This window comes from Micromonospora sp. LOL_013, from assembly GCF_048060315.1.
In the GTDB taxonomy this organism is placed as follows: domain Bacteria; phylum Actinomycetota; class Actinomycetes; order Mycobacteriales; family Micromonosporaceae; genus Micromonospora_E.
In genome coordinates this window covers 57,672-102,309 of the sequence record NZ_JBHMIQ010000025.1, presented here as the reverse complement: position 1 = coordinate 102,309, position 44,638 = coordinate 57,672, and the positions used below count along the sequence as shown (strand labels likewise).

34 protein-coding genes, 2 pseudogenes and 1 riboswitch are annotated in these 44,638 nt (G+C 70.9%); of the genes and pseudogenes, 20 read left to right on the top strand and 16 right to left on the bottom strand.

What is annotated here, in order from left to right; translation table 11 throughout:
• Positions 1-20: 20 nt before the first annotated feature.
• A complete protein-coding gene (locus tag ACFHWS_RS18125; protein WP_416568615.1) occupies positions 21-530 on the bottom strand; it encodes a transposase family protein in 510 nt (169 codons plus the stop codon).
• A gap of 637 nt (positions 531-1,167) precedes the next feature.
• On the opposite strand from ACFHWS_RS18125, the gene ltrA reads away from it, so the two are divergent.
• The gene (gene ltrA, locus ACFHWS_RS18120; RefSeq protein ID WP_416568614.1) at positions 1,168-2,604 is read left to right on the top strand and encodes a group II intron reverse transcriptase/maturase; all 1,437 of its coding nucleotides are present in this window, start codon (positions 1,168-1,170) and stop codon (positions 2,602-2,604) included.
• Positions 2,605-2,864: 260 nt separating this feature from the next.
• Here the strand turns inward: ltrA and ACFHWS_RS18115 are convergent, their stop codons facing one another.
• Together ACFHWS_RS18115 and ACFHWS_RS18110 are read right to left on the bottom strand one after the other, a co-directional pair.
• Positions 2,865-4,547: a metallophosphoesterase family protein gene (locus ACFHWS_RS18115; RefSeq protein WP_416553665.1), complete on the bottom strand. Its 1,683-nt coding sequence runs from the start codon at positions 4,545-4,547 to the stop codon at positions 2,865-2,867.
• Between the two features lie 45 nt (positions 4,548-4,592).
• A complete protein-coding gene (locus ACFHWS_RS18110) occupies positions 4,593-5,780 on the bottom strand; it encodes a PQQ-dependent sugar dehydrogenase (protein WP_416553667.1) in 1,188 nt (395 codons plus the stop codon).
• A gap of 218 nt (positions 5,781-5,998) precedes the next feature.
• Here ACFHWS_RS18110 and ACFHWS_RS18105 point away from each other — a divergent pair, with 218 nt between their 5' ends.
• Together ACFHWS_RS18105 and ACFHWS_RS18100 are read left to right on the top strand one after the other, a co-directional pair.
• Complete coding sequence (locus tag ACFHWS_RS18105) at positions 5,999-6,298, top strand: DUF1540 domain-containing protein (protein ID WP_416553669.1); 300 nt, start codon at positions 5,999-6,001, stop codon at positions 6,296-6,298.
• A gap of 295 nt (positions 6,299-6,593) precedes the next feature.
• Positions 6,594-7,520: a 2-hydroxyacid dehydrogenase gene (locus tag ACFHWS_RS18100; protein ID WP_416553671.1), complete on the top strand. Its 927-nt coding sequence runs from the start codon at positions 6,594-6,596 to the stop codon at positions 7,518-7,520.
• Positions 7,521-7,609: 89 nt separating this feature from the next.
• On the opposite strand, the pseudogene ACFHWS_RS18095 reads toward ACFHWS_RS18100, so the two are convergent.
• Positions 7,610-7,969 (bottom strand): annotated as a pseudogene (locus ACFHWS_RS18095) (PH domain-containing protein); the annotation flags it as partial.
• 248 nt (positions 7,970-8,217) lie between these two features.
• On the opposite strand from ACFHWS_RS18095, the gene ACFHWS_RS18090 reads away from it, so the two are divergent.
• Positions 8,218-10,884, top strand: coding sequence for a putative bifunctional diguanylate cyclase/phosphodiesterase (locus ACFHWS_RS18090; RefSeq protein ID WP_416568613.1), 2,667 nt, complete (start codon positions 8,218-8,220; stop codon positions 10,882-10,884).
• A 46-nt stretch (positions 10,885-10,930) separates the two neighbouring features.
• Here the strand turns inward: ACFHWS_RS18090 and glyA are convergent, their stop codons facing one another.
• Together glyA and ACFHWS_RS18080 are read right to left on the bottom strand one after the other, a co-directional pair.
• Positions 10,931-12,196: a serine hydroxymethyltransferase gene (gene glyA, locus ACFHWS_RS18085; protein ID WP_416553675.1), complete on the bottom strand. Its 1,266-nt coding sequence runs from the start codon at positions 12,194-12,196 to the stop codon at positions 10,931-10,933.
• 65 nt (positions 12,197-12,261) lie between these two features.
• Positions 12,262-12,347: riboswitch (ZMP/ZTP riboswitch) on the bottom strand.
• Positions 12,348-12,449: 102 nt separating this feature from the next.
• On the bottom strand, positions 12,450-13,472 hold the full coding sequence (locus ACFHWS_RS18080) for a LacI family DNA-binding transcriptional regulator (protein ID WP_416553677.1): 1,023 nt from the start codon (positions 13,470-13,472) through the stop codon (positions 12,450-12,452).
• A 243-nt stretch (positions 13,473-13,715) separates the two neighbouring features.
• Here ACFHWS_RS18080 and ACFHWS_RS18075 point away from each other — a divergent pair, with 243 nt between their 5' ends.
• The 6 genes from ACFHWS_RS18075 to ACFHWS_RS18050 are packed head-to-tail and all read left to right on the top strand — an operon-like array spanning position 13,716 to position 22,194.
• The gene (locus ACFHWS_RS18075) at positions 13,716-14,996 is read left to right on the top strand and encodes an extracellular solute-binding protein (protein WP_416568612.1); all 1,281 of its coding nucleotides are present in this window, start codon (positions 13,716-13,718) and stop codon (positions 14,994-14,996) included.
• A 49-nt stretch (positions 14,997-15,045) separates the two neighbouring features.
• Complete coding sequence (locus ACFHWS_RS18070) at positions 15,046-16,011, top strand: carbohydrate ABC transporter permease (protein WP_416568611.1); 966 nt, start codon at positions 15,046-15,048, stop codon at positions 16,009-16,011.
• Positions 16,008-16,865, top strand: coding sequence for a carbohydrate ABC transporter permease (locus ACFHWS_RS18065; RefSeq protein WP_282234396.1), 858 nt, complete (start codon positions 16,008-16,010; stop codon positions 16,863-16,865). Before ACFHWS_RS18070 ends, ACFHWS_RS18065 begins: the two co-directional genes overlap by 4 nt.
• Before the next feature lie 55 nt (positions 16,866-16,920).
• Positions 16,921-19,401, top strand: coding sequence for a glycoside hydrolase family 2 protein (locus ACFHWS_RS18060; RefSeq protein WP_416553683.1), 2,481 nt, complete (start codon positions 16,921-16,923; stop codon positions 19,399-19,401).
• Positions 19,398-20,129 (top strand): ROK family protein, encoded by a 732-nt coding sequence (locus ACFHWS_RS18055; RefSeq protein WP_416553685.1) that lies wholly within the window; start codon positions 19,398-19,400, stop codon positions 20,127-20,129. Before ACFHWS_RS18060 ends, ACFHWS_RS18055 begins: the two co-directional genes overlap by 4 nt.
• A gap of 34 nt (positions 20,130-20,163) precedes the next feature.
• Positions 20,164-22,194 carry a cellulase family glycosylhydrolase gene (locus ACFHWS_RS18050; protein WP_416568610.1) on the top strand — a complete coding sequence of 677 codons (2,031 nt, stop codon included), beginning with the start codon at positions 20,164-20,166 and terminating at the stop codon, positions 22,192-22,194.
• A 94-nt stretch (positions 22,195-22,288) separates the two neighbouring features.
• On the opposite strand, the gene ACFHWS_RS18045 is transcribed toward ACFHWS_RS18050, so the two are convergent.
• The 3 genes from ACFHWS_RS18045 to ACFHWS_RS18035 all read right to left on the bottom strand — a co-directional run bounded on the left by ACFHWS_RS18045 (position 22,289) and on the right by ACFHWS_RS18035 (position 24,058).
• On the bottom strand, positions 22,289-22,474 hold the full coding sequence (locus tag ACFHWS_RS18045) for a DUF397 domain-containing protein (RefSeq protein ID WP_416553689.1): 186 nt from the start codon (positions 22,472-22,474) through the stop codon (positions 22,289-22,291).
• Positions 22,471-23,256, bottom strand: coding sequence for a helix-turn-helix domain-containing protein (locus ACFHWS_RS18040; RefSeq protein WP_416568609.1), 786 nt, complete (start codon positions 23,254-23,256; stop codon positions 22,471-22,473). The genes ACFHWS_RS18045 and ACFHWS_RS18040 overlap by 4 nt, the downstream gene beginning before the upstream one ends.
• Positions 23,257-23,698: 442 nt before the next feature.
• Positions 23,699-24,058: a hypothetical protein gene (locus tag ACFHWS_RS18035; protein WP_416568608.1), complete on the bottom strand. Its 360-nt coding sequence runs from the start codon at positions 24,056-24,058 to the stop codon at positions 23,699-23,701.
• Between the two features lie 350 nt (positions 24,059-24,408).
• Here ACFHWS_RS18035 and ACFHWS_RS18030 point away from each other — a divergent pair, with 350 nt between their 5' ends.
• The 3 genes from ACFHWS_RS18030 to ACFHWS_RS18020 all read left to right on the top strand — a co-directional run bounded on the left by ACFHWS_RS18030 (position 24,409) and on the right by ACFHWS_RS18020 (position 27,572).
• Positions 24,409-25,272 carry a hypothetical protein gene (locus ACFHWS_RS18030; protein ID WP_416568607.1) on the top strand — a complete coding sequence of 288 codons (864 nt, stop codon included), beginning with the start codon at positions 24,409-24,411 and terminating at the stop codon, positions 25,270-25,272.
• A 37-nt stretch (positions 25,273-25,309) separates the two neighbouring features.
• Positions 25,310-26,851: a sigma-70 family RNA polymerase sigma factor gene (locus tag ACFHWS_RS18025; protein WP_416568606.1), complete on the top strand. Its 1,542-nt coding sequence runs from the start codon at positions 25,310-25,312 to the stop codon at positions 26,849-26,851.
• 145 nt (positions 26,852-26,996) lie between these two features.
• On the top strand, positions 26,997-27,572 hold the full coding sequence (locus tag ACFHWS_RS18020; RefSeq protein WP_416568605.1) for a GNAT family N-acetyltransferase: 576 nt from the start codon (positions 26,997-26,999) through the stop codon (positions 27,570-27,572).
• Here ACFHWS_RS18020 and ACFHWS_RS18015 read toward each other — a convergent pair.
• Positions 27,553-28,116 carry a hypothetical protein gene (locus tag ACFHWS_RS18015; RefSeq protein ID WP_416568616.1) on the bottom strand — a complete coding sequence of 188 codons (564 nt, stop codon included), beginning with the start codon at positions 28,114-28,116 and terminating at the stop codon, positions 27,553-27,555. The genes ACFHWS_RS18020 and ACFHWS_RS18015 overlap by 20 nt on opposite strands.
• 130 nt (positions 28,117-28,246) lie before the next feature.
• Positions 28,247-28,582 (bottom strand): annotated as a pseudogene (locus ACFHWS_RS18010) (serine hydrolase domain-containing protein); the annotation flags it as partial.
• A 220-nt stretch (positions 28,583-28,802) separates the two neighbouring features.
• Between ACFHWS_RS18010 and ACFHWS_RS18005 the strand changes: the two are divergent.
• On the top strand, positions 28,803-29,411 hold the full coding sequence (locus ACFHWS_RS18005; protein WP_416553697.1) for a hypothetical protein: 609 nt from the start codon (positions 28,803-28,805) through the stop codon (positions 29,409-29,411).
• A gap of 39 nt (positions 29,412-29,450) precedes the next feature.
• On the opposite strand, the gene ACFHWS_RS18000 is transcribed toward ACFHWS_RS18005, so the two are convergent.
• From ACFHWS_RS18000 to ilvD, 3 genes are all read right to left on the bottom strand, one after another.
• Complete coding sequence (locus tag ACFHWS_RS18000; RefSeq protein ID WP_416553699.1) at positions 29,451-30,188, bottom strand: carbon-nitrogen hydrolase family protein; 738 nt, start codon at positions 30,186-30,188, stop codon at positions 29,451-29,453.
• Between the two features lie 55 nt (positions 30,189-30,243).
• Complete coding sequence (gene dinB, locus ACFHWS_RS17995; RefSeq protein WP_416568604.1) at positions 30,244-31,521, bottom strand: DNA polymerase IV; 1,278 nt, start codon at positions 31,519-31,521, stop codon at positions 30,244-30,246.
• A gap of 90 nt (positions 31,522-31,611) precedes the next feature.
• Positions 31,612-33,459 (bottom strand): dihydroxy-acid dehydratase, encoded by a 1,848-nt coding sequence (gene ilvD, locus ACFHWS_RS17990; protein WP_416553703.1) that lies wholly within the window; start codon positions 33,457-33,459, stop codon positions 31,612-31,614.
• Positions 33,460-33,608: 149 nt separating this feature from the next.
• Here ilvD and ACFHWS_RS17985 point away from each other — a divergent pair, with 149 nt between their 5' ends.
• The 6 genes from ACFHWS_RS17985 (at position 33,609) to serA (ending at position 42,943) form a co-directional block, all read left to right on the top strand.
• On the top strand, positions 33,609-35,936 hold the full coding sequence (locus ACFHWS_RS17985; RefSeq protein WP_416553781.1) for a putative bifunctional diguanylate cyclase/phosphodiesterase: 2,328 nt from the start codon (positions 33,609-33,611) through the stop codon (positions 35,934-35,936).
• Between the two features lie 197 nt (positions 35,937-36,133).
• On the top strand, positions 36,134-38,023 hold the full coding sequence (locus ACFHWS_RS17980) for an acetolactate synthase large subunit (RefSeq protein ID WP_416553705.1): 1,890 nt from the start codon (positions 36,134-36,136) through the stop codon (positions 38,021-38,023).
• A 49-nt stretch (positions 38,024-38,072) separates the two neighbouring features.
• Positions 38,073-38,588, top strand: coding sequence for an acetolactate synthase small subunit (ilvN, locus tag ACFHWS_RS17975; protein WP_282234408.1), 516 nt, complete (start codon positions 38,073-38,075; stop codon positions 38,586-38,588).
• A gap of 103 nt (positions 38,589-38,691) precedes the next feature.
• Positions 38,692-39,705: a ketol-acid reductoisomerase gene (gene ilvC / locus ACFHWS_RS17970; protein ID WP_416553707.1), complete on the top strand. Its 1,014-nt coding sequence runs from the start codon at positions 38,692-38,694 to the stop codon at positions 39,703-39,705.
• Positions 39,706-39,855: 150 nt separating this feature from the next.
• Positions 39,856-41,118, top strand: coding sequence for a mannosyl-3-phosphoglycerate synthase (gene mpgS, locus ACFHWS_RS17965; protein WP_416568603.1), 1,263 nt, complete (start codon positions 39,856-39,858; stop codon positions 41,116-41,118).
• 226 nt (positions 41,119-41,344) lie between these two features.
• The gene (gene serA / locus ACFHWS_RS17960) at positions 41,345-42,943 is read left to right on the top strand and encodes a phosphoglycerate dehydrogenase (protein ID WP_416553711.1); all 1,599 of its coding nucleotides are present in this window, start codon (positions 41,345-41,347) and stop codon (positions 42,941-42,943) included.
• A gap of 63 nt (positions 42,944-43,006) precedes the next feature.
• On the opposite strand, the gene ACFHWS_RS17955 is transcribed toward serA, so the two are convergent.
• Both ACFHWS_RS17955 and ACFHWS_RS17950 read right to left on the bottom strand, forming a co-directional pair.
• On the bottom strand, positions 43,007-43,375 hold the full coding sequence (locus tag ACFHWS_RS17955; RefSeq protein WP_416553713.1) for a hypothetical protein: 369 nt from the start codon (positions 43,373-43,375) through the stop codon (positions 43,007-43,009).
• Between the two features lie 259 nt (positions 43,376-43,634).
• On the bottom strand, positions 43,635-44,549 hold the full coding sequence (locus ACFHWS_RS17950) for an FAD:protein FMN transferase (RefSeq protein ID WP_416568602.1): 915 nt from the start codon (positions 44,547-44,549) through the stop codon (positions 43,635-43,637).
• Between the last annotated feature and the right edge of the window lie 89 nt (positions 44,550-44,638).

Here is a 44,638-nt window from a genome sequence, read left to right as displayed (position 1 = left end):
GGCGACCGTACCGCAGTTTTTCACGCCATAGCGGCGTGCTCGGCACAGGGTGACTCGTTCGACTTCGCCGCGATCTGGACCTGGGCGAGCACGATCCCGGTGCCGGTGTCGTACGCCGAGAGCAGGTGGACCTGCCGCCCGTCGGGTAGTCGGGCGCCCCGGGCGACCTTGCCGTCCACGGCGATCACCAGGCGCCACCGGCGCCCGCCGATCACGACCGGCCCCGCCCGGTCACGCAGCCAGCGGGCCAGAACCTGTGACAACACCTCGGCGTCGAGCCGGATCAACAGCCGCCACACCGTCGTGGCGGCGGGTACCCGTCCGGTGAACCCGAGCCGGGCCCACACGGGACGGTCCTGGAAACGCACCCAGTCGTGGACGGCGGCGAACGTGCACGCCCCGGCCAGTACCGCGCACACCGCCGCCGCAAGCACGCTGACCAGCGGGTATCTCCGGCCTCGTGGATCCCGTGGGTCGTTGATGGCCTCCAGGGCCACGAACAAGCTACGGCGGTCACGATCGGTCACCACGACTGGTGACGGCAGGTTGGGGGGTCGATGTGGCAACACGATCTCGGTCAGTGATGATGACATCAGCGGGTGCGGTCCTCTTCTGGGTCATGGTCTTCGCAAACTCATGATCACCAGCGGGCCGCACCCGTCCTACACGGACCCCGGAACTCGCCGAATCCCATCGAAAACCCCAGCTCAAGAGCCCCTCAACCGACTACGCAACAGCGTGTGCCACGAACGAGGAATGGTGATCGCAATGTAGGAGCGATTTCAGGAATCGATGCTGTGCAGGAGATGAAGGTTTGGCCCTTCGGAGTCGCCTTTCGGGAGGAGGCTTCAAACCACCACATGCTGCGTTGGCTGAAGACCGTCGTGGTGAGCGATGTGGAAAAGGCGCCGTGAGAGGTGTCAGGTGGGGACCAGGAAGATGAGTGAAACCGAACCGCTGTTGACGTGTCGTTACGTTTTAGGTGGCATCAGAACCGTGGTCCTTGCTGTTGGCTGCGGGATGAGTCTGGCGGGTGCCCGATGACTGGCCAGGCGGTGCTCGGCATGGAGGCGGCATGAGCCTGGTCTGCGGCTTCTGCATGGAACGTGGGAAGGCGTGTCTCGATACCGCCCCGGGTAGCCGGGCGAGAGGGAGTAGCCGAGCGGGATGTGCCCGCGAGGTGTGAGTACCGATGCGAGACGCGCTGGCGGACCGGCCCGTAGTAGTGACGAAGCCCTGGTAATCGGGGTGGAGCGAAGGGGTCGGGCCATCCGCAGTTGGTTCGTCTGGTCAACCAGAACGCAAAACGGTCTGGGAGGAACTATGGGGAGCGAGCTGACATTGTCAGAGAAACCGTTAGAGCTTTCAAAGTGGGAAGTCTGGGAAGCGTACGAAAGAGTCAAGGCGAACAAGGGAGCACCCGGAGTCGACGACGTGAGCCTGGGGGAGTTCGAGAAGGATCTGAAAGGAAATCTGTACAAGATCTGGAATCGGATGTCCTCGGGCAGTTACTTCCCGCCTCCGGTGAAAGCGGTGCGGATACCGAAACCGCAGGGTGGGGTCAGAACACTCGGTGTGCCCACTGTGGGTGACCGGGTGGCGCAGACCGTGGTGGCCCGCAGGATCGAGGAGAAGGTCGAACCGATCTTCCACCCCGACTCCTACGGCTACCGGCCGCGACGGTCGGCGCTGGACGCGGTAGCGGCATGCCGGCAACGGTGCTGGCGCTACGACTGGGTCGTCGATCTGGACGTCCAGGCGTTCTTCGACAGCGTCGACCACGACCTCATGATCAAAGCGGTGGAGGCGAACACCGACCTGCCGTGGGTACTGCTGTACGTCAAACGGTGGCTCATCGCCCCGATGCAGCAGCCCGACGGTAGCCTGCAACCCCGAGACCGGGGAACCCCGCAAGGGTCCGCGGTCTCACCCGTGCTGGCGAACCTGTTCCTGCACTACGCGTTCGACACCTGGATGGCCCGGACGTTCCCGTCCGTGCCGTTCGAACGCTACGCCGACGACGCGGTGGTGCACTGCGCCAGCGAACGCCAGGCGCACCTGGTGCGCCAGGCGATCGAGGACAGGATGGTCGAGGTCGGGCTGCGCCTGCACCCGGACAAGACCAGGATCGTGTACTGCAAGGACACCAACCGGCGAGGCGCCCATCCGGACACCTCGTTCACGTTCCTCGGGTACACGTTCCGTCCTCGCGGGGCCAAAGATCGTCGAGGGGACGTGTTCACCGCGTTCCTCCCGGCGGTCAGCAAGGACGCTCTCAAAAGACTCAGCCGTACCGTCCGGCGATGGCAGATCCACCGCCGGTTGGACCTCAGCTGGGCCGAACTCGCCGAGATGATCAACCCCGTCGTACGCGGGTGGATGAGCTACTACGGGCGGTTCTACCGCTCCGAGCTCAACCTCCTCCTGGCGCGCATCAACTCCTACCTGGTGCGTTGGATCCGCAAGAAGTACCGGCGGCTACGACCCCGACGCAAGGCCCGAGTCGTGTGGGAACGCATCATCGCGCAACACCCGCGCTACTTCGCGCACTGGGCCTGGGTCCGTAACCCTCTGATGATGGCCAGGGTGGTACGAGCGGAGTGACGGGAGACTGTCACGCTCCGTTCCGTGGGAGCCCGGAGGTGAGATCCCTCCGGGCGACCCGACCCTGCCCCTGCGACTGAGGGTCATCCACGTCCGCGCCGAGGCCGCCCACCCGAATATCGAATGGATTCATCTGCTGGGCACCCGACTGCACGGCAACCGGGACGGCCAGATGATGATGGTGATGGTCCGCGCGGCGGCGCTGCGCCGCCCCGGCGCGGTCATCCGGCCAGGGCCGGCTTCCGGGACCAAGGTGGAACTCAGGACGGGCTGGGTGCCGGGGTCGCGGACTGAGTGGTAGTCGGGGTCGCGGACGGATCGGCGGTAGGAGTCGGCGATGCCGACGGATCCGCTTCCGGTTCAGCGCCGGCGATGACGTGCCGTTCCAGGGTGACCTGGGCCTGGCCGGTACCGCCGACCCGGATGTCGTCGTGCGCCTGCAACTGGTGCTCGGCGTCGAAGTACAGCACCGTCAAGGCCAATGGCGTCGGCTCCTCGCCCTCCAGACCGCGCAGTCCGGCCCCGCCGGTCGAACCCTCCACCATCAGCCGGGTCGGCTGCTCACCGGGGATCTCGGCGAGCATCCGGACCTCCCGGTTGTGGGTGTGCCCGGCCAGCACCAGCGGCGTGGTGCCGGACAGCGGGCCGGCCGACACCGGGTCGTGCACCAGGGCGATATCTACCGGTTCGTCGGTGCCCAGGATCGTCGCGGCAAGCTGCTCGCCGACCCCGATCACCTGGTCGGTGGCCGGCTTGGACAGGCCGCCCTCGGCCGGGCTGGTCTGCTTGTCCGGGGTGAACCGGGGGTCGCCGATACCGGCGATGGCCAGCCCGGCGACCTCGGTGACCTCGTTGTCCAGCACGATCGCGTTCGGCTGGCTGGCGACCGCCTCCTGGGTGCGGATCGAGTCGTGGTTGCCGCGGATGAACACGTACGGCACCTCCAACAGCCCGATCGAGGCGACGTAGTTCGCCTCCGGCTCGCTGCCCCAGTCGGTGATGTCCCCGGTGTCGATCACCACGTCGATGTCGAACTGCTCGACCACGGTACGGATCACCGACCAGCCGGTCGGGTTGAGGTGCATGTCCGACACGTGCAGCACCCGGGTGGTGCCCTCGGCTGCCTGGTAGACGGGCAGCGTCGACACGGTGGTGTAGATCCGGCTGACATTGCTGACGATGTGCTGCAGCTGTTCGGCGTACTGGCTGTAGTTGGTGGCGATCCGCTGTACGTCACCGACCACCGCCGGGGCGTTGACCAGCAGACCCTCGTACCGTGGCTCCTCGATCGACTCCGGCCGGATGGTCGCCGCCGCGACGCCGATGCTGCCGCCGGTGATCAGCAGCGCCAGGGTGCCAGACCAGGCGACCCGGCGGGTGTCGCGGAAGACCAGCGCGGCGAGGATCAAGGTGGTGAGCACGGCGACCGCGATGGTACGGATACCGAGCCGCAGCACCCCCTCGGTGACGTCGCCGACCACGGTCTGACTGGCCCGGGTGATCGCGTTCGGGTCGTCGAGCAGGGCGAGGGTGCGGACCTGGTCGAGGGAGCCGAGCCGGATGGAGAGCTGGACCGGCCCTTCGTGGCTGTCGACGTGCAGCGCGCCGAGCGGCGGGATGGCCATGGTGGTGCCGCCGTCCACCGCCGGGGTCACCGCCATCTCGGCCCGGAACGGGCCGATGTCGACGTCGGCACGGGCCCCGAGCAGGACACCGATGACGACCCCGGCCAGACTGACCGCGACGACCGCGAGCGCCACGCCGATCCGTCGGGTGGCTCGTGACCGCGCGGCCCGCCCGAATCCGCGACCTGCGGTACGGCTGACCGAGCCGAGCCGTCGCCCGGCGTGTGCCAGCCACCGCCCGGGGCGACCCGGCTGCTGAGCCGGACGGCCCGGCTGCTGGCCGGGACGGCTCCGGTCGGCCGTTTGCTCGTCGCTCATGCTGAGATCATGCCTGTCTGATCGAAGGTGGGGAGGCTGGTGGGGTCAGCTGCGCCCGGCTCCGCCGTCGGCGAAGACCAGCCGCAGGATACGGTCGTCCTCCGGGGCCGGTTCGCCCCGGCCGTCCTGGTTCGAGGTGGTCAACCAGACCGAGCCGTCCGGTGCCCGCACGACGGTGCGTAGTCGACCGTACTCCTCGGTTAGCAGCGCGCGGGGCTGGCCGAACACCGTACCGGACTCGGTCAGCTCGACCAGCCACAGCCGCTCGCCGCGCAGACAGGCGGCGGCCAGGATCCGGTCCACCACGGCCGCCCCGGAGCAGGAGGACTCTCCGGTCGGCCAGACAATCAGCGGGTCGACGAATCGTCCGTCCCCGCCTTCGCCCTCGACCTGCGGCCAACCGTAATTCTCGCCCGGCTCGATCAGGTTGATTTCGTCCCAGGAGTTCTGGCCGAACTCGGTGGCGTACAGCCGGTCCTGAGCGTCCCAGGCGATGCCCTGCACGTTTCGGTGGCCCAACGACCAGATCAGCGAGTCGGGGAACGGGTTGTCGGGGGCCGGCTCGCCGTCCGGTGTCATCCGCAGAATCTTGCCGCCGAGGCTCTCCTGGTCCTGGGACAGGCCGGTGTCCGAGGCGTCGCCGGTGGTGGCGTACAGGTAGCCGTCGGGCCCGAAGGCGAGCCGGCCGCCGTTGTGGATGCCGGAGAGCGGGATGCCGGTGACGATCGGTTCCGGTTCGTCGCCCAGCGTCAGCCGGGCGATCCGGTTGTCCTCGGCGGTGGAGTAGTAGATGAACACCGTTTCGTCGGTGGCGTACTCGGGGGAGACGGCGATGCCGAGCAGCCCGCCCTCACCGCCGCCGTCGACCTGGTCGATGGTCTGCACCTCGGTGACGTCCAGCCCGTCCGGGCTCGAACCGGGCCCGACCTGCAGAATCTTGGCGCTGTCCCGCTCGGTGACCAGCGCGGCGCCGTCCGGCAGGAACGCCACCCCCCACGGCACCGCCAGCCTGCTGGCCAGCACGGTGACGGCTACCTGCTGATCGACGCCGCCGCCGGCCGGTGTCTCGGTCGGGGCGGGGAAAGTGGGGGGCGCGCCGGCCTGGTCCGGCTCCGGCTCGCCGAACGTGCAGCCGCCGGCGAGCAGCAGGGTGGTCAGGCTGGCGGCGGCGGTCGCCGTGATCGCGGCGGTCGGGCGACGCGACGAGCGGCGGTACGGCAGGCGAGCGTTCACCCGCACCAGACTAGTCCGCTGCCGGACATCCGCATCCGATGGCGTCCCCGGGTACTTAGGTGAGGGTATCCAATATGAAATCAAATGGTGTTAGGTAAGGGTTCCCAAAATTGCGGGAAGTGAATAAGCGCCATATATTCGATCGCAGTGGACTACTGTTTTCCCACAGTGGCGGTGACGCTGCCGCTGCCGGATGCTGCCAAGCTAGGAGGACCACCATGACCGCGATGATGGAGATGCCCCGGGTGCAGGAGTGCACCGTCGTGGAGTGCGCGTACAACCAGCACGAGGGCTGCCACGCCTTCGCTATCACGATCGGGACCGAGGCGGACAGCGCCAGCTGCACCACCTTCTTTGACATTTCGTCCAAAGGCGGCCTCGACGCGGTGATCGCCCAGGTTGGTGCCTGCAAGCGCGCCGACTGCCGGTTCAACGCCGAGTTGGAGTGCCGGGCACCGGCGATCCGGGTCGGGCCGAGCCGGGAGACGGCCGACTGCATGACCTACGAACCTGCCTGACCCGCTGCAGGTCCGGCCAGAACCGCAGCGGCACCGGTCGTGGGACGAGCCCGTGGCCGGGGTCGCTCCCGCGTCGGCGGCACCGGCTACGGGCGAATTCCCGGATAGTGGTTTCCGCGCAAGGGAAACGTCGTAGTCGACCCTGTGGCACCGGACTGTGACCGGTCCCGACGGCGATAGCCTGTTCAGAAGCAGGCAACGGGCGTCAGATGCAGAGTGATGTCGCGTGACCGGATGATCATGAGATGCCCGGCCTGAGCGGACCGGACCCGGATGGCCCGCTATCGTCGGACCGGTGAAAGTCTGGATCCCCCACCCGCACGGCCGACAACTGCTCGGCCGGCTGCCCGACGAGGTGACCGTCGAGGTCGCCGCCGACCTCACCCAGCTGCCGTCCGACCCCGCCGGCGTGCGGTTCTGGGTGCCGCCGTTCCTGGCCCGGCCCGGAGCGGCGGAGCTGGCCGGCAAGATGCCGGACCTTCAGGTGGTGCAGTTGCTGTCCGCCGGTGCCGACGCATGGGTGGGGCGGCTGCCGGAGCACCTGACGCTCTGCGACGCGCGCGGGGTGCACGACTCGTCGACGGCGGAGTGGATCGCCGCTGCGATCCTCACCCACGTCCGCGACTTCGCCGGCTTCATCCGGGCACAGACCCGTCGAGAATGGTCGTACGAGCAGTTCGCCCCGACCGACGAGCTGGCCGGCAAACGGGTCCTCATCGTCGGCGCCGGATCGATCGGTGCCGCGCTGCGTGCCCGGCTGTCCCCGTTCGAGGTGGAGTTCACGCTGGTGGCCCGGACCGCCCGGCCGGCCGTCCAGGTGCACGGCGTCGACGAGCTGCCCGCCCTGTTGCCGTACGCCGACATCGTGGTGTTGATCGTGCCGCTGACCGACCGGACCCGGGGGATGGTCGACGCGGCCGTGCTGGCCGCGATGCGCGACGGTGCGCTGCTGGTCAACGCCGCCCGCGGCCCGGTGGTCGACACTGCGGCGCTCACCGCGGAGCTGTCCACCGGCCGGATCTGCGCCGTACTCGACGTGACAGACCCGGAACCGCTGCCCGCAGACCATCCGCTATGGAGGTTGCCGAACGTGGTGATCAGTCCACACATCGCCGGGTCGGTACGCGGTCTGCTGCCTCGCGCGTACGCCCTGGCGGGTCGGCAGGTCACCCGGCTGGCTGCGGGCGAGCCGCTGGACAACGTGGTGGTGGACGGCTATTGAGTCGGCGGCGTAGCCGGTTCGTCGGTCGCGTCGGCCGTCGGAGTCGCCGGGTCGAGCGGAGTCGCCGGGTCGAGCGGAGTCGCCGGGTCGAGCGGTTGTCCGCTGGCGGCGATCAGCCGGGGCAGGTCGTCGGCCCGTACGGCGGGTAGCCGTACCCGCTCGCCGTCGGTGAGCAGCGCCACCGCCCGGCCCTGCGGGTCGGCCGCCAGCTCGGCTACCCGCGACCAGCCGATCCGGCGCTGGCCGATCAGCGCCCGCACCCGGAGCCCGGCCGGGTCGGCATCGGTTCCGGAGCGGACCGCCCAGATCGCGATCGCCAGCGGCAGCAGCAGGACCGGCAGCAGATACCAGCGGGCACTGGCCAGCGGCAGTGACCCGACGAACGCGATCACCGCCGCCAGCATGATCGCCTGGTGCGGCCGGAACCGGACAGTTACCCTGCGACTCATCCGACAATCCTGGCATCCGGCCGGTGGGTGTCGGCTGCCGGGTAGGTCGGGTGGCATCGGCGAGTGCGCCGCCCGACCCGGCCGCCCGACCAGGCCGGGGGCACCCGACGGTTCCGGTTGCGGAAACCCGCCGGAAATTTCCGGTGACCGCCCCGTAACCCGGCGCCGGACTGGTTCGTTGTGTCCGGCACAGTGGGCCGACCCGGCCCGGCTTTGCCCCGACCCCTTCCGTGGAGGCGACGGCCACCGTGCCTGAGGCGTTCCCCGAACCATCCCGTCCCCGTCCCCATCGGGCCCAACCCCCCGGCTGGACCCTGCCCGCACAGGCCGGCGCCGCCGCGCTGCTGCTGACCGCCGGCGCGGCCGGCCTGCTGACCGCCCCGGTCGCGGTGCTCGGCGCGGTGCTGTTCGGCGTCGGCATGCCCGGTCTGCGGCTGTCGCGGATGGCCGTCACCGCGCACGCCCGTACCGGCGATCTCCGGAACTGCCGCGGAGCCAATCTGCTCGCCGTGACCAGCATCGGCGGCGCCACTGCGGTCTGCGTCGCCGCCTTCAGCCCGCCGGCGGCCCGGACCGGCCTGGCGCTCAGCGGGCTCATCCTCGCGCTGGCCGGCCACCTCGCGGCGATTCTGCTGCTGCCGGGCGTCGCCGAGACCTGGCGGCTGCGGCTGCGGCGGGTGGTCGACGGGCTGAGCCTGGGGATCAGCCTGATCTTCGCCAGCTGGCTGCTCTCGCCGGTCGACACTGCGTCGTCGGCCGTACTCTTCGTCGAGCTGAGCGTGATCGGGGCTGGGTCGATCATCGTGGTCACCGCCCTGGGGATGCGGAGGCAACGCCCAGCGGTGCTCTACTGCGGTGGCGGCTCCATCGCGCTCCTCGTGGGGCTGGCCGCTCCAACTGTCTGCTTCGCGTACGGCACCGCCGGCTGGCTCTGGTGCCTGTCGACGGCCCCGGCGGTCGGCGGCATGCTGCTACTGGTCATCGGGGCGCAGCGGGCACAGCGGGCAGGCTCGCAGCCGGTCACCCCGGCGCGCGGCCGGCTCACCGCGTACCCACTGTTGACGGTGCCGGCGGTGGTGGCCGCGCTGGCCGCCGCGTACCACGTGGCGACCCAGGGATCGTTCGACCGTACGTCGGTCCTGCTCGGCCTTGCGGTGATCCCGACGCTGGTGGTCCGGGAGATGATGGCCGCGGCCGACGTGCGGTCCTACGCCCGGCGGCTGAGCATCCAGGAGGCGCATTTCCGCTCGTTGGTCTCCGGCGGCAACGATCTCACCCTGACCCTTGGCGACGACCTGCGGGTGCGGTGGCAGTCACCGGCCGCCGCGCGACTGTTCGGGCTGGCCGACGCACAGGTGCTCGGCCGACCGTTCATCGAGCTGATGCATCCGGAGGACGTCCCTGAGGTGATCGCGGTGCTGGCCGGCGTGGTGACTGGCCGGCTGGTGCCGACCACTCGGACCCCGTTGGTCACCGCCCGGCTGCGGGACGGCCACGGTCGGTGGCGGGACACCGAGTCCACCGTGTCTGACCAGCGGACGGTGCCCGAGGTCGGAGCGCTCGTGGTGCATGTGCGCGACGTGGGGGAGCGGGCGCACCTGGAGCGGCGGCTGTACAAGCTCGGCTTCACCGACCAGCTGACCGGGTTGGCGAACCGCCGGGAGCTGATGCGCCAGATCGCCAACCAGCGGGACCTGCCCGGTCACCCCGGTGCGTTGCTGATCATCGACCTCTACGGGCTGGTCGGCGTCAACGAGCAGTACGGGCGGGAGGTCAGCGACGCGGTGCTGGTCGAGGTGGGGCGGCGGCTGCGGGACACGGTGGAGCCGGACGACGTGGTCGCCCGGCTCAGCGGCGACGAGTTCGCGGTTGTCACCGTCGCCGGCCCGATGCTGGCGTACGGTACCGGGGCGCGGCTGGTCGCGGCGTTGCGCGAGCCGTGCCAGCTGCCCGGCGCGGTGGTTGCGCTGCAGACCAGCATCGGCATGGCCGAGGTGGCCGGCGGTGCCGGGGCGGACGATGTGCTGCGCCGGGCGGACCTGGCCCGCCGCCGGGCCCGCCAGCTCGGTCGCAACCGGGTCGAGTGGTACGACTCCTACCTGGAGGAACAGCTGGTCCGGCGGCTGGACCTGGAGCGGGAGCTGCCGGGCGCGGCCGAGCGGGGCGAGTTGGACGTGGTGTACCAGCCGGTGGTGGACCTGGTCGACGGCAAACCGGTGGGGGTCGAGGCGCTGCTGCGCTGGCGCAGCCCGGTGCTCGGCACGGTGCTGCCGGCCGAGTTGCTCGCCGTGGCCCGGGAGCTGTCGCTGCTGGGCCACATCGGCCGGTGGGCGCGGACCACCGCCTGCCGGCAGTTGGCGTCCTGGTCACGGGAGGGACACGGGCTGTGGCTGTCGGTCAACGTCGCCCCGGCCGAGTTGACCGCGACCACCTTCGTGGCCGACCTGATGGCCATGCTGTCCGCACAGGGTATCGGGCCGGATCGGCTCGTCGTCGAGGTCGCCGAGTCGCTGGTCGCCGAGGAGCTGGCGGCTGCCGAGAATCCGCAGATCCTCGCGCAGTTGGCGAACCTGCGGGCGTACGGGGTGCGGATCGCGTTGGACGACTTCGGCGCCGGACAGGCGTCGATCGCCCAGCTGCGGCGGCTGCCGCTGGACGTTGTCAAGATCGACCGTACACTGGTCGCCGACGCCGGTGCCGGCCTGGACAGTGTCCACCCGATGCTGGAAGCGGTGGCTGGGCTGGGCCGGCGGTTCGGGCTGGAGATCGTCGCCGAAGGGCTGGAGACGGACGGTCAGGTGAGCCAGGCGCAGGCCGCCGGCTGCCGGTTCGGTCAGGGGTACGCGCTGGCCCGCCCCGCACCTGCGGAGCGGACCGAGGCGTACATCGCCGACTTCCCCACCCCGTCGCACTGACCCGATCGGCGGCGACAAGGCGCGGGCGGGCGGAGCTCAGCGCAGGTCAGGCGGCGTAGCCGGGCATCGGGTAGCCGGCCAGCAGGTCGGCTACCTCCCCGGCGATCCGGTCGAGGGCGGCACCGTCGTCCTTGACCGCCGCGGTCACCGCGTCGTCCAGCCAGGCGGCGACCTGCGGCATCTGCGCCTCGGTCAGGCCGCGGGTGGTCAGCGCGGCGGTGCCCAGCCGGATGCCGGACGGGTCGAACGGCTTGCGCGGGTCGTACGGCACCGTGTTGTAGTTCAGCTCGATCCCGGCCCGGTCCAGCGCCTGTGCGGCCGGCTTGCCACCGACGCCCTTGCCGGTCAGGTCGGCCAGGATCAAGTGGTTGTCGGTGCCGCCGGAGATCAGCTCGAAGCCGCGGTCGACCAGCGCGGCGGCGAGCGTCTTCGCGTTGGCGACCACCTGGTGGGCGTACCGGCGGAAGTCGTCGGTGTCGGCCTCGCGCAACGCGACGGCGATGCCGGCGGTGGTGTGGTTGTGCGGGCCGCCCTGCAGGCCGGGGAAGACCGCTTTGTCGATCGCGGCGGCGTGCTGCCCGGTGGTCAGGATCATCGCGCCGCGCGGGCCGCGCAGCGTCTTGTGGGTGGTCGTGGTGACCACGTCGGCGTGGCCGACCGGTGAGGGGTGTGCGCCGCCGGCGACCAGACCGGCGATGTGCGCGATGTCGGCGACGAGCACCGCGCCGATCTCCCGGGCGATCTCGGCGAAGGCGGGGAAGTCGATGGTCCGCGGCACCGCCGTACCGCCGCAGAAGATCACCTTCGGCCGTTCGCGGCGGGCCAGGTCACGTACCTCGTCGAAGTCGATCCGGCCGGTGTCGCGGGAGACGTTGTAGCGGACCGAGTTGAACCACTTGCCGGTGGCCGACACCGACCAGCCGTGGGTGAGGTGCCCGCCCATCGGCAGCGACATTCCCAGCACGGTGTCGCCGGGGGAGAGGAAGGCGAGGTAGACGGCGAGGTTGGCGGGGGAGCCCGAGTACGGCTGGACGTTGGCGTGGGCCGCCCCGAAGAGCGTCTTGGCCCGCTCGACGGCGAGCGTCTCGATCGGGTCGACGAACTGCTGGCCTTCGTAGTAGCGGCGGCCCGGGTAGCCCTCGGAGTACTTGTTGGTCAGCACCGTGCCGCTGGCCTCTAGCACGGCGGTGGAGACGTAGTTCTCCGAGGCGATCATCCGCAGCTTGTCGTGCTGGCGGCGGGCCTCACCCTCGACGAGGGCGGCGAGCTCCGGATCGGTGGCGGTCAGTTGCGGGATCTGCGGTACGTGCACGACGTGTCCTCCTGGGTCGGGCGGCCCCGTCGGCCCGGAGCGACCCGGGCATGACGGTGCCGTCGACGGTGCACCCAGGCGCGCGGCGCACGTCGGTGGTCGCTCCCCGGTGGTCGGTTCCACCTTCGCTGCGCCAGTCGCGTGACCGGTCCGAGCATAACCCGCGGTGGTCGGCGGGTCGGGCAGACCCTGACGGTACGTGGCGAGATCTGCTGGTCTTTGCGCCGTTCAACGCATCAGAAACTCAACCGGTTCACTGATCCGTGCGTGGTGGCGCGGTGCTGCCGCGCGGGGTCAGGTGCGGCGTCTCGTCCTGGTACGCCTGCGTCGGCTCACCGGCGATCGTCGCCAGCAGCTGCCGCGCGGCGTGCGCACCGTACGCCGGGATGTCGCGGCCCAGCGCGGTCAACGGCGGATGCACCAGCCGGCACAGCGGCGAGTCATCCCAGGCAACGATCGACAGGTCGCCCGGCACGGCCAGCCCCATCTCCTGGGCCACCGCCAGGCCGGCGATCGCCATCACGTCGTTGTCGTAGATCACCGCGGTGGGGCGGGCCGCGGTGCTGATCAGCCGTCGGGTGGCCCGCGCACCCTCCTCGCCGGTGTAGTCGGACGCCACCGTGACGCACTGGTCCAGGCCGAGCCGGCGGCAGACGTCGGTGAACGCGTCCGCGCGGATCTCGGTGTGCAGCAGGCCGGGCAGGCCACCGATCCGGGCGATCCGGCGGTGACCCATCGCGACCAGGTACTCGACCGTCTCGACCAGGGCCGATGCGTCGTCGGACCAGATGTTCGGCAGTGAGCCGGTGTGCCCGGGGCCGCCGATCACCACCGCCGGCAGTTGCAGCGTCTCCAGCGCCGGCACCCGGTCGTCGCCGACCCGCAGGTCGCAGAGGAACACGCCGTCCACCCGGCGCTCACCCCACCAGCGCCGGTAGACCGCGATCTCGGCCTCGGTGTCGGCCACCACCTGCAGGGTCAGCGCGTACGACCGGGCGGACAGCTCGGCCTCGACACCGCTGATCAGCTCCATGAAGAACGGCTCGATGCCGAGGATCCGGGCCGGGCGGCTCAGCGCCAGGCCGACGGCGTTGGCGGTGGCCCCGGACAGGGCGCGGGCAGCGCTGTTGGGGTTGAACCCGATCTCGGCGGCGATGGCGAGGATGCGCTGCCGGGTCGCCTCGGACACCCCGGGCTGGCCGTTGAGCGCGTACGAGACCGCGCCCTTCGAGACGCCTGCTCGGCGGGCGATGTCGGCGATGGTCGGCCGTTTCACCAGCGCGCTCCTTCGGGTTCGTTTCGGCTGGCCTTGCCCGGTTAAGTCTGCTGCCCGAAACGATATCCGGCGTCGGCCGGGTTCGGCGGCCACCCCGCCCGAGGACACCGAGGCTACGGGTTGGCGGCGGCGGCAACCAACCATTGACATACATCGAAGTCACTCGTACCGTGACCTGACTTACCCGGTTCAGTCGACGCTCTTCGATGCTTGCAGCGTCTCCAATTGTGCTCGGAGGATGGGATGAAGCGGCGTTGGAACTCGTGGACGCGTACGGCGGCGGTCGGTGCTGCCGGCGCGTTGCTGATCGCCGGCTGCAGCGGCGAACCCGGCGGCGGCAGCGACGACGGCGGCACCACCCTGACCATCGCGTACTGGGGCGACTTCGGCCTCGACGACCTCAAGGCCGCGTACGAGGCGCAGAACCCGGACGTGCGGATCAACCTCAACTCCGGTGAGTACAACGCCCAGCACGAGGACCTGCAGAAGAAGCTGATCGCCGGGTCCGGTGCCGCCGACATCGCCGCCATCGACGAGGGCTTCGTCGTCCAGTTCCGCGAGCAGGCCGACAAGTTCGTCAACCTACTGGACAAGGGCGCCGGCCAGTACGAGGAACGCTACCTCGACTGGAAGTGGCAGCAGACCCTGTCCGCCGACCGGGCCACCCAGATCGGCCTCGGCACCGACGTCGGCGGGCTGGCCATGTGCTACCGCACCGACCTGTTCGACGCGGCCGGGCTGCCGACCGACCGGGACGAGGTCTCCGCACTGTGGCCCGACTGGGAGTCGTTTGTCGCCACCGGCGAGGAGTACGTCGCGGCCAGCGGCAAGAAGTTCGTCGACTCGGCCACCAACATCTTCAACCCGGTGCTCGGCCAGCAGTCGGTCGGCCTCTTCGACACCAGGGACAAGCTGGCCATGGAAGGTGGTCCGAAGGTTGCCTTCGACACCGCCGCCACCGTCGTCGGTGCCGGACTGTCGGCCAACCTCGCCGCCTTCTCCCCGGAGTGGAACAACGGCTTCGTCAACGGCGACTTCGCCGTGCTGGCCTGCCCGGCGTGGATGATGGGCCACATCCAGAACACCGCCCCGGACACTGCCGGCAAGTGGGACGTGGCGGCCATCCCCGGTGGCGGCGGCAACTGGGGCGGCTCGTTCCTGACCATCCCCGCGCAAAGTGAGCACGTCGACGAGGCGTACAAGTTCCTGGAGTGGCTGATCCAGCCCGAGCAGCAGATCGAGATCTTCAAGAAGGTCGGCAACCTGCCGTCACAGCCGGCGCTCTACGAAGACCCGGCGATCGTCGAATTCTCCAACCCGTTCTTCAACGACGCGCCGGTCGGCCAGATCTTCTCCGCCACCGCCGCCAACCTCACCCCGCAGTACCTCGGCCGTAAGAACGGCCCCGTCCGGGTCGCGGTGGAGAACGTCCTCAACCGGCTGCAGAGCGGTGACCTGGAAGGCAAGCCCGACGAGGCGTGGACGGAAGCCATCGCGGAAGCCGAGAAGGCGGCGAACGCGTAACCGCTCGCAGGCCGCGAGCCGCGCGTGCGGCCGAACCCGGAGGCAAACCATGTCCGCAACCCGCGCCGCACCGGCACCACCACCCGAGCCGACCTGGCGCAACCGGCTGCACCGCTTCGACATGCGGTACACCCCGTACATCCTGATCTCCCCGTTCTTTCTCCTCTTCATCGCCTTCGGACTCTTCCCGATCATCTTCAACGGCGTGGTGGCGCTGCGGCACTGGCGGCTGGACAACGCCGACCTGACCGGCTGGGCCGGGCTGGAAAACTTCCGGCGGCTGTTCACAGACGACAGCTTCTGGAACGCGCTGTACAACACGTTCGGCATCTTCCTGCTCTCCACCGTGCCGCAGCTGTTCCTGGCCCTGATCGTCGCGTCGCTGCTGAACCGCAAGCTGCGGGCGCAGACCTGGTTCCGGGTCGGCGTCCTGCTGCCGTACATCACCCCGATCACCGCGTCGACGCTGCTGTTCGCGGTCTTCTTCGCCCGCGACTTCGGCATCGCCAACTGGGCGCTCGACGTACTGCACCTGCGCGGCGAGGCGCCGATCGACTGGCGGTCCAGCAAGGCCGCGTCGTGGGTCGCCATCGCTACCATGGTCAACTGGAAGTGGATCGGCTACAACGCGCTGATCTACCTGGCCGCGATGCAGTCGATCCCGCGCGACATCTACGAGGCGGCGGCGGTCGACGGTGCCGGCCAGTGGCGGCAGCTCTGGCGGATCACCGTGCCGATGATCCGGCCGGTGGTGGTCTTCACCGTGATCCTGTCCACCATCGGCGGGCTGCAACTGTTCACCGAGCCGATGCTGTTCGAGCAGAACTCGCAGGCCGCCACCGGTGGGTCAAACGGCCAGTTCCAGACCATCGCCCAGCTGATCTACAAGGTCGGCTGGAAGGACCTCAACCTCGGGTACGCCGCCGCGATGTCCTGGGCACTGTTCCTGATCATCGTGATCATCGCGGCCGTCAACGCGCTGGTCGCCAACCGGCTGGGCGGAGGCCGCAAATGAGCAGCAGAACCGTCGGCCGTGCCCCGGCCAGTACGCCGGGCAGCTTCTGGAACTACCTGTTCCTCAGCCTGGTCATTCTGTTCTCCGCCTTCCCGCTCTACTGGATGGTGGTGATCGCCAGCGGCACCGACGCCGACCTGGCGAAGATCCCTCCGCAGCTGCTGCCCGGCGGGCAACTGCTCACCAACCTCAACGAGGTCTTCACTCTCAAGAACGTCTACTTCGCGCAGTCGCTGGGCAACAGCTTCATCGTCTCGTCGATCGTGACGTTCTCGGTGCTGTTCTTCTGTTCGCTGGCCGGCTTCGCCTTCGCCAAGCTGCGGTTCGCCGGCCGCAACGCGCTGATGGTCGTCGTGGTGCTCACCCTTACCGTGCCCAACCAGCTCGGCGTCGTCGCCCTCTACATCCTGATGGGCGAACTCGGCTGGAACGGCACCCTGGTCGCGGTCATCGTGCCCGGCCTGGTCACCGCGTTCGGCGTGTTCTACATGCGGCAGTTCATCCTCGAAGCGGTGCCCGACGAGCTGATCGAGGCCGGTCGGATCGACGGTGCCACCACGCTGCGGATCTACTGGAGCGTGGTGCTGCCGGCGGTCCGCCCGGCGATGGCGGTGCTCGGCCTGCTCACCTTCGTGGCCACCTGGAACGACTTCCAGTGGCCGCTGATCACCCTCGGCGGCACCTACTACCCGACGTCGATGGTGGCCCTGTCCGACCTGGCCAGCGGCAACTATGTGCTGTACCGGCGGGTGCTCGCCGGTGCGTTCGTGGCGACCATCCCGCTGTTGATCATGCTCTTCATCGGTGGTCGGCAGATCGTCCGGGGAATCATGGAAGGCGCCGTCAAGAACTGACCGGCGAGCACTCGTACCGTGGCCCAGTCCCGATCCAGCACTAGTGAGGTATGGCATGAACTCCGTACGACCGCTCCACGAGGGCTGGACCGTACGACCCGCCGACGGGTCCGACGTGCCCGACGGCGTGGGCGAACACAGCGTCCCCGCGGCCGTACCCGGCTGCGTCCACACCGACCTGCTCGCCGCCGGCCTGATCCCCGACCCTTACCTCGACGACAACGAGACCCGGCTGTCGTGGATCGGCCGGACCGACTGGGTCTACGAGACCACGTTCGACTGGGTCGACCAGGCAGACCCCCGGGTCGACCTGGTCTGCGCCGGCCTCGACACGATCGCCACCGTCACCCTCAACAACGTCGGACTGGGCCGCACTGCCAACATGCACCGCGGCTACCGGTTTGACGCCCGACCGGCCCTGCGCCTCGGGCGCAACACCCTGCGGGTGCGGTTCGACTCCGCGTACCGGCACGCCGAAGCGGTCCGCGACCGGCTCGGCGACCGGCCCAACGCCTACCCGGAACCGTTCAACTTCATCCGCAAGATGGCCTGCAACTTCGGCTGGGACTGGGGCCCCAACCTGGTCACCGCCGGCATCTGGCAGGAGATCGGCCTGCACACCTGGAGCACCGCCCGACTGGCCACCGTTCGTCCGCTGGTCACCGTTACCCACCACCCGACCGGCAGCGCCGAGGCGAAGGTCGAGCTGCACGTCGAGATCGAACGTGACACCGACGAGGACATCACCCTGGTCGCCGCCGTCGCCGGGGCCCGCGCCGAAGCGGTCGTCCCGGCCGGGCAGCGCAGCGCCGTCGTGACCCTCACCGTCGCCGAGCCCGAGCTGTGGTGGCCCCGAGGGTACGGCGATCCCGCCCGCCATGCCCTCGACGTCACCCTGCATCGGGCCGACGGCAGCACACTCGACACCTGGCAGCGACTGATCGGTTTCCGGTCGGTCCGCCTCGACACCACCGCCGACGTCGCCGGCAGCGCGTTCACCCTGGTCGTCAACGAGGTGCCGGTCTTCGTCCGGGGCGTCAACTGGATCCCCGACGACGCGTTCCCCACCCGGGTCGACCGGGCCCGCTACGCCCGCCGGTTCGGCCAGGCCGTCGACGCCGGCGTCAACTTCCTGCGGATCTGGGGCGGCGGACGCTACGAATCGGAGGACTTCTACGACCTAGCCGACGAGCTGGGACTGCTCATCGGGCAGGACTTCCTGTTCGCCTGCGCCGCGTACCCGGAAGAGGAGCCGATCGCCGGCGAGGTCGCCGCGGAGGCCCGGTACCAGGTCGCCCGGCTCACCCCGCACCCCAGCCTGGTGCTGTGGACCGGCAACAACGAGAACATCTGGGGCTGGCACGACTGGGGCTGGCAGGAGATCCTCGACGGACGCACCTGGGGGCTCGGCTACTACCTCGACGTGCTGCCCGGCATCGTCGCCGAACTCGACCCGACCCGCCCGTACTGGCCGGGCAGCCCCTACTCCGGCCGCGACGACCTGCACCCCAACAACCCGGCGCACGGCACCACGCACATCTGGGACGTGTGGAACACCGACGACTACCTGAAGTACCGGCAGTACGTGCCCCGGTTCCTCGCCGAGTTCGGCTACCAGGGGCCACCCGCGTACGCCACCCTGCGCCAGGCGATCAGTGATGACCCGCTCGCCCCCGACTCACCCGGCATGGCCCACCACCAGAAGGCCGTCGACGGTGACCTGAAGCTGCGACGCGGCCTCGACGCGCACCTGCCCGCGCCGCGTGACTTCGACGACTGGCACTACCTGACCCAGGTCAACCAGGCCCGCGCCATCGCCGTCGGGGTGCGGCACTTCCGCTCCCACCGGGGCATCTGCATGGGCACCATCCTGTGGCAGCTCAACGACTGCTGGCCGGTCACCTCATGGGCCGCCGTTGACGGCGACGGCCGCCGCAAACCCCTGTGGTACGCGCTGCGCGACGCCTACGCCGACCGGCTGCTCACCATCGAATCCCGCGACGGTGGGCTCGTCCTGGTGGCGGTCAACGACACCGGCACTGACTGGCACCCGCAGACCGACGTCACCCGGCTCACCCTGGCCGGCGAGCCACTGGCCAAGATCGGCTACCAGCTGGCCGTACCGGCCCATTCGGCGGTCACCGTGCCGATCTACCCCGACCTGGCGGCCACCGGCGACCCACGCCGCGAGCTGCTGCTCGCCGACGCGGCCGGGCACCGGGCCTGGTGGTTCTTTGCCGAGGACAACGAGATCGACTACCCGGTTGCCGGGTACGACGCGACGGCCGCACCGGTCGACGGTGGGCTGCGGGTCACCGTCACCGCCCGGACCGTCCTGCGTGACCTGACCCTCTATCCCGACCGGCTCGACCCGGCCGCCGAAGTGGACCGGGCACTGGTCACCCTGTTGCCCGGCGAGTCGACGGAGTTCGTGGTGCGCACCGGGGTCGAGCTGGATCCGGCGGCGCTGACCAGCCGGCCGGTGCTGCGCTGCGTCAACGACATCGTCAGCGACACCCCGACGGCCGGCGCGTGAGCACCGGCCCGGCAGCGGCCGACCGCGCCCCCGGCACCGTCAGCCCGGTCAACATCCACGCCTGGCGCGACTTCGGCATCCGCGACTCGCTGCGGCCGTTGCTGCCCGGCCGGCCGGCGGTGCTCGCCAGCGACGGGCACTGCATGGCGCTTGGCGAACACTGGCTCGGCGGCTACCCCGGCCGCGCCCTGCTCGGCATGGTGGTCTCCACCGGCGTCGGCGGCGGACTGGTCATCGACGGCCGGGTCCACCCGGGCGGCAGCGGCAACGCCGGCCACATAGGACACATTGTGGTGGACATGACCGGACCGTCCTGCCCCTGCGGCGGGCGCGGCTGTGTCGAGGCGATCGCCAGCGGCCCGGCGATGGTCCGCTGGGCCGTCGACCAGGGCTGGACGCCGGGGGAGCGGCCGGGCGACGCCCGTACCCTCGCCGAGGACGCCCGGGCCGGCGTACCGCTCGCCGTCGCCGCGTTCGGGCGTGGCGCGACCGCGCTGGCCGCCGCGGTGGTCTCCGCCACCGCGCTGGTCGACCTCGACGACGTCGTCATCGGCGGCGGGGTGGCCGCCGCCGGTGACCTGCTCTTCGCTCCGCTGCGTGCGGCCGTAGCGGAGTTGGCCGGGCTCGACTTCGTCCGCCGGGTCCGGATCCACACCAGCAGTCTCGGCAACGACGCGGGGTTGCTCGGTGCCGCCGCACTCGCCCTGGAGGCCGCCGCGCGTCAGTGACCTCCACCGCTCCACGGTCAAGGAGAACCCCGCAATGCGCCCACGCTCCGCTGGCCTGCTGCTGGCACTGGCCGGGCTGCTGCTCACCGCAGCGGCAGCCCCGGCCCAGGCCGCACCGCCGGCCCACCATCCCGGCCATCCCGGCCATCCCGGCCATCCCGGCCATCCTGGTACGCCGACCGCCGAATTCGTCACCCGGCACGGCGACGACCTCACACTCGACGGCCGGAAGTTCCGGTTCGCCGGCAGCAACAACTACTACCTGATGTACAAGTCGCCGACGATGGTCGACGACGTGTTCGCCGACGCGAAATCTGCCGGGTTCACCGTGCTGCGTACCTGGGGATTCCTCGACATCGGCAACGCCGACGGTTCCGACTCGGTCGCCGGCCCGGCCGACGGGGTCTACTTCCAGTACTTCGACGGTAATCGGCCGGCGTACAACGACGGCCCGGACGGCCTGCAACGCCTCGACTACGTCCTCGCCGCCGCCCGCGAAGCCGGCATCAAACTGGTCATCCCGCTGACCAACAACTGGCGTGACTTCGGCGGCATGGACCAGTACGTGCGCTGGCGCGGCGGGCAGTACCACGACGACTTCTACACCGACCCGGTAATCCGCGGCTGGTACAGAGACTGGATCAGCCATGTGCTGAACCGCACCAACACCTTCACCGGGGTGAGATACAAGGACGACCCGACGGTGATGACCTGGGAGCTGGGCAACGAGCCGCGCTGCAAGGGCTCCGGGGTCTACCCGCAGTCACCGGACTGCACCACCGACACGCTCACCGCCTGGGCTGACGAGATGACCCGGCACGTCAAGTCGATCGCTCCCCGGCAGCTGGTCAGCGTCGGCGACGAGGGCTTCTTCTGTGACGATCCGACCAGCGCCGACTGGACCACCAACTGCGGTGAAGGCGTCGACAGCGTCGCGCTGAGCAGGTTGCCCGCCGTCGACGTCGTCTCCTACCACCTCTACCCGGACCACTGGGGCAAGGACGCCGCCTGGGGCACCGAGTGGATCACCCGGCACGCTCACGAGGCGAAGAAGGTCCGCAAGCCGGTGATGCTCGGCGAGTTCGGCATCCACGACAAGTCGACCCGCAACGTCGTCTACCGCGAGTGGACTGACGTGGCGATCGCCGGCGGCACCAGCGGTTTCCTCTACTGGATCCTCTCCGGCGTGCAGGACGACGGCAGCCGCTACCCGGACTACGACGGTTACACCGTCTACTGCCCGAGCCCGGTCTGCACCACGCTGTCCAACGCGGGCGCGGCGGTGCGCGGCGACCGCCGGCCGTGGCCGCCGGTCGCCGACCACGACACCACCACCGTCGAGTTCGGCCAGGTCGCGACGCTGCGGCCGGCGGCCAACGACATCGCCCACCGGGGTACGGTCCGAGCCGCCACCATCGACCTGGACCCGACGGAACACGGCCAGCAGAAGCAGGTCAGTGTCGAGGGCGGGGAGTTCGCGCTCGGCGGCGACGGTGCGGTGACCTTCACCCCGGCGGACGGCTTCGCCGGCCGGGCCACCGCCCGGTACCGGGTGTGGGACCGGGCCAGGCGCGCCTCGAACGTCGCCGACCTGGTGGTCACCGTCAAACCGGACCCGGCCGGGGTGCAGACCCTGTTCTCGTTCGAGACCGGCACCGACGGGTGGGGACCGCCGTCGTGGGAGCCGGGTGTCGGCAGCGTCGCCCAGTCGGACGCGTTCGCCACCGACGGGGTGTACGGGTTGCGAGTCGACTCGGTGACCGGCGGCTGGTTCGGCACGTCGTTCGCCGAACCGGTGGACCTGTCCGGCCGGGTGACCCTCAAGTACGACCTGCGTACCGACCCGTCAGTGGGCACCAACGCGGCGATCGCCGTGCAGACCGGGCCGAGCTACACCTGGTGCCAGTCCACGTTCACCTGGCTGAACCAGGACTGGACCGGCACCGCCGAGATCGACCTGCTGACCGAGATGTCCTGTGACGCCGAGGCGCTGGCCGACGTGCGCGAGATGTACGTCTACGTCAACCCGGGCTCCGTCCACATCGACAACGTCCGGGTCGAGTAGGACGGCGCGGTCACCGGTGCGCGTCGAGCCCCGGCCCCCGTCGGCGTGGGGCCGGGGCTCGACGTCGTCGCCGCTCGTCTGCTGATCCTGCGGCTCAGCGGAGCGTGGGTGCTTCAGCGATGAACGAGCGCCAGGCGGTCGGGCCGAAGGCGAGCGTGGGACCGCCCTGGTCCTTGCTGTCGCGGACCAGGACGCGAGCGGGAAGGTTGTCCGCAACCTCGACACAGTCGCTTCCGTTGCTGTTGCTGCGGCTGGACTTGCGCCACGCCGGCTCGGTCATAGTTCCTTCACCAACTTCAAGATCATGTCTCGCGACTGGTCGCGCGGCAACGCAACACCACTCAGAGCCTGCCAGGCCTGTTCGAGGGTGGCAACCCGCTTCGGATCGGTCACCAGGCGGCCCTCCAACTGGTCGTCGACATAGCCGACGGTGCCGCCGGTCTCGGCCATGCTGGCGAGCATGAACGGGCCGTTTTGCCCGGGATGCAAGCCGGCGGATACCGGGGCCACCTGCACCAGCACCCGCGACCGGGTGCTCATCTCGGCGATGTGCTCCAATCGCTCCCGCATGATCACGGGGTCTCCCCGACGAAGTCCGTCCTCGTCGATGATGAACTGACACACCGGCGGCTCCTCCCGCTCGAACACGGCGGCCTGTCGCGTCATCCTGAGGGCGAGGTACTCGTCGGCCTTAGCGGGAGTTAGCAGGCCGCTGTGCAGGATGGCCCGGGCGTACGCTTCCGTCTGGAGCAGTCCAGGGATGATCTGGCACTCGTACCGCCGAATCGCGGAGGCTTCCTGCTCCAACTCCGGTAGCGCCCGGAACCAGTCCGGTGGGATGCTCTTGCGGGCGTTCTCGGAGAGTTCCTTGATCAGCGGGGCACTGCTGAATACCTGATCGATGTGGTCTGCCGTGTCGGGCATTGGTATCTGTCGACCGGTCTCGAACTTGGCGATCAGCGATGTCGAGACGCTGAGCTGCTGTGCCAACTGCTCCTGTGTCATGCCGCCGTTGAGCGAACGGAGAAACCTGAGCACCTGTGGAATGCCGTTGCTGCTCACTGCTGCTTGTCCTTCCGGCCCGTATCGGGGCAGCTTCCTACCAGGAATCAACTGCCTTGCGTGCCGGTATCTCTCGCGTCGTGTCCAATCAGTCCGGGGTGGATTTATGATCTTGGCGCCATGGCCACCCGAAACAGATTCACGTAATGGATGAAGTTGATCCCGGGAACCGAAAGTGCTTCCGGACGTGATGCCGCAGGTGCATCTTGATGCATCTCTGGCATCAAGCTCGACCGGTACCTCCGAACCGGTGGGGTGACGTTGTGTTCGCCGGGAGGTGCCCGCCATAATCGGCGGGATGCGGCGATCCCAGCTCACCAACCGGCAGCCGACGACACAACGGCTCTAGGGTGCTCGGCCGCCGACCCGCGTACCGCGATCGCTGACGCGGTAACGGGCCGGCCGGCCGGTTCACGGTGCCGAGGGATCTCGCCGGTGTCCGCTAAGAGGCTGGTCTGTCAGCCTTGTAGGTGAGGAAGTAGCCCTTCGGCCAGCTGTGGAAGCTGTTGGGCTCGGTCGCCGGACCGCTGCAGTCGGAGGTCCGGTATCCGGGGACGGAGCGGAAACCGCCGCTCCAGGCGAGCAGCCAGGTCGCGTCGGCCGGTACCTGGCGGCAGACATCGTCCGGTGCGGACTGCCTGCCGACTACCTCCGTCGGGTAGCTCGAGTAGAGGACCAGACCCTTGTCGGGGCTCTGGACCGGCTCGCCAGCGGCCGCGGGCGACGCCGGTAGCGTCGCGGTCAGCGTGGTCACCAGGGCGGCGGCGAGACCTGCGGCGACTCGGTGGACGGATCTATGCATCGGTGTCCTCTCGGGACGGTTGGCAGAAGGGGCCGAGGGTCGCTTCGGCCCGCGATCGAAGTGGTATGCGTCGATGTAACGATCGATGCAGAAAGTTGCCGAGTCAACAAAGCTGGCCCCGAATCTAGGTGACCCCCTCACCGGTGGACTGCGCCGATGGCCGGCGACCCGCGCGGTCCTGCCGGTGTCTGTCGCCGCGACGCCGACTGAGAAAAAGTTGTTGGTCATCGGCCGGCCGTTGCCTCTCACCTGTGTCCGGCGGCGTCGCCGGATGTACCGCGACCCGGGCAGAACCCGATTGACCCAGGTGGGGCGTCGACCCACCTGGCACGGAGAGGCTGGAGGACCAGATGATCTACACGACCAAGTTCGGGGTGCTGGCGCGGCGGTCGACCTGGCGGTGGGGCACCGTCACGTTCGTCGCCGCCGCCGTCCTGGGCGTGCTGCTCGCGGTGGCGTTGGCGGCCTGCGGCCCGTCCGGCTCGGGGCGGGCCGACGCGGCCTCGGACGGTGGCCAGGTGTCCGGGGCAGCCGGACTCGGTGGCGCGCCGACCGGCGTCGGCGGCAGCGGGTCGGCCGGCACCGGCGAGCCGCAGACCGACGGCGCCGACCCCGGCGATGGCAGCGATCCGGGTGACGGCGGCGGCACCGACGGCGACGCCGACCACCCCGACGGTGGGGATTCCGGCGACGGCGGTGACGGCGGGGAACCGGAACCGCCCGTGCAGCCGGCCGCCGAGGACTGTGTGACGTACGACCCGGCGAATCTGACGATCGAGCAGAGCGGCGACGCGTGGCGGATGCGCGACGGCGGCCACGCCATCAAACTCTTCGCTACCAAGACCGACGCCGAGGACGGCGTCAAAGTGGCCCGCAACTGGACCCGGCTCTGCTTCATCGGCCGGGACAACGACCGCGCCGACCGGCACCGCTACATCATCACCTACTTCCAGGGCCCGTCCGGGCTGCCGTTCGGACCCGCTCCGCACTTCGACTGCATCACGTACGACCCGGCGGAGCTGGCGGTGCACGGACCCGACGGCGACGGCTGGGGGCTGCGGGCCGCAGCCACCCCGCTGCTCTTCCTGGCCAGCGCGGCCGACGCCGAACGGGCCCGGCTGGTCGCGGCCGGCAACACCCGGCTCTGCCTCATCGGCCACGGCAACGGGCAGCCCGACCCGTCGCGCTACCAACTGGAGTATTGGCGACAGTGACGATCCGTCCTCGACCACGCCGCCTAGCATTGCCCGCGTGGACGATCGTGCCATCGTGGCCGCGCTGGTCGCCGGTGACCCGCGCGGCCTCGACCGTGCCTACCGCGCGTACGCCGACCGGCTGTTCACGTACTGCCGGTTCATGCTGCGCGACGCGGACGGGGCGGCCGACGCCGTCCACGACACGTTCGTCCTGGCCGGTCAGCGGGCGGCGCAGCTACGCGACCCGGAGCGGCTGCGCCCGTGGCTGTACGCCATCGCCCGCAACGAGTGCCTGCGGGTCATCCGTGGCCAGCGGCGGCAGCTGCCGTTGGATGACGTAGGCGAGCTGCCCGCCACGCCGGTCGACCCGGTCACCGGGCTCGGTGCCGAACAGTTGCGGGAGCTGGTCCGGTCGACGGCGGCCGGGCTGAACCCCGGTGACCGGCAGGTGATCGAGCTCGCCATCCGGCACGACCTGTCCGCGGCCGACGTCGGTGCCGTGCTGGGGGTCTCCGACAGCCACGCGCACGCCCGGCTGTCCCGGGCCCGGACCCAACTCGAACGGGCCATCGGCGCGTTGCTGGTGGCCCGCACCGGCGCCGACGACTGCCCGACCCTCGGTGAGCTGCTACGCGGTTGGGACGGCACCCTCACCGTGTTGCTGCGCAAGCGGGTCAGCCGGCACATCGAGAACTGCCCGACCTGCGACGACCGGCGCCGCCGGCAGGTCAGCCCGGCCGCGTTGTTCTCCGCGTACGCGACGCTGCCGATGCTCGCCGTCCCGGCGGAGCTCTGGCCCCGGCTGCAGCTGACCAGCGCCGACGCCGGGCAGGCGGCGGCCCGGGCGCGGATCGAGCAGCGGGCCGGCCGGTTCGACCCGGCCACCGGCTTCCCCCGCCGGGGCGAGCCGCGTCGAGGTCGGCTGCTGGCCGGCCTGGCGGCGGCCGCCGTGCTGGCCCTGCTGATCGGCGGTGCCGTGGTGGTGCCCCGGCTGGGTGCGGTCGACGACACCGCCCGGTCGGCGCCGGCCGGGTCGCCAGGTCTGGCCGCGCCACCGACCACGCCGTCGGCCAGCAGCGCGCCGACGGCCACCCCGAGCGAACCGGCACCGCCGACGCCGACCCCGACCGGGCCGGCCGGTGGCGCTCCCGAGCCGAGCGGTCCTGCCGACCCGGTGCCGCCGTTGACGGTCCAGGCCGAGGCACGGGTCTCCTGCACCGGATCCAGCCGCTACCAGCTGACCGTCGTCGCCACCGTCACCGGTGGCACCGTCGAGTCGGCGGTGCTCACCTGGACCAGCGGCGCGGCCGGTTCGACGCAACCGCCGACCACGGCTCCCACGCAAGGGTCGGGAACCGACCCGCAGTCGACTTCCGGCCCCGGTGCCGGCGGTCCGGGCGGCATCGCCGCGCCGGGCGCGGTGCCGGCGCAAGGCGGCGAGGTGGCGATGACGGTCTCCGGGGACACCGCCACCGGGCAGGTCTGGCGGATGTCCGTGGCGTCGGTCAGCTGGCAGGTCGCCGTCGTCGCAGTCGACGGGCGGCGGGCCGGTGCCGGCCCGTACCCGGCTGCCAACCCGTGCCCGGTGCCGCGCTGACCAGTGGGGAGGCGCTGCGCTGGACCGGCGAGAGGCACCGCCTTGACCAGGGAAGACCGGCGTCGATGTGCCCGGCGGGCAAGGGTCTGTGATCGACGTCCTGCCCGGTCGACGTCACCTCGGCCGAGACGGCAGGATGTCCGGCATGCAACGTGACACCGTCGGCGGCGACCGCTTCGACGACCAGGTTCGGATCTACCACCGGGCCGGCGCTCAGGCGGACGTCCCGGCGGTCCTCGCGCTGCTCGACGACGCGGTCCGCTGGCTGGCCGAACACGGCCGTACCGGTCAGTGGGGGACCGAACCGCAGTCGACCGACCCACGTCGGATCGCGACGGTCACCGGGTGGGCGAAGGAGAGCGGCCTGGTGCTGGCCTGTGTGCCGGTCGGCGACGGTGGTGAGCGGGTCGTCGGGGCGCTCGCCGTCGGCACGGCCCGGTCCTACGCGCCGCCGGTCAACGAACCCGAACTGTACGTGAACCTGCTGGTCACCGACCGGTCATGGGCGGGTAGGGGGGTCGGCCAGGCGCTACTGGACCGGGCTCGGACGCTCGCCGTCGAACGCGGCGCGACCCTGCTGCGGGTCGACTGCTACGCCGGTGGTGACCGGGCGTTGGTCCGCTACTACGAGCGGGCCGGGTTCACCGCCGCGGAGCCGTTCACCATCGACCAGCCGGACGGCCCGTGGCCAGGCCAGATCCTCAGCCAGCGGATCCGTTGACCGACCGGCCGGTCCCGGTGGTCGGCTGGCCGGAGCCGGCACGCCAGCCGGCCGGGTCGACCCCGCCCGGCACCGCTGTCGCCGGCTGGTACGGCCCCCGGGTCAGCACCAGGGTGCCGAGATCGAGATGGCTGACCGCGCCGGCCGCGTCCCGGCACACCCGCAGCGTCTCGTCGGCGTAGAAGCCCTTGAAGCCCAACCATCGGTCATCAGCCGTACGTCGGAATTGGGTGCCCCGGTTGGCCACGCCGATCGGGGTGAGCTGCAGGGTGCCGTCGCCGAGCAGCCGGAGCGCCACCGGGCGCGCACCCCAGTACCACGGTCCGGTCAGGTCGACCAGCGTCAGGTCGACATCGGTGGCCGGCCGCCACGGAGGCGGGATCACCGGCTCCCGGTCAGCGACGATCTTGAGGAGGTCGGCGGCGATCTCGCCGATCTGCGGTCCCGTCGTGACATTGGCCAGCACCACAGCGGCGACGTCCTGGTCGGGGCAGGTCCACAGCGCGGCGAGGAAACCGGGTACCGAGCCGGTGTGCCCGGCCAGCTCCAGACCTTCGTGGCGGAGCAGTTGCAGGCCGAGGCCGTACCCGCAGTCCGGGTCCGCATTCTCCGGCGGCGCCGAGCAGCGCGTACCCGGGATTCGAGTAGCGGTAGCGGTGCCCGGCCGGCCGTCGGTCGGACGCCGGCCCGAGCACGTCGGACAGTTCGGGGCGCAGCTCGCCGGGGGTGCGCTCCCACCACGGGCCGGGCGGCTCGGCAGGTAGCCCGCCGGTGTGTGCCAGCAACTGCTCCACGGTCGCCGCGACCCCGCAGCCGGGCAGGTGCCGCTGGATCGGATCGGTCAGCTCCAGCCGGCCCGCCTCCCGCAGCAGCAGCACCTGCACTGCGGTGAAGGTCTTGCTGATCGACCCGATCCGGTAGCTGGTCGCCGCGTCCGGTGTGCCGTGGTCGACCTCACCTCGGCCGGCGGCCCAGGCCAGCCCGTCGGCGCGGACCACCGCCGCCACCATCGACGGTGCCCGCCCGTCGACCTGGCCGACGGCGAGTCGGTGCAGCAGCGCCCGCCGGGTCGTCGGCAGGAGGCCGGCGACGGTGTGGTCCGGCGTCGACCCGGGTCGTTCCTCCGTCGTCATGACCGCCATTGTGTCGGGTGCGGCCGGCGGCGGTGCCGTTGACCGCCCGCCGCTGCGGCACCATTGACCAATGCCAGGTTCGTGGCATGGTTAGCCGATGGATACCGCAGATCCTCAGCAGGCAGGCGTTCCGCCGCGTCCGTGGCTGGCCCGCCCGGTGGCGGTGCTCGGCGGTGTGGTCGCCGGGCAACTGTTGCTGGCCCGCAGCGATCAGGCCGCGGTGATCCTGACCAGTCTGCTGGCGTACCCGACAGGTTTCGAGTTCGACATCAGCGCGATCCTGCGGGCCCCGGAACCGGCCACCGCCGCCGGTCCGGCGCGGGAGCCGGCTGCCGCTGCGTCGGGGGCGCCGCGGCCGCGTACCCCGGTCGACGGGGTCGGCGGCTTGCAGGTGATGGTCCGGTTCGCTGACGGGACGGCGTTGAGCAGCCTGCACCGGAGCACGGTGCCGGCCGACCGTGAACCCGCCGGCCCGCTGCTGTCGCCCGTGGCGGCCAGCACCGACCAGCAGCGGCACGACGCCCGCTTCTGGGTGTGGCCGCTGCCGCCGGACGGTCCGGTGACGGTGGGATGCGCCTGGCCGGCGCGGGACATCCCGCACAGCCGGGTGGAGATCTCTGGTGAGTTGATCCGGCAGGCGGCGGCCGGTGCCGTCGAGCTGTGGCCGGCAGCAGCGCCGACCAATCGAGTGGCGCCGACCGACTGACCGGGCGGCGTCGACCGACCGGCTCACTGACCGGTGGCCTCAGCTGAAGGTGGCCCGGGCCAGCTCACCGGGCTGCGGGCCGGCCTCGGCGACCAGCCGCCCGTCCGGTGCCCAGATCCGGGACCGGCCGGCCGTTTCGGTGTACCCGCCGCCGGTGCCGCCGGCGAAGCTGGCGATCGCCACCCGGACCCGGTGCGCGGCGGTGACCCGGGCAGCCCGTTGCTGCTGGACGACCGATTCGTGGGGCGCGTCGACCGCACCGGCCAGGTAGGCGTCGATGCCGAGCGCGGCGGTCACGGCGGCGTGCTCGGGCACCCCGGTGTCCTTGCAGACGGCCAGGCCGAGCCGCCAGCCGGCGACCTCGACCACCGCGGGGGCCGGCCCGGGCGTGAAGTGCGCCGGCTCCGCACCGCCCAGGAACATCTTCCGGTACGCCACCCGCGCACCGCCGCCGTCGACCGCGAGTACGCCGATGTGCCGGTGTCCCTTGTCGCCGGTGACCGGCGCGCCGACCAGCGCGAGGCTGCCGGTTTCGCGGCAGGCGTCGACGATCGGGGCGAGCCGGGCATCGTCGGGGTCGACCGGTGCCGCGTCGAGTTCGTAGCCGGTCAGCGACATCTCCGGGAACAGCACCACCTGGCCGGCGGCTGGCTGTGCGTCACCGTCCCGCATCGCGCCGGCGGTCCGGACCGCGTCGGCGTGGGCGAGCGCGTTGGCCGCCACGTCATGCCCGACGGTCGGCGGCTGGGCCACGGTGAGGGTGAGGGGACCGCGCATGCCTGATGCTAGCTCCGAGGCCGGCCTGACACGGGCCGTCGCTGCCAGGGCCGGGTCAGTCCGGCAGCAGTGGGGCGGCGGGGCCGAGGTCGCGGCCGAGCAGCACCGCCCGGTTGACCGCGCTGGACCCGAACCGGTCCCGGACCGCGTCGAGCGCGGCGTCCAGGCTCTCCTGCCTGCCGGCCGGCCCGTCGACCGGCCGCGTGCCCGACCGGTCGACCGGCCGGCCGACGGAGCGCCGCGCCGGTGCCTCCGGCGGCGCGTCGGCCGGTCCGAGGGGCAACGCCAGCTGGGTGGCCTGCCCGTCGTCGAGGTTGCCGACCGAGACGCCGACCAGGGTCAGCCCGCGTTCGCGGATCATCGGTCCGGCGGCGGCCAGCAGGTCGCGGGCGGTGTCCAGGATGGTCGACGTCTGGTTGGTGGCCCGGGGCAGGGTGTGGGCGCGGGTGGCCCGGGTGAAGTCGCCGAACCGCAGCCGCAGGGTGACCGTGCGTCCGGTGCGCCCGGCGGCCCGCATCCGCCGGCCGACCCGGTCGACCAGCCCGGCGAGGATCGCGTCCACGTCGGCCGGGTCCCGGCTGGCCCGGCCGAGCGCCTGCTGGGAGCCGATCGAGCCGCGTCGGCCGCCGGTCTGGACCCGGCGCGGGTCCTGGTTGTGGGCGAGGGCGTACAGGTGCCGGCCGGCGGCGGCACCGACGATGCTGACCAGCGCCGCCTCCCCGAGGCCGGCCACCCGGCCGACCGTGGTGATGCCGCGTTCGCGCAGCTTGCCGACGGTGACCGGGCCGACGCCCCAGAGTCGTTCGACCGGCAGTGGGTGCAGGAACGCCAACTCGTCGTCGGGTGGCACCACCAGCAGCCCGTCCGGTTTGGCGACGCCGCTGGCCACCTTGGCCAGGAACTTGGTCCGGGCCACTCCGACGGTGATCGGCAGCCCGACCTGGTCGCGGACCGCGACCCGCAGCCGGGCGGCGATGTCGGCCGGCGCTCCGACGAGCCGGCGCAGCCCGCCGACATCGAGGAACGCCTCGTCGATGGAGAGCGGCTCGACCAGCGGCGTGGTCTGCCGGAACACCTCGAACACCGCCCGGCTGGCCGCCGTGTAGGCCGCCATCCGGGGCGGCACCACCACCGCCTCCGGGCAGATCAGCCGGGCCCGCCGGGCGGGCATCGCGGTGCGTACGCCGCGGGCCTTGGCCTGGTAGCTGGCGGCCAGCACCACGCCGGCGCCGACGATCACCGGCCGGTCGCGCAGCCGGGGGTCGTCGCGTTGCTCGACCGAGGCGTAGAACGCGTCCAGGTCGGCGTGCAGGATGCTGGCCTCACCCGCCACCGCGCCATCATCGCACAGATGTTCGACGAACGGGGGTGAGCTGCGCAGACGTCGCCTACCCGGCGGCGGGTCGCTGCGGGTGGCGGCGGGTCACTCCGGGACGAGGCGGTACGCGCCGTCGCTGGCCGAGGTGGCCATCGAGGCGTACGCCCGCAGCGCCGCCGACACCGGCCGCTGCCGGTCGACCGGGGTGTACGGGCGGTCCCGCTTCTCCTGGGCGATCCGCCGGGCCTGCAGCACCTCGTCGGGCACGTTCAGCTCCAGCTTGCGGGCCGGGATGTCGATGACGATCTCGTCGCCCGGCTCGACCAGGGCGATCAGCCCACCGGAGGCGGCCTCGGGGGAGGCGTGCCCGATGGACAGCCCCGAGGTGCCGCCGGAGAACCGGCCGTCGGTGATTAGCGCGCAGGCCCGGCCGAGGCCGCGCCCCTTCAGGAACGAGGTCGGGTAGAGCATCTCCTGCATGCCCGGCCCACCCTTGGGGCCTTCGTAGCGGACCACCACCACGTCACCGGCGACCACCTCGCCGGCCAGGATCGCCGAGACGGTGTCCTCCTGCGACTCGTACACCTTGGCCGGGCCGCGGAAGATCAGGCAGTCGTCGGGCACCCCGGCGGTCTTGACCACCGCGCCCTGCGGGGCCAGGTTGCCGTGCAGGATCGCCAGGCCGCCGTCGGCGGAGTACGCGTGGGCCACGTCGCGGATGCAGCCCTGCGCCGCGTCCGTGTCCAGACTGGACCAGCGGTTGGTGGTGGAGAACGGCTCGGTGGTGCGCACCCCGCCGGGGGCGGCGTGGAACAGCTCGACCGCCTCGTCGGTGGCGCTACCGCCCCGGATGTCCCAGTCGGCCAGCCAACGGCTCAGCGACGGCGAGTGCACCGCGTGCACGTCGCGGCGCAGCGCGCCGGCCCGGTCCAGCTCGCCGAGGATCGCCGGGATGCCGCCGGCCCGGTGCACGTCCTCCATGTGGTACTTCGGGGTGTTCGGGGCGACCTTCGCCAGGCAGGGCACCCGGCGGGAGATGTCGTCGATGTCGGCGACGCCGAAGTCCAGCTCGGCCTCGCGGGCGGCGGCCAGCAGGTGCAGCACCGTGTTGGTGGAGCCGCCCATCGCCACGTCCAGGGCGACCGCGTTCTCGAACGCGGCCCGGCTGGCGACGGCGCGGGGCAGCACCGAGGCGTCGTCGCCGTCGTACCACCGCTTGGCGATCTCCACGACGGTCCGGCCGGCCTCGACGAACAGGTCCTTGCGGGCGGCGTGGGTGGCCAGCACCGAGCCGTTGCCCGGCAGCGCCAGCCCGACGGCCTCGGTAAGACAGTTCATCGAGTTGGCGGTGAACATGCCCGAGCAGGAGCCGCAGGTCGGGCAGGCGGACCGCTCGATGGTGTCGAGCTGAGCGTCGGTGACGGCGTCGTTCGACGCGGCGATCATCGCGTCGATCAGGTCGAGCTTGGCGTGCACGACGCCCTCGACGGCGACGGTCTTGCCGGCCTCCATCGGGCCGCCGGAGACGAACACGGTCGGGATGTTCAGCCGCAGCGCGGCGAGCAGCATCCCCGGGGTGATCTTGTCGCAGTTCGAGATGCAGACCAGCGCGTCGGCGCAGTGCGCGTTGACCATGTACTCGACGGCGTCGGCGATCAGCTCCCGGCTGGGCAGCGAGTAGAGCATGCCGCCGTGGCCCATGGCGATGCCGTCGTCGACGGCGATGGTGTTGAACTCGCGCCCCACCCCGCCGGCGTCGGCGACCGCGTCGGCGACCAGCCCGCCGAGGTCCTTCAAATGTACGTGGCCGGGCACGAACTGGGTGAAGCTGTTGGCGATGGCCACGATCGGCTTGCCGAAGTCGTCGTCGGTCATTCCGGTGGCCCGCCACAGGGCCCGGGCGCCGGCCATCGTCCGACCGTGGGTGGAGGTCCTCGACCGCAGCTCAGGCATTCGACAAGTGTTACACCACGGTTGCCGCGCCGGCGGCCCCAGCCGTGGCGCGTTTCACGTGTCGGGATGTTTCTGCGGGCAAACCCGCACCCCGGCACCACTATCCAGCGCCGATCCGGCAGAGTTGTGCCGTGCACCTCCCCTCGGGCATGCAGGAGCTCGCGCTGGCGAGTGGGTTGGCTGCTGCGCTGGGCGCTGGCTCATTGTTCGTCGTGGCCCGCCGCCGGGACGGATCATCCGACCGGGCCCATCGACTGCTCGCGGTCGGCGCTGGGCTGACCACCTTCAGTGTGCTCACCGGGCTGGCCGGCGCCGTCGCGATGGCCGCCGAGTGGGACCGGCAACAGTCGCAGCGGAGCCTGCTCGCCACGGTCGTCGCGGTCGGCTGTGCGTTCGGCGGACTGCTGCTGATCTGGGGCCTGCTGCGGCTGCCGGGCCCCGCCGGGCGCTCCGCGCCGACCGCGCGTCACCTGCTCGACTGCCTGGCGGTCGGTGCGGCGCTGTGGTTCACCGGCTGGGTGCTGGTCGCCCCACCGACCCGGCTGCTGGGCGCGGCCACCCCGACCGCCTGCCCGGCGGTCGCGCTGGCCACCGCGACCGTCGTCGCGATCATCGGGGTGGCGGTGATGACCGCGCTGCACAGCGGCCGGCATCCGGCCGGTTCGCTGCTCGGCGGCGCGGGCGCCGTGCTGATCGGGCTCAGCGGCCTCGCTGCGGCGGCGGGCATCTGCCAGTACGGTGTGGGGCTCGTCCTGGCCGGTGCCGTCGGGTTGCCGGTCGGGCTGGTGCTGGTCTGGCTCGGTGGGGGACGGCCGGGGTGCGGCGGCAGCGCGTCGGCCGGCCTGGTGCCGCGCGGGGCCGGTTACGTGTTCCTCCCGATGGTGGTGATGGCCGCTGCCGGGTTCTACCACGTGGCCAGCGGCGGCGAGTTCACCACCGTCGCGGTGGCGGTCGGCAGCCTGGAGGGCTTCATCCTGGTCGGCCGGCAGTATCTGGCCCTGCTCGACGTGCGTCGGTACGCCGCCCGGCTGGCGTCCAGCGAGGCCCATTTCCGCAACCTGGCGCACACCGACCCGTTGACCGGGCTGGCCAACCGGCGGGCGCTGCTGCGTGAGCTCTACGACTGTGTCACCGGTCAACGTCCCGGCGGGCTGCTCACCCTGGACCTGGACGGTTTCAAGACCGTCAACGACATGCGGGGCCATGACGTCGGCGATGCGGTGCTGATCGAGGTGGGCCGGCGGCTGGCCGCCGAGCTGGCCGGGGCGGGCTTGGCCGCCCGACTGGGCGGTGACGAGTTCGCCGTACTGCTGTCGTCGTCCGACCCGGAGCAGGCGCACCGCGTCGCGGTTCGGATCCTGCGCGCCCTCGACGAGCCGTACCCGCATGACAAGGGGCCGATCTACGTGTCGGCGAGTATCGGGATGGCCTGCTGTTCGACCGCGCAGGACGTACCGACGCTGTTGCGCAACGCGGACCTGGCGCTGCGCTCGGCGAAGCAGCGGGGCAAGAACCGGGTGGAGCGCTACGACGTCTCCTACGACCAGGCCCAGCGTCGCCGGGTCCGGCTGGAGCACGAGATGCGTGGCGCTATCGACCGCGGCGAGCTGCGGCTGGCCTTCCAGCCGGTGGTGGCGGTGCCGTCGGTACGGCCGGTCGGGGCCGAGGCGTTGATCCGGTGGCACCATCCGGAGCTGGGCAAGGTGCCACCGGACGAGTTCATCCCGTTGGCCGAGGAGTGCGGGATGATCAGCCGGCTGGGTGCCTGGGTGCTCGACGAGGCGTGCCGGCAGCTGTCCCGCTGGCTGGCCGAGGGGCACGACGTCTGGGTGTCGGTCAACGTGTCACCGCACGAGCTGCACGCCCCGGAGTACGTGCTGCAGGTCGACGAGGCGTTGCGACGGCACCGGGTGCCGTCGCAACGCCTCGTGCTGGAGGTCACCGAACATGCTGTCGCCCGGGATCTCGCGGAGCTGATCCGCCGGCTGAAGGCGCTGCGCGCCACCGGGGTACGGATCGCCCTGGACGATTTCGGTGCCGGCTATTCGTCGCTCGGCCAGCTGCGGAACCTGCCGATCGACATTCTCAAGATCGACCACAGTCTGGTGGCCGAGCAGGGTCCGGTCGCGCCGCCGCTGCCGAATCGGCGGGCGTTCGCGCCGATGGTCGACGTGGTGATGCGGCTCGGGCACCAGCTGGGTCTGGAGGTCATCGCCGAGGGCGTGACCAACCAGGCGGAGCTTGCCGTCGTGGTGGAGGCGGGCTGCCGGTTCGGGCAGGGCGCGCTGTTCGGGTGGGGGGTGCCGGCCGAGCATCTGGAGGCGATGCTGTCGGCGGCGACGTCGTCCGGTAACCGGCATGGAATCGGCGGTCGCCGCCGCTCCAGCGAAGATCAGCAGGCCAGCGCCGGTGCGGCGCCGCTACCCGCCCAGGATGTGAGATCAGTTGACTCATCGCGTGAGATGCGTCAGGCTTAGCCCCATGTCGCTGACTCTGTCGTCTCGAGTACTTACCTGAGCGCACTCTCCGATCGAGAGTGCGCTGGCCCCGTGCATCTGCACGAGGGCCGTTTTTATTGCCAAATCCCTGCCGGTTCCGGCCGATCGGTCCCATCTGCCGGATACGCCGCCGAGACCCATGTCACGAGACCACTGAGCTGAAGGCCTGAATCGTCATGACGAGACCCACGCCCGAGACCCTCGCCCACCGCGCGCACTCGGCAGCGGCGGCCGCGCCGACCCCGGCCACCCTCGCCAACGCCGTGACCCCGCCGCCGGCCCCGCCGGTGCCGGTCTCCGGCGCGGGTTGCCTGGTCCGGTCCCTGGAAGCACTCGGCGTCGACGTGGTATTCGGCATCCCCGGCGGGGCGATCCTGCCGGCCTACGACCCGCTGTACGACTCGACGGTGCGGCACATCCTGGTCCGCCACGAGCAGGGCGCCGGGCACGCCGCGACCGGCTACGCCCAGGCCACCGGTCGGGTCGGGGTGTGCATGGCGACCTCCGGTCCGGGCGCCACCAACCTGGTCACGCCGATCGCCGACGCGTACATGGACTCGGTGCCGATCGTGGCCATCACCGGTCAGGTGGCCCGCCCGTCGATCGGCACCGACGCCTTTCAGGAAGCCGACATCCAGGGCATCACCCTGCCGATCACCAAGCACAACTACCTGGTGCAGTCGGGCGAGGAGATCCCCCGGGTGCTCGCCGAGGCGTTCCACCTGGCGGCCACCGGCCGGCCCGGCCCGGTGCTGGTCGACATCCCCAAGGACGTGCTGCAGGCGCAGACCACCTTCGCCTGGCCGCCGACGCTGGACCTGCCCGGCTACCGGCCCACCCTGCACCCGCACGGCAAGCAGATCCGCGAGGCGGCCCGGCTGATGGCCGGCGCCCGCCGCCCGGTGCTCTACGTCGGCGGCGGCGTGCTCAAGGCGCAGGCCACCGAAGGGCTGCGCCGGCTCGCCGAACTGACCGGCATCCCGGTGGTCACCACGCTGATGGCCCGGGGCGCGTTCCCCGACTCGCACCCGCAGCACCTGGGCATGCCCGGCATGCACGGCACCGTCGCGGCGGTGTACGCGCTGCAGAAGGCGGACCTGATCGTCGCCCTCGGCGCCCGGTTCGACGACCGGGTGACCGGCAAGCTGGATTCCTTCGCCCCGGGCGCCGCCGTGGTCCACGCCGACATCGACCCGGCCGAGATCGGCAAGAACCGTACCGCCGACGTGCCAATCGTCGGCGACGCGCGGCACGTCATCGACGAGCTGATCGAGGCGTACCCGGCGGCGGAGCGGGCCGTCCCCCCCGCCGGCCGCCCGGCGGCGCGGTCCGCCGGCCCGGCCGGCGACCGCACCGACTGGTGGGCGCAGCTGGACGACCTGCGGGCGCGCTACCCGCTGGGCTACGACGAGCCGGACGACGGCACGCTGTCCCCGCAGTACGTGATCGAGCGGCTCGGCAAGCTGGCTGGACCGGACGCCGTCTATGTTGCCGGCGTCGGCCAGCACCAGATGTGGGCCTCCCAGTTCATCTCCTACGAGAAGCCGAACACCTGGCTCAACTCCGGCGGCCTGGGCACCATGGGGTACGCGGTCCCGGCCGCGATGGGCGCCAAGGTCGGCCGGCCGGAGACCGTGGTCTGGGCGGTCGACGGCGACGGCTGCTTCCAGATGACCAACCAGGAGCTGGCCACCTGTGCTCTGGAGGGCATCCCGGTCAAGGTGGCGCTGATCAACAACGGCAACCTGGGCATGGTCCGGCAGTGGCAGACGCTGTTCTACGGCGAGCGCTACTCCAACACCGACCTGGGCACCCACAAGCACCGCATCCCGGATTTCGTCAAGCTGGCCGAGGCGCTCGGCTGTGTCGGGCTGCGCTGTGAGAACGCCGCGGACGTGGACAAGACCATTGCCGCCGCAATGGAGATCAACGACGTTCCGGTCGTGATCGACTTCGTGGTCGGCAAGGACGCCATGGTCTGGCCGATGGTCGCCGCCGGTACCAGCAACGATGAGATCATGTTCGCCCGGGACGTCCGGCCCACCTTCGACGAGGACGACCTGTGACGAGGGCGGCCTGTCACGACCCGGCCAATCCGATGATGACGAGGAAGAAATGACCAAGCACACGCTCTCCGTGCTGGTGGAGAACAAGCCCGGGGTGCTGGCCCGGGTGTCCGGCCTGTTCTCCCGGCGCGGGTTCAACATCGACTCACTGGCGGTCGGCGAGACGGAGAACCCTGAGGTCTCCCGGGTCACCATCGTCGTCGACGCCGACTCGTCGCCGCTGGAGCAGGTGACCAAGCAGCTGAACAAGCTGGTCAACGTACTGAAGATCGTGGAACTCGACCCGGCGGTGTCGGTCGCCCGCCAGTTGCTGCTGGTCAAGGTCCGCGCGGACCGCGCGATGCGGTCGCAGGTGCTGGAGACGGTGAACCTGTTCCGTGCCCGGGTGGTGGACGTCGCACCGGACACCCTCACCGTCGAGGCCACCGGCACGTCCGACAAGCTGGACGCGTTGCTGCGCGATCTCGAACCGTTCGGCATCAAGGAGATGGTGCAGTCCGGTCTGGTCGCGATCGGGCGCGGCTCCCGGTCGATCACCACCGGGCCGGCCCTGCGCGCCGCCTGACCCGCTGGCCGGCGGCATCGGCTGCCGGCCTGATGACCTGCGGCAGGCAGCTGCCGCCCGAGGAGAAGCCGGCCACCGTGGCCGGGCACACGAGAGGGAAGTCATGACCGCTGAGGTGTTCTACGACGACGACGCCGACCTGGCCGTCATCCAGGGGCGCAAGGTCGCCGTGCTGGGGTACGGCAGCCAGGGCCACGCCCACGCGTTGTCGCTGCGCGACTCGGGTGTCGACGTCGTGATCGGCCTGCCGGAGGGTTCCAAGAGCCGGGCCAAGGCACAGGAGCAGGGGCTGCGGGTGCTCGGTCCGGCCGAGGCGTCGGCGTGGGCCGACGTGATCATGGTGCTGGCCCCGGACACCGCGCAGCGCTCGCTCTACGCCGAGGCGATCGCGCCGAACCTGACCGCCGGCAAGGCGCTCTTCTTCGGCCACGGGCTGAACATCCGGTACGGGTTCATCACCCCGCCGGCCGACGTGGACGTGGCGATGGTGGCGCCGAAGGGCCCCGGGCACCTGGTCCGTCGGCAGTACGTCGACGGCAAGGGCGTGCCCTGCCTGGTCGCGGTCGAGCAGGACGCCAGCGGTGGTGGCTTCGGCCTCGCCCTGGCGTACGCCAAGGCGATCGGCGGCACCCGGGCCGGCGTGATCAAGACCACCTTCAAGGAGGAGACCGAGACCGACCTGTTCGGTGAGCAGGCGGTGCTCTGCGGTGGCGCGTCGGCGCTGGTGCAGACCGGGTTCGAGGTGCTGACCGAAGCCGGCTACGCGCCGGAGATCGCCTACTTCGAGTGCCTGCACGAGCTCAAGCTGATCGTGGACCTGATGTACGAGGGTGGCATCGCCCGGATGCGCTACAGCGTGTCGGACACCGCCGAGTACGGCGACTACTCCCGTGGCCCACGGGTGGTCGACGCCCGGGTCAAGGAGGAGATGCGCAAGATCCTCGCCGAGGTGCAGTCCGGGGAGTTCGCCCGGGAGTGGATCGCCGAGGATGACGCGGGCCGGCCGAACTTCGCCAAGTGGCGGGCCGAGGGCGCCGCGCACCCGATCGAGGAGACCGGGCGGAAGCTGCGCGGCATGATGAGCTGGGTCGACCGGCCGATCACCGAGACCGCCTGACGCCGCACAGAGCCCATCACCGACAGTGATCAGTGGTGGGCTCTGTGCCTATCTCGGGGCGGGTTTCGTTACCGAAAGATTGCGGGTTGGGGTCGGTTTCGGGTACCAGGTTTCCGGCGCCGATAATTGACCTACGGTTACAGGTAGTTAATGGCCGCCTCGGGTAATGTGCCCCGCATGCGTCTGGAGCAATCGCACCGCACGGAGCGCTTCGGGGCCGTTCGCATCCATGAGCTTCAGCGTGTCATCGAGCTGGACTCGGGGGATGTCGCCGGTGACCGGGGCCGTGGGCTGGTCTCCCAGGAGGATATCCGGGCCGTCGAGCGGGACATGGTGGTGGTCATACCCTGCATGAATGAAACACGCAGGGTGATTGAAGGAGTGCTCTCTGGTATTCCGCACGACTGTCTGATCGTGCTTGTCTCGAACAGCGGCCGGCAGCCGGTGGACCGTTATGAAATCGAGGCCCATACCGTCGAGCAGTTCTGCTGGTCGGCGGACCGACCGGCGATCACCGTGCATCAACGGGATCCAGGGCTGGCCGCGGCGATGAAAGCCGCTGGCATGCCGGAGTTGATCGACGAGAGCGGGTTGATCCGTACCGGCAAGGGTGAGGCCATGCTGATCGGCATGGCGGTCGCCGCGCTCACCGGGCGCCGGTATGTCGGCTACGTGGACGCCGACAACTACGTCCCCGGCGCGGTCCACGAATACTGCAAGGTGTACGCCGCTGGCCTGCACCTGGCCGACAGCCCGTATCCGATGGTCCGGATCTCCTGGCACTCCAAGCCCAAGCTGCGCGACGGCCGACTGTTCTTCAGTCGCCGGGGCCGCAGTTCGGAGATCACCAACGGGTTCCTGAACCGGCTGATCGCCGAGTACTCCGGCTTCGGCACCGAGGTGATCGCCACCGGCAACGCCGGCGAACACGCTCTCAGCCTCGACCTCGGCCTGCGGCTGCGGCTGGCCGGCGGTTTCGCGGTCGAGCCGTACGAGTACGTCGACCTGTTCGAGCGCTTCGGCGGCATCCTGGACACCGACAGCCCCGAGGTGATGGCGCATTCGGTGCCGGTGCTGCAGGTGGAGACCCGCAATCCGCACTTCCACGACAACAAGGGCGAGGAGCACGTCCAGGGCATGCGGATGCAGGCGCTCAACGTGCTGTACCACTCCCCGGTGTGCCTGCCGGCGGTCCGCGAGGCGATCCTCGAGTTCATGATCGACCAGGGGGCGTTGTCGCCGGGGGCCGAGCCGCCGCGCGAACGGGTCTATCCGCCGGTCGGTTCGCTCGCCTTCGACCTGCTCTACGACACCCTGGAGGCGGAGGCCGGCACGTTCCGGCAGATCGGTGACGGCGGCATCGTCCGTAGTCGGATCCCCCGTCATCCGGTCAGTCCGGCACCGGCCGGCTGACGGTCCGGCGGCGGCAGTCGGAGTACGGCGTCGGTTGGCCGGGGCGGGTGTTAGGTCTGATTTGTGAGGGCCCTCACCCCCGGCCCCGAGCCGCGCCGTCCACGGCTGCGCCTACGATCGCGGGTAGGCCGCCTCCGTGCCGGCGCGACACCCGGGCGGGGGAGCGTAGGGCGCAGAGCGGCGCCCCACCGCCGCAGATACCCGTCCCGGACGACTTTGAGGACCAATGAATCCTGTCGTACTGATCGCTGAAGAGCTCGCGCCCGCCGCAATCGACGTACTCGCTCATGACTTCGATGTCCGCCACGTCGACGGCACGGACCGTCCCGCCCTGCTCGCCGCGCTCGCCGACGCCCACGCGGTGATCGTGCGCAGCGCCACCCAGATCGACGCCGAGGCGTTGGCCGCCGCGCCCCAGCTGAAGGTGGTCGCCCGCGCCGGTGTCGGCCTGGACAACGTCGAGGTACCGGCCGCCACCGCCCGAGGCGTCATGGTGGTGAACGCACCCACCTCCAACATCGTCTCCGCGGCCGAGCAGGCGATCGCCCTGCTGCTCGCGGTGGCCCGCAACACCGCCAGCGCCAGCGCCGCGCTCAAGGCCGGCGAGTGGAAGCGGTCCAAGTACACCGGCGTGGAGCTGCAGGGCAAGACCATCGGCGTGGTCGGGCTCGGCCGCATCGGCGTGCTGTTCGCGCAGCGGATCGCCGCGTTCGGTACCCGGCTGATCGCGTACGACCCGTACATCCAGCCGGCCCGCGCGGCCCAGCTCGGGGTTCGCCTGGTCGGACTGGAGGAGCTGCTCCGGGAGAGCGACTTCATCTCGATCCACCTGCCGAAGACCCCGGAGACGCTCGGCCTGATCGGCGAAAAGGAGCTGGCGATCGTCAAGCCCGGGGTCCGGATCGTCAACGCCGCCCGGGGCGGCCTCGTCGACGAGCAGGCGCTGGCCGACGCGTTGGCCGAGGGCCGGGTCGGTGGTGCCGGCGTCGACGTGTACGCGAAGGAGCCGTGCACCTCCTCGCCGCTGTTCGCCTTCGACAACGTGGTCGCCACCCCGCACCTGGGCGCCTCTACCGCCGAGGCGCAGGACAAGGCGGGTCTGGCGGTGGCCCGCAGCGTCAAGCTCGCGCTGCAGGGCGAATTCGTCCCCGACGCGGTGAATGTGCAGGCCGGCGGGGTGGTCGCCGAGGACGTCCGGCCGCTGCTGCCGCTGGCCGAGAAGCTGGGCAAGGTGTTCACCGCGGTGGCCGGGGTGGTCGCGGCCAGCGTCACCGTCGAGGTACGCGGCGAGGTCGTCGGCAACGAGGTGTCGGTGCTCAAGCTGGCCGCGACCAAGGGGCTGTTCAGCTCGGTGGTCGAGGAACAGGTCACCTACGTCAACGCGCCGCACCTGGCCGCCGACCGGGGCGTCGAGGTGGAGCTGGTCACTCACCCGGACACCGCCGACCAGCCCAACCTGGTCACCGTCCGGGGCGTGCTGCCCGACGGCGGTACGGCAAGTGTCTCCGGCACCGTGGTGCAGTCCGCCGGCCGGGACGTGGTCCGGCTGACCGAGGTCGACGGCTTCGACCTCGAGCTGTCCGCCGAGGGCATCCTGCTCTTCTTCCGGTACGCCGACCGGCCGGGCGTGGTCGGGACCATCGGCTCGATCCTCGGTGAGTCCAGTGTCAACATCGCCGCCATGCAGGTGGCCCGGCGGTCCGTCGGTGGCGAGGCGCTGATGACCCTCACCGTCGACTCCGCTGTCGGCGCGGAGTCGCTGCACAATGCCGCCAGCTCGATCGGGGCGACCGCGGCCAGCGCGGTGGATCTGCGCGAGGAGTGACCTGCCGGACGTGTCGTCCGGCTTCGGCGGTTCGGGGACCCGCGTCCCCGAACCGCCGCCCGCTCAGCGGGTCGACGCGCTGGCCGGCGGCGGATAGACCGAGCCGTCCTGCGGATCGAGCAGCAGCAGATTGTGTTCCTGAGCCAGCCGTTCGATGGTGAGCAGCACCTCGTCGGCGCAGGTCTGACGCAGGTTCATCTCGACGTGGTCGGTTGCGGTATGTAATGGGACCTTTGCCCAGGGGCAGTCTTCTGTGGTGGAGGCGGCACCTTGATCCGGGTAGCTGGCGGTCAGCGCGGCGTGGAAGGACGTGATCCGGCGGTCGGTCGCACCGTCGGCGTGCTCACCCTGCCGGCACAGTTCGTGTGCGGCGTGTACGTCCGCCGAGGTGGACTGATCGTCCAACGCCCATACGACTAGATCGAATGTCACGCCGCACAGCGTGCCATCCATCAGGGGGATCGTTCCACCCAGTGCCGTGGCCGACAAGCAATGTCAGAGGAATTGGAACCTTGCGCCCGGTTGTGCGGAATCGATAGCGTGGCGGTGCGGTTGCTCAGGAGTTGCTCCGGCGCCGGTCGCGTCTTCGGGTGACGTTCCGGCCGGGCCGTGGTCTCTCGGGTGACTGCACCCCCGGTGCGCGAGCTGAGCGCACGTGTCGCCGGCCCGCTCCCGTGGTCATTTGCCGAGATCACGGGGGGGGGGCCGCGCCAGGGGCCGACCTTCTTCCGCCGACCAGATTCAGCACGTGGTAGCCGTCCACTGTAGGAAACCAGTCGCGGCCGGCGGGCCCGGCGGCGAACAGCGCGGTCGCGTAGCCGTCGGCCACCGCGAGGTCCGCGCCGAGCACCATGGCGGCGCTGTCCCGCTCCACTACGGCCCCGGTGTGCGGGTTGACGACCTTTCGGCTGCCGACGGTCAGTCCACTGGTCCCGATCGCTCCGTCCATCATGGTCACGGTGGTCGGCTGGCTGCCCGGCGTGGTGCCGGCTGGGCCGTCGCCGGTGTCTGCGGGCAGCGGCTGCTGCAGGGCGATCCGCCACGGTCCGCCGTGCGGGGCGCGTCCGCGTGCCACCAGATCACCACCGCTGACCACGGCGTAGTCGGTGATCCCGGCGGCGCGCAACCGACCAGCGGCCCGCTCGATGGCCCAGCCCTTGATCATGCCGGCCGGGTCGAACCCACCGGGCACCGCCCACGGGTCGAACCAGCCCTCGGTGGCCACCCGCATCGCCTCGCACCGGTGCACGATGTCGGCCAGCGGCGGGTAGACCTCGGCCGCGACCTCACCCCGGCGCAGCAGCGAGACCAGGCTGTTCGGCCGCAGCGGACTGTACGTCACGTCGATCGCCCGCAGCTCCGCGACCGCGTCGCCGATCGCCTCGCTCAGCCCACGCCGGCCGATCCGTTCGCTGCCTACCAGAACGAGCTGGTAGTCGGTGGTGGACGTGGCGACGGTGTGCCGGGCGACCAGCTGGCCGGCCGGGCGGCTGTCGTCGGCCGGCGACGCGGCGGTGCCGGACGACCCGGTCGGGGTGCCGGCTCCCGGCGTCGGACCGATCCGCAGATCGGGCGGTTCCGGCTGGGCGGCGCGGTACGCCAGCATCGTCGATCCTCCTCCGCCGGTGCCCGGATCCGATCTTCACCTACAGTAGCCGTTTGAGGTAAGTATGGTGTTAAGCCCGGCTGTGTGCT

Excerpts from the sequence above, each read along its gene's own strand:
- ACFHWS_RS17985 (WP_416553781.1), top strand. The coding sequence starts at position 33,609 with ATGCAGGAGCTCGCGCTGGCGAGTGGGTTGGCTGCTGCGCTGGGCGCT.
- ACFHWS_RS18105 (WP_416553669.1), top strand. The coding sequence starts at position 5,999 with ATGACCGCGATGATGGAGATGCCCCGGGTGCAGGAGTGCACCGTCGTG.
- ACFHWS_RS18050 (WP_416568610.1), top strand. The coding sequence starts at position 20,164 with ATGCGCCCACGCTCCGCTGGCCTGCTGCTGGCACTGGCCGGGCTGCTG.
- mpgS (WP_416568603.1), top strand. The coding sequence starts at position 39,856 with ATGGCCGCCTCGGGTAATGTGCCCCGCATGCGTCTGGAGCAATCGCAC.
- ACFHWS_RS18005 (WP_416553697.1), top strand. The coding sequence starts at position 28,803 with ATGGATACCGCAGATCCTCAGCAGGCAGGCGTTCCGCCGCGTCCGTGG.
- ACFHWS_RS18065 (WP_282234396.1), top strand. The coding sequence starts at position 16,008 with ATGAGCAGCAGAACCGTCGGCCGTGCCCCGGCCAGTACGCCGGGCAGC.
- ACFHWS_RS18060 (WP_416553683.1), top strand. The coding sequence starts at position 16,921 with ATGAACTCCGTACGACCGCTCCACGAGGGCTGGACCGTACGACCCGCC.
- ACFHWS_RS18030 (WP_416568607.1), top strand. The coding sequence starts at position 24,409 with ATGATCTACACGACCAAGTTCGGGGTGCTGGCGCGGCGGTCGACCTGG.
- ACFHWS_RS18075 (WP_416568612.1), top strand. The coding sequence starts at position 13,716 with ATGAAGCGGCGTTGGAACTCGTGGACGCGTACGGCGGCGGTCGGTGCT.
- ACFHWS_RS18035 (WP_416568608.1), bottom strand. The coding sequence starts at position 24,058 with ATGCATAGATCCGTCCACCGAGTCGCCGCAGGTCTCGCCGCCGCCCTG.
- ilvC (WP_416553707.1), top strand. The coding sequence starts at position 38,692 with ATGACCGCTGAGGTGTTCTACGACGACGACGCCGACCTGGCCGTCATC.
- ACFHWS_RS18115 (WP_416553665.1), bottom strand. The coding sequence starts at position 4,547 with ATGAGCGACGAGCAAACGGCCGACCGGAGCCGTCCCGGCCAGCAGCCG.
- ACFHWS_RS18045 (WP_416553689.1), bottom strand. The coding sequence starts at position 22,474 with ATGACCGAGCCGGCGTGGCGCAAGTCCAGCCGCAGCAACAGCAACGGA.
- ilvN (WP_282234408.1), top strand. The coding sequence starts at position 38,073 with ATGACCAAGCACACGCTCTCCGTGCTGGTGGAGAACAAGCCCGGGGTG.
- ACFHWS_RS18070 (WP_416568611.1), top strand. The coding sequence starts at position 15,046 with ATGTCCGCAACCCGCGCCGCACCGGCACCACCACCCGAGCCGACCTGG.
- ACFHWS_RS18000 (WP_416553699.1), bottom strand. The coding sequence starts at position 30,188 with ATGCGCGGTCCCCTCACCCTCACCGTGGCCCAGCCGCCGACCGTCGGG.
- ltrA (WP_416568614.1), top strand. The coding sequence starts at position 1,168 with ATGTGCCCGCGAGGTGTGAGTACCGATGCGAGACGCGCTGGCGGACCG.
- ilvD (WP_416553703.1), bottom strand. The coding sequence starts at position 33,459 with ATGCCTGAGCTGCGGTCGAGGACCTCCACCCACGGTCGGACGATGGCC.
- serA (WP_416553711.1), top strand. The coding sequence starts at position 41,345 with ATGAATCCTGTCGTACTGATCGCTGAAGAGCTCGCGCCCGCCGCAATC.
- ACFHWS_RS18020 (WP_416568605.1), top strand. The coding sequence starts at position 26,997 with ATGCAACGTGACACCGTCGGCGGCGACCGCTTCGACGACCAGGTTCGG.
- ACFHWS_RS17950 (WP_416568602.1), bottom strand. The coding sequence starts at position 44,549 with ATGCTGGCGTACCGCGCCGCCCAGCCGGAACCGCCCGATCTGCGGATC.
- ACFHWS_RS17980 (WP_416553705.1), top strand. The coding sequence starts at position 36,134 with ATGACGAGACCCACGCCCGAGACCCTCGCCCACCGCGCGCACTCGGCA.